The following is a 55,240-nucleotide window of genomic DNA, read 5'->3' on the forward strand; positions in this document are numbered from 1 at the left end:
CCAAGTGATCAGCGATGCGGGCAGCGAGCGTTACGATGCGATCCTACTCGATGTGGACAACGGGCCGACGTCGTTTGTGCAGGCGCAGAACTCCCGACTCTACGACCGCAGCGGTTTCGGTCTGATCCGTCGCGCGCTAAACGCCGACGGCTGTGTGACATTCTGGTCCGCCGCGCCGGAACCCGGCTTCGTTGGCCGGTTGCAGAGGGCAAGATTTTTGGTGAATTCCGTCCCGTGCAAAGCCCACGAGCGCGCGAAACGCCTGGAGCATGTCATCTACGTGGCGAAGCGGGACGAGCGTCCACCGGCGGCCAAACCCGTCGTCCACGTGCAGCCCTCGCGCTTCAAAAAGCCGCACCGAAAATAGCGCCGGGTGTAATTTATTCCTGGTGACGTCCGGGAAAGGTCAGCTCTGCGATGCCGCTCTTGTCGAGATCGCCGAGGCCGAGGGAAATCATCCGGTCGAATTGGGCCTTGGCCGCGGCAGCGAGGGGAAGCTGGAGACCTTGTTCGACGCCGAGCGCCAGGGCGATGCCGCTGTCTTTGGCGGCGTGCGCGGCTGAGAAGAAACAGGCGTGATCGCGGTTCACCATGTCCTCGCCATCAGTGGCGACGACGCGGGAGTTGGCTCCGGTTTGGGAGAAAATCTCCAGGAGCATCCGGGGATCAAGCCCAAGGGCGGCACCGAGTCCGAGCCCTTCGGCGAGCCCTGCGGTGTTGATGTTCATGACCATGTTGACGAGCGCCTTCACCTGACCCGCGCTGCCCGCCGGGCCGATGTAACGCAGGAGCTGGCCGCCGTCGCTGAGTTCGGCGAGGAGGGGTTGAAGCCGGTCGAAAGTGGTTTTTTCTCCGCCGCACATGAGGTAAAGCGTCCCGGCCCGAGCTTGGGGAATGCTGGAGGCCATGCAAGCTTCGAGGGACGCGGCACCGGCCAGAGCGACAGCAGATTCGACTTCAATATGGATCTGCGGGCTGACGGTGGCGCAGTTGACGAACGTCTTACCAGCCGCGTCGATGAGCAGACTGTCCCCGCTGGCGGCAAAGATCGCCCGCTGCGCTGCGTCATCGGTGACGACCGTAAAAATAACGTCCGCCGCCGCAGTGACATCGGCCAGCGCGCTGCAAACTTTTGCGCCCAACTCGTCAGCGACTCCCTGCGCCGAGGCTGCATGACGGTCGTAGATTGCCGTGACAGGGTAACCCTGTTCGTGGAGCCGCCGGACCATGTTCGCGCCCATCCGACCAACGCCGACAAACGCAATTCTGGGTTTCATAAAAGTCGCGGGCAGCGAAAGCGTTGCAGCTAGAAAAAAGTGGCGGAAGGGGTGGGATTTGAACCCACGATGCCTTTAACAGCATGCTCGATTTCGAGTCGAGTACATTCAACCAAGCTCTGCCACCCTTCCGTTATTGGCGGAATGTGCGTGTTTCGCCGGTGCTTTGCAAGCGAGAAAGCTTGTTATTCAGCCCTCGTGGATTTGTAATTTCCGCCATGTTCCCCCAAATCCCCCCGGATGTGGCTGCCGCAAAAAAGACCTTCCCCTGGTGCATCGCGCTGGGGCTTGTTCTGGGCTGGCCTGCTCTTCTGATTGCTGCCGACCCCACCCCCGAGGCGATGCCCTCCGCCACGGTTAGCAGTGCCACTGGAGCAGACAAACTGCCCGCATGGATTCCGATTTATCCCGGCTGGACACTTACCTCGGACGGTGGTTTCCATGTGAAATCGGGTGAAGACGCCACCGGTTCCATCGCCGGGACGACGAAGGATGCCGTCACGAAAGTGAGCGGTTATTACAAGGACACGCTGGAGAAAGCGGGGTTCAAATGCACGGAGACCAACACCCGCGTCGGAGCCGTCGAGATGAGTTCGGTCTCAGCCAAAAACGAAAGTCTCGGACAGGAAATCACCGTGAGCATTCAGAAAGATCAAGCCCGCCCCGATGCGCAGGTGACGCTGGTTTACCAAAGCAAAAAGCCCTGAACTGGACATTCGGAGTTGCATTCAACTGTCCCGCGTCCAGAAGCCAATGCGGCTCGCTGAAAACGATGAAATGGCCGCATTATTCAGTTCCGGCTTCAAAAGTTGCAAAAAAAGGGCATTTGCCCCCTAGCCAAACCACCGGAAGCGCAATACAGTTCAAACGTGCAAAGACCTAGAATGCAGGACATCGCCACCCAAGCAGGGGTGGGAAAAGCCACGGTTTCTCTCGCTTTAAGAGACGATCCCAGAATCCGCCCCGAGACGCGCCGCAAGATCAAGGAAGTGGCAGATCGCCTTGGCTACCGAAGCAATCCGACCGTCGCTAATCTCATGGCGCAGCTTCGGGCCAGCCGCGAACCCAAGTTCCAGGCGACTCTGGCTTTTCTCAACGCCTCGCCTCGCGACGCCGAACTCAAGTCCGAGTCCACTTTCCAAAACTGGCTGCGCGGTGCCAAGGAGCGCGCCCACGTTCTCGGCTATGAAATCGACTACTTCTGGCTACACGAGCCGGAAATTACCTCGGTCCGGCGTCTGAAAATCCTCCAGTCCCGCAACATTCGCGGAATGATCCTCGCCGCTCCTTTCGACGAATCCTCCATCAATCTCGACGATCACATTCTTTTTCCCGGCTTCGCCAGCGTCGCGCTCGGCCGCAAACTCGTCGAGCCCTCCCCTCACTACGCCTGCAACGACCAATACGACACCGCCATCACCGCCATGTCGCACATCTATAAGAAAGGCTACTCGCGTCCGGGCCTCGTTATTTCCGAGCAGTTGGATCGTGCTGTGGAATATCGTTTCTCCGCCGGCTACACCTCCGCGCAGAAAATTCCCGACGCGAAGACCGTTCTCCCCGTGCTCTATTTTGGCGACGAGGCCGCCTTCGGAAACTGGTTCCGCAAAACGCAGCCTGACTCGATTCTCACCGACAAAGTCATCCTGCGCGAATGGATCAAAAAACTTCCTGGCGGCGAAAAAGTCGGCTTCGTCCACATGGATTGGGACCCGACGCTCACCGACTGGGCGGGCACCAACCAGAACAACGACAAAGTCGGCGCTGCCGCGGTGGACATCCTCATCGGGCAAATCCATCGCAACGAATCCGGCCTGCCTCCGTTCCCACGGTCGATCATGATTGGCAGCACGTGGGTCGATGGAGACAGCCTCCCGCAGAAAAACGCCTAACTCCGCATCTTCCCAATCGAACACCGCGATCCGCTCTCAGAGTTGATTCGCGGTTTTCTTTTGCCCCGGCGCGGGTAATTTCCCGGCCATGGATCGCATCGTCGGGATCGAGATCGAATACGGCTGCCTCGCCACCGGCCCCCTCGCCGCCTCCTGGCCAGCGCGGGTGAGAAATTTCCTCTTCGCCGAACGCCAGCGCGGCCTCATTGACCAGCATTACCGCGATTACGAGGAGCCTCCCGGCAACGGCGGATTCCTCTTCAATGGCGGCCGCCTCTACCTCGACATGGGCCACCTCGAATACGCCACCGCCGAGTGCCTCGACCTCCATGATCTCGTCGCCCACGAGCTCGCCGGCGACCAGCTCATCCTCGAAGCCCTCCAATGCCTGAGTGAAATGGAACCCGACTCTGACGTTTCCTTCCTCAAAAACAACATCGACCACTTCACCGACGCCACCTTTGGCTGCCATGAAAACTACCTCATGCAGCGCGACGCCCTTTTACCGACGGTGCCCTCGGAGCCCTCCTCGCCTTCCTCGCCACCCGGCAAATCTTCACCGGCAGCGGACGCATCGGCAGCGCCGCCCCACAATTCTACACCGACCCCGAGGAGCCCCTCCTCACCCCGCAGTTCCAGATGAGCCAGCGCGCCGACCACATGGTCAACGACATCTACCAGTGGGTGCAATTTAACCGCTCCATCATCAACGCCCGCGACGAACCCCTCGCCGACCCGCGCCGCTACCGCCGCCTCCACCTCCTCATCGGCGACTCGAATATGAGCCCCTACGCCATCGCCCTCAAAGTCGGCACCACCGCCCTCATCCTCCGGCTCCTCGAAGAACAGGCCCTCCCCACCGACCTCGCCCTCCTCGACGCCGTCCATACCACCCGCACCCTCTCGCGCGACATCGGCGGCGCCTGGCTCGTCCGCTTGGAAAATGGGGAAACGATCAGCGCCATCGACCTGCAACTCGCCTTTCTCCGCGCCGCCCGCGACCGCTTTGCCCACGAAAACCCCGAGACCGACTGGGTCCTTGCCCAGTGGGAATACGTTCTCACCCATCTGCGCAGCGACCCCGAGAGCCTCCTCGGCGGCGTGGACTGGCTCACGAAACACTGGCTGCTCCAGCTCTTTGCCGACGCCGAACACCTCGCCTTCGACGATCCGTGGATGCTCAGCCAGGACCTCGAATACCACAACATCGACCCCGCGCGCGGCCTCTTCCACTCCATCGAGAGCGCCGGGGAGATCCGCCGCTTTAACGACTCCGCCCGCCGCGCCAACGCCCTCGGCGAGCCCCCGGCCAACACCCGCGCTGCGGGTCGTTCCACCGCCATGCACCGCATCCGGGAGCGCGGCCTTCCCTATTTTCTCAACTGGGACGCCGTCGCCCTCGACGAACACCGTACCCTGCTCCTGCCCGACCCATTCCGCCCTTACTCGACTGAAGCCGCCGCCTTCCTGCCCTAAAGAACGCCCTTTCGGCCTCCCAGGCATTTGCCCTCCAGAAGCGGTCCATGGAGCGCATCTGTCCTCAGATGCCACATGTGCCCGACTCCCCCCTTCCGGCCAGCGATACGCCTTCTGCCACTCCGCAGCCGACCCGGCTCCAGCCAACCGACCCGCCTCTCGTTCCCAAACTCCGTTTGGGAATGCTACTATCCCGTGAAACTCCCAATTCGCCTGCACGCGCACCAAGAACAGAGATGAAGGCCTGTTCGAGTGAATCTGTCTCAGTGTTTGACCGATAACTTTCGTCTATAATAGGTTAGGCATTCGGGTATTTTTCCATGAAGCGAACGATTTCATCCGCTGCCCACTCGGCATTCAAGATGCTTATGTTGTTTTTCTCCTTCTTGTTCGTTCTGATGTTCATTGTCTCGAGTATCGACTCAGGTCGAATTCGCTGGGACCGAGTTTTATTCCCAGGAGGAGTTCTGGCGCTTTTTCTTTGGTTTGCTATTTCACGCAAGACTATCCAGATGGATGACCATTTTTTGTATGCTTCTGTTTTTCGTCGCGTTGCTGTCATCCCACTTGAGCAGATTTCCTCCGTTCGCGAATCCATTGGCATGAGAGATCGATCTGTAACGATTCATTTTCACAACACCACACCTTTCGGTCGTTCTATTACCTTTTCTCCGACCTATAAGCTTACTGGGAAGCCACATCCGATCGTTACCGAGCTTTCGGCATATGCTCATGCACCAACCAACGCACCTTATGAGCATTGATATTGAAGAGAAACTTCTACGGATGGATAAGAAGCTTGAATCCAAGTGGCGATATATTTTCATACATGGCGTTCTGGTTTGTGGTCTGCCATTTTGGGGCATTGGGTTTGCAAATCGCTATTTCTTCCACCACGACCAGCATTTGATACGGAACTCAATAATAGGATTGCCTTTTGCCTTAGTGTTGAGCTTTGCCTATGGATATTATCAGTGGCTATTTCCTTTTTGGCGGACTGGCTGGCTTCATTGGGTTCTCAAGATCACGCACCCTGAAGCCAAGTAATAGGTTCCCTCGTTCCCAAACTTCTCTTTGGGAACGCCGTTATCCGGCGAATCTCCTGATTTGCCAGTGACGCGGGTATGGGAAGGAAACAGAATTTCCCAGCCAAGTGCGTTTCCAAACAGGAGTTTGGGAACGAGGGTGTGCGAAGGAGGCTGGTATTTGAAGGCAAGGTCACTTTTGCACCTCTACGAACCCAAGAAGGCATTTTTTCTTCGCGTCTTTCTGGCTTCTTGGTTTAACTTTTCTCCCCAATGCCTGCGGCCAAGTCTTCTTCTATTTATGCTGTCGTCGGGAGTGATGAGGCGAAGATCAAGCTGGCGGCTCGGGCGCTGGCGGAGAAGCTCTCGCCGCCGGATGCGGGGGAGTTTGGCCTGGAGATTGTGGATGGGTGTGTGGAGGGAGCGGAGGCGGCGCGCGCGAAGATACTGGAGGCGGTGCAGGCGCTGTTGACGCTGCCGTTTTTTGGCGGCGGGAAGCTGGTCTGGCTGAAGAATGCGACGTTTTTTGCGGATTCGGTGACGGGCCGGGCGGAGGCGGTGCTGGAGGCGGTGGAGTCGTTTTCGGAGTTGCTGAAGAAGGGCTTGCCGCCGGATGTGGTGCTCTTAATTAGTGCGCTGGACATCGACAAGCGGCGTTCGTTTTACAAGTCGCTCGGGAAGCTGGGTGAGGTGCAGGTGTTTGATAAGATTGAGACCGGACGTGGCAACTGGGAGGAGCAGGTGGAGGCGCTGGTGATGACGGAGGCGCGGCGGCTGGGGCTGCGGATGGAGCGGGATGCGCTGGAGTTGTTTGTGCAACTCGTGGGCGCGGACACGGGGCAGATGGGGAATGAGCTGGAGAAGCTGGATTTGTTTTTCGGGACTACGGAACCGAAGCTGGTGACGGCGGATTTGGTGCGAAGTCTAGTGGCGCGCACGAAGGAGGGGGTGGTCTTTGATTTGGGCAATGCCATTGCGCGGCGCGACTTGCGGAGTGCGCTGCGGCTGGTGGATCTGTTGTTGCGCCAGGGGGAGTCGGCGGTGGGGATCTTGCTGGTGGCGGTGATTCCAACGGTGCGGAATCTGTTGGTAGTGAAGGATCTGATGGTGCGGCACAAGTTGCGTCCACCGGAGCAGCCGTTCTTTTTTGGCAAGACGCTGGAGCGGTTGTCGGCGGAGGATACGCGTCATCTGCCGAGGAAGAAGGATGGGACGGTGAATGGGTATTCGCTGGGGATTGCGGCGCAGTCGGCGGGAAAATATTCGCTAGCGGAGTTGAAGTCGGCTCTGACGGCGTGTCTGGAGGCGAATCAGCTCTGTGTGACGACGCAACTGGATGCGTCGCTGGTATTGAGTCAGGTAATTGTGCGGGTTTGCGCGCCGGCGGCGGGGAAATAGAGGGATGAGGAGAACGGTGAAAATTTCTTCGGCATTTGCCCTTGCCAAGAGGGGTGGAACTTTGTCCCATAGCGCTCGCTTGTGACCGCTCCGAAATGGCTCTTATCTTTGATTTGTCTCCCGGCATTGGTTTGTCCAGTGCTGGCGCAGGTGGGTGAATTGACTCCCACGAAGTCGCCGGTGGAGATTTATTCCGATGGCGGCACTCGGTTTGAGGGCGGGATGGCGGTTGCCGAGGATAATGTGGTGATCTACTCGAATGGCGCACGGATGTATGGCGACTATGCCCAATACAATCCGGAAACGCATGACGTGCTCCTGAAGGGTCACGTGAAGATCTATCAGGGCAAGACGATCTTCGCGGGCGAAAGCGCGTTCTATAATCTGGACACCAAGTTTCTGCGCTCGTCGGATTTCCTAGGCGACTCGCTGCCGTATCATTTCCAGGGGGACAACCTGTATTCGATGGAGAACAGCGCGTATGCGGTGCGAAACGGCATCTTCTCGACGCACGACTCGTCGCAGCCAGACTATCACTTGCGCTCGCGCTTTGTCCGAATCTACCCGGACAACCGGATCATTTTCTCCAATGTGACGCTGTTCATCGGCCAGACGCCCATCTTCTGGTGGCCATATCTTTACCAGTCGCTCGACGAGGCCAATGCGTTTCTGGTGACGCCTGGTTACAGCGGAAAATGGGGCGCGTATCTGCTCGGCAGCGTGACTTTTCCCGTGACGGAACAAACCATTGGCCGCGTGCATCTGGATTATCGGAGCGAGCGCGGGCCGGCCTTTGGTCTCGATTTGGAATACAAAGGCGTGAAGCCCACGAACGGCGATCCGCAGAGTTACAGCAATATCCGCGGCTACATTCTGCAAGACTCGCAGACGGAGAAAAATGTGACCACGCTGGCGCGGCCCAATATCGATCCGACTCGTTATCGCTTAAGCTGGCAGGCGAAGCTTTATATGTCCGATGATTGGACGGCGACGGTCGATCTAAACAAATTGAGCGACAGCAAGTTTCTCGAGGACTTTTACCCGGCGGAAAACCGGCTCGATCCGCAGCCGGACACGGTCGCCGCGCTGACGAAGGCCTCGGAGCATTGGACTTTCACCGCACTGGCGCGGGCGCAGTGGAATGATTTCCAGCAAACCACCGAGCGTCTGCCCGAACTCGACCTCGATTTCGCTCGCAGCCGGCTCTTCGGATCCCCGATTTATTATGAGGGAGAGACCAGCGCGACGTTCCTGAACAAGGCGTTCCCGAAGGGCTCCGAGGCGACGGATGTGGATACGTTTCGGGCGGATACGTTTCATCAAATCAGCTATCCGAACACCTACTTCGGCTGGCTCTCAGTCGTGCCGCGTGCCGGATTTCGGGCGACTTACTATGACACCACGGGCACGACCACCCAGAGTCTGACGCCGTCGAGTCTGGACCGAATCGCGCAACTGCAAACGCTCGTCGCCAGCCAAAACACGCAGATCAACGACAACCGCGACCAGATCAACGCGCTCAATGCCCAGCTCGCCGTCGCTTCGCCGGGCGACGCGATCATCATCCAGCAGCAGATCAACCAACTGGAACTCGCCAACGCAAATTACCAGACATCGAACGTCAATCTGGCGAACAGCGTGACCGCTCTCCAGGGCGGCTCGACCATCGACGTTTACAACAAGACCGGCTCGCAACTGCGCACGGTCTTTAACTTCGGGGTCGAATCGTCCTTCAAGCTTTCCCGCACTTTCGACAACGTGGAGGCGCGCTGGGCCGGTCTCGATGGGCTCAAGCACATCATCCAGCCGTATTTGAATTTCTCCTACATCGCCGGTCCATCAGTGAGCCCCGACCGGATTTTGCCCATCGACGTTTACGTTCCGTCCACGCAACTCGCGCCGTTCGATTTCCCTCAAGCCACTGCCTTGGACTCCATCGACCAGGCCTCCGTGCTGCGGCTCGGCGTGCGCAATCGCTTGCTCACGAAACGCAACGACCAGAGCTTCACCTGGCTGGAACTCGACACGTTTTTCAACATCAATTACCAGAATCCCTACGACACCTCGGATTTCTCGAATCTCTTCAACCGCCTCCGCTTCAACCCTGTGCCATGGGCCGCGTTGTCCATCGACTCGCAACTCCCGGTCTTTGCGACTGGCTTCTCGGAAGTCAACACCGGCGTGACTTTTATGCCGACCTCCGACCTCACCCTCACGCTCGGCCATCGTTATTTGCAGAACAATCCGTTCTTCACCAACAGCAGCCTCGGCACCATCTCCGCCTACTACCAGATCGACCCCAACTGGGCGTTCAGTTTAAACGAGCAATACGAGTTTGAGGACGCCGTCCTTGAGAGCCAGCGCTACACGCTTTACCGCGACCTCACGAGCTGGATCGCCTCGCTCTCCGCCGTCATCCGCGACAATCGCGGCAAGGAAGACATCGGATTTTTCATCACATTCACCTTGAAGGATCTCCCTAACCTAAACTTGAACTTCAATGTCGATCCCGGCTCTACTGGCGGGCAGGACTAATCAACAACACACACATCATCAGCTAACTTAATATGGAACTTTGTATCATAGGCTCGGGTTACGTCGGACTAGTCTCCGGCGCATGTTTTGCAGAAATCGGCCATCACGTCGTCTGCGTCGATAACGACCAGAAAAAAGTCGATAAACTGCAAGCCGGCCTCATCCCCATCTACGAGCCCGGACTGGAAGACCTCGTCCATCGCAACGTCGCCTCGAAGCGCCTGCGTTTCACTAATTCCATCGAGGACGGCGTCGATCATTCCCAAGTCGTCTTCATCGCAGTGCCCACCCCGCCGCAGGTCGATGGCAGCGTCGATCTCACCTACATCGAACGCGTCGCCCGCGAGATCGCCGGCGTGCTTAAGCCCGGTCAATATCGCGTCGTCGTGGATAAATCCACTGTCCCCGTGAAGACCGGCGAGAAAGTAACCGAGACGATCAAACGCTATAACAAAGACGCCGAGTTCGATGTCGTTTCCAATCCCGAATTTCTCCGCGAAGGCTGCGCCGTGCCCGATCTCATGAACCCCGACCGCGTGGTCATCGGCAGTTCCAGCCAGAAGGCGACCGACCTTATGAAGCAGGTTTACGAGCCCTTCAAAGCGCCGATCCTCGTCACCGACATCAACAGCGCCGAGCTCATCAAGCACGCCGCCAACTCCTTCCTCTCCCTCAAAATCAGCTACATCAACGCCGTCGCCGCCATCTGCGAGGCCAGCGGCGCCGACGTGGAAATGGTCGCCGACGGCATCGGCATGGACAAACGCATCGGCCGCAACTTCCTCAACGCCGGCCTCGGTTACGGCGGCTCCTGCTTCCCGAAAGACGTCAAGGCGTTCATCGCCATTAGCAAGCAACTCGGCACGCCGTTCAAGCTGCTCGAGGAAGTCGAGCGCATCAACGCCTCCATGCTCGACCGGTTCCTCGACAAGATTCGCGCCAAACTCTGGGTCTTGAAGGACAAAAAAATCGCCGTCTGGGGCATGGCCTTCAAGCCCGACACCGATGACGTCCGCAACTCCGTCGCCATCGAACTCATCAACCGCCTCGTCGCCGAGGGCGCGCAGGTCAGTTGCTGCGATCCGAAAGGCGCTGAAAAAGCCGTCGAATGGGGCCTCGTCGATCCGGCGAAAGTCCGCGTCGTGGGCTCTCCGCTCGAAGCCGTCGAGGACGCCGAGGCGCTCATCCTCGCCACCGAGTGGCAGGAATTCCTCAACGTCGATTTTGAGGCGGTAAAAACCAAAATGCACACCGCCCTCATCTTCGACGGACGCAACCTCTACAAGCCCGAGACCATGAAAGAACTCGGCTTCGACTACATCAGCGTCGGCCGCTAGATTCGACTTCCATTCCACTGAAAAAGGCGCGGACCACCCTCCGCGCCTTTTTCGTGTCGCAGCCATTCGCCCGGAGATTCCGCCCATTCGCTTCCTCGATTCAGAAACTCCTCCCGACGCGACACTTTCTCATCATGGCCAGCCAGAAATCCGTCTCCAATTCCCTGAAACTCGCCTGAAATTTTCGCCCGCTCATCGCAACAGCCCAGAAACTCAGGCCGATTTCACAGAAACCCGCCACGAATTGTCACCTTTCGCCGTGCATTTCTCACCATTTCGAGACGAATTGCCAGAATCTCTGCTCATTTTTCGCCATTTCATCGCAAATTGCATCCCGTGCAACTCCGCTCAGGATTTCGGCTGAAGGCATTTCCTAAAGATCCTACCTTGTCACCAACCGCCGAAAGCAGGGAGCTGACCCTCGCCTCAAGTCAACACAGTCGCTCCACTACTAATCGTCATTTTGTCGTTAAAATATTTTTCTTCATATCTCTCTATAATTTTGTAACCTCAATTTCATGAAAACATTCACTATTGTAGCGTCGTTGTTGCTTTTTGCCCTTTGCGGTTCCGTTAAAAGCGAAGACATAGATAAGAGCGTAAAAACATTACCGCAATGGAAAGCCTTTGTTATAGAGAACGCAAAGCTAGAAGCTATTATTGCTAAAATCGGCAAGCCGGATCGAATTTCGGATATGGAACATACCAAATTGTATATGTGGGTTTCGAGAGTAGATAATGAAACGACGCAAGCGGCACCTCTTGGACTAATTGCGATGCCCTATAATGGGACCAATATAGTTGTTTCTATAATAAATCCTAATAGCAGTCAGCCTGAATTCTTTGAGTGGGGAGAGAAAATAATTACAGAAGCCGCCAGTAAATAAACGGAATATTTTATGCGTATCGCCACACAGGAAATTCACATTCCAGCCGAAGATTTTGGCATAAATCCGTTTTTAACTCAAGAGGGTATGCGAGACATGGTTGCAAGGGAGGAGGCAGCGCGTGACTTAGTCAAACATCCGAGGCAACTTTTGGCAGACATACATGCCGAATCACTGAATCCCAGAACAGATTTTGTTGCACGAACTCTAGCTCGAATGGCTTCAATGCAATTGCGGGTTCAGGAACAGATTGCCGAGCAAACAAAAGCAACAGAAAAACTCAATAAGACTCTACTTATTATAAGTTCCATAGCCCTGATTTTTGCCGCTCTATCTCTAGTTCTTTCAGGATTTTCGTTCTTTTACGACCATATGTCAGAATCACCTAAAGAGCGTAGCCAAATAAAGCAAAAATCATAACAAGCAGCACCACCAAACTCCACCAAAAAAAACGGGGCTGTCAACACTGCGGGTGATCATTTTTCACGGCTGGAAAAATATTATTTACCAGCGGGATTGAGCTTGCTACTTACCTCTCTCATCACTCCAACTCAATCCTATGCCCGACCAACCCACTGACCCTAACTCCGCTCCCGTTAATCCACCGTCGGGTTCCCCGAATCCAGAATCCGGTTCGCAGCATTCCACGCCGCAGGCCTTTCATCAGGCGCAGCTCGAGACGGTGAAGAATGCCGAGGGGCTCGCCCGCAGTGCCGCGAAGCCGGAACACCAGCCGAAGTTGATTGCGGAAGGGATGAGGGCTGCGACGCCTGCGGATTTATTGCTCGCCTGCAAGCAATGGCGACAGCTCAGCGGCGAGGCCGTCGATGCCACGGAGGAACGCATCGAGGCGACCGATCTGGGCGACGATGCGGAGACCAAACTCAAGCGCGAGGTGGAATATTACCGGGGCAAATGCCGGCTGGCCATTGTGCAAAATCCGGCCTGGAGCAAGTCGCAGAAAGACGCCCTCAAGGCGCGGTATTTCATCGGGGTCGATCTCTTCGGCAACGAGGGCAATGCGGGCCAAAGCGTGCAATTGATCCTCGATCACGCAGCGGCGGATGCGCTGCCGGGCGTAACAGCGGAAAGACTGGCGTCTTCGGCGCTGGTGTTGAAAGCATTTACCGAGAGCCCCGATCCGCAGAACGACGCTCAGACGAAGGCCACACGGAAGCGCAAGCTGCGCGAAGCCGCCTTTGCGGAAGTGATGCGTCTGCGCCAGGAGATTCAGCATTGTGCCGACACCGTTTATCCTTGGTGGGACGATCTCAACATCGCGTATCGCAAAGAGTTTCTCCTCCCCATCGGCCGGCCATTTACGGCTTGAGTCGGGCGAGGTGGTTCACGATAAGAGGGCGCGGAAAATTGACTCCGCGCCTTTTTCGTTTCTCACGACCTTCATGAACGCCCGCCAACTCGCCCACCGCTGTCTTTACGATTGGAATCAGCATGGCGCTGGCGGCAGCAGTTATGCCGAGGACATTTTCAATCGACTGCAACTCGAATGGGGTTTCTCCGGCTCCGAACGCGGGTTTGCGCGGGAGCTTTTCTACGGCGTGTTGCGCAACCTCAGCGCGCTGGATTTCGTTATCGACCAACTCACCAGCCGCCCGCCTGCGCTGGAGCCGCGGCTCGCGTTGCAGTTGGGTTTGTATCAGTTGCTCCTCCTGCGCACGGCGGCCCATGCTGCAGTGTCCGAAACCGTCGATCTGGTGTCACGTCCGCAGCGGGGCTTCGTCAACGGCGTGCTCCGGCGGGTCACACGCGAGTTGGATTCGATTGAAAAACAGCTCGCCGCGCAACCCGACGAGATCCGCCTGTCGCACCCGGATTTCCTCCTCGAAAAATGGGCCTGGCAATACGGTCAGGACGCCGCGCGACAGATCGCCGAATGGAATAACCAGCCCGCCGACGTGTATCTCCGGCGCAATACGTTGGTCCCGGAAGGTTCCCTGGAAGGCCTCGAGCCCACGGCGCATCCGCTGGTTTTCCGCTCCACCGGACCGCTGCAACTCACCGGCGGCGACTTTTACGTGCAGGATCCAAGCACGTTGGTCGCGCCCGAGCTGCTCGCTCCCCTGCCCCACGAACACATTCTCGATGCCTGTGCCGCGCCCGGCGGCAAGACCAGCTACCTCGCCGCGCTCATGGGCAACGCGGGCAAAATCACCGCCACCGATTCGGATGAAACTCGGCTCCAGCGCCTCGATTCCAATCTAACTCGACTCGGCGTGACCAACACCACAATCGAGACCCACGATTGGGAGACCGGCGGCGGCGAACCCGTACAACACGACGCCATTTTGGCCGATGTCCCCTGCTCGAACACCGGGGTGATGCGCCGCCGCATCGACGTGCGCTGGCGGCTGCGGCCCGAGGCTTTTTACGACGCATCGACCCGGCAGCTCGCGATTTTGGAAAATCTCCTGCCTCAGCTTCGCCCCGGCGGACGCCTCGTTTACAGCACGTGCAGCATCGACCGCAGTGAAAACGAGGAGGTGGTGGAAACGCTTTTGAAGCGTCATCCGCATCTGAGTCTGGCCAAAACCGAGCGCCGCCTGCCGCATCTCGATCAAACCGACGGCTGTTTCGCCGCCCTGCTCATCGCCGCATCGTGAAAGAACTTCCACCCTCCTATCAACCGCAGATGGACGGCCTGCGTGCGGTGGCGATTTTGCTGATTCTCGTCCATCACTTTCACGGTCCGCTGCATGAGTATTATGAGTTTGGCCCGCTCGGGGTGCGGTTTTTCTTTGTCCTGAGCGCGTTTCTGGTCACGCGTGGTTTTTTGAAGGCGCGCCGTCGTTGCGAGACGGGGAAATCGACGGCTACGGGCGAGTTTGTGGAATTTGAAAAGCGTCGGCTCATCCGCATCGTGCCGCCCTATTATCTCTTTCTCGCCATCGGCACAGCGCTCGCGATTGTCCCTGTGCGCGAGACCCTCGGCTGGACGCTGCCGTTGCTGACGAATTTCTACATGGCCCACATCGGGGATTTTCCGCCGGTCATTTCGCACTTCTGGTATATCGCGGTGCAGGAACAAATCTACCTCGTCTGGCCGTGGCTGATCTTGCTAATTCCTTTCACAAAACTCCGTCCCGTGTTCATCGGCCTGACCGTGCTCACCCTCGGCTTTCGGGCGAGTTGCATCGTCCTGGGAGCCTCCGATTACGTGCGCTGGTTCAATCCCGTGGGCAGTCTGGATAGTTTCGCCATCGGCGGATTTCTCGCCTGCCTCTCGCTGGAAAAACCGCGTCTGCTAGACCGGACTTCCACTCGACTCTGGACGGGTTTATTGGCTTTGGCGGCGATCTTGGGCGGACATTTCCTGCGTCTGCTCCCGCTGCAAAATCCCTGGAGCATCGGCTCCGAACTGCTCGAAGCCACCGGCATCGCCTGGGTGGTGGCGTGTTCCGTCGTCGGATTTCGCGGCTGGCCGGGGAAGCTGCTGGCATCGCCCGCACTGGTTTATCTCGGGAAAATTTCCTACGGCATCTACGTTTATCATGTGCTCGTTTCCGTGCTTTTCGACGCGTGGGCCTCCAGCCATCACGTCGTGCTCGGGTTGAATCTGCGTTTCGCGATTCTCACCGTGATCACCGTCGCAGCGGCGGCGCTCTCGTGGCATTTCTTTGAAACTCCCATCTTGAAGATTCGCAAGAAAACGACCGCGTAAGTTGCGGCGTCCACGTCGAAGGTTAAATTCACCGGCATGAGCACCACAGAAACCATCACGCTCGGCGCCGGTTGTTTCTGGTGCGTGGAAGCCGTTTTTCAGCAATTGCCCGGCGTGCTTTCGGTCACGTCCGGTTATATGGGCGGCAGCGTTCTGAGCCCGACTTACGAGCAAGTCTGCAACGGCAATACCGGCCACGCGGAGGTGACTCGCATCGTTTTCGACCCGGCTCAAATCACCCTGGAAACGATCCTCGGCACCTTCTGGCACGCGCACGATCCAACCACACTCAATCGCCAGGGCGGAGACGTGGGAACGCAATATCGCTCGGCCATTTACTTCGAGAACGCCGCGCAAAAAGAAGTCGCCGAGGCTTCCAAACGCGACGCGCAGGCGGAGTTTTCACGGCCGATTGTCACCGAAGTCACGCCTGCGGACACGTTTTATCCGGCGGAAAATTATCATCAGGATTACTATCGGCTGAACAAAAACCGGAATCCGTATTGCCAGATGGTGATCCGGCCCAAACTGGCCAAGCTCGGCCTCGCTCTCTAGCCCGGCGGACAGGCTCGGAAAACGGCAGACTTTTCCTTTGCCAGAATGTTGATCTAACTTATCATCATTCCCCTGAGCGGCTTGATGCGGCTTGGTCAATTTCCACTTCATGTCCGCGTCCACACGACTTTTGCCCGGCTTTCGGATCACGCTCACCGCGACGCTCCTGTATACCCTGGTGATCGTGCTCATCCCGCTGTCGGCGGCGTTTTTGAAGACTTTCACCATGACGTGGCCGGAGTTCTGGCGCGCGGTCTCGAGCCCGAGAGTGATGGCGTCTTATCGCGTGAGCTTCACCACCGCGATGGCCGCGACGCTGATCAATCTCGTCTTCGGCGGACTCATCGCGTGGGTTCTGGTGCGATATAAATTCCCCGGGAAACGCTTCATCGATGCCCTCATCGATCTGCCTTTTGCGCTGCCGACGGCGGTCGCGGGCATTGCGCTGACCACGATTTACGCGCCGAACGGCTGGATTGGAAAATATATCGAGCCTTGGAGCGATCAGGTGCAAAAACATTACGCCGACCTCAACCCGACTGGCGGCCTTGACCTTTATTTCGCCCAGAATGGACTCAAACTCGCCTTCACGCCGGCGGGCATCACCATCGCGCTGATCTTTATCGGACTCCCTTTTGTCATTCGGACCGTCCAGCCGATTCTTCAAGATCTCGATCCGGGTTTGGAACAAGCCGCCGCCACCCTCGGCGCGAATCGCTGGCAAACCACCGTCCGCGTGATTTTGCCGGAGCTTTGGCCCGCGCTGATCGCCGGCTCGGCCATGTCGTTTGCCCGCGCACTGGGCGAATACGGCTCCGTCGTTTTCATCTCGGGCAACATGCCGATGCGAACCGAAATCACCCCGTTGCTGATCGTCACCAAGCTCGAGCAATACGATTACAAAGGCGCGACGGCGCTGGCCGTCGTGATGCTCGTGATCTCATTTGTGATGCTGCTCTTGATCAATTTTCTGCAATCCCGCCTCAATCTCCGGGCGAAAATGACTGCCTAAATGTCCGCCATCGTTTCCTCTCATCATTCCAGCGCCGAGGTTCGGGCCTCCACAGGCGAATCGACCTGGGTCCGCTGGCTGCTGACTTCGATAGCACTCATCTTCATCGCCGTCGTCCTGGTTTTCCCGCTGGTCACCGTCTTCGTGGAGGCGTTTCGGAAAGGGATCGCCTTCTATTTCGAGGCGATCAAAGAACCCGATTCCATCGCGGCGATCCGGCTGACCCTGATCACCGTCGGCATCGCTGTGCCGCTCAATCTCCTTTTCGGCCTCGCCGCCTCGTGGTGCATCGCCAAGTTTGAGTTCCGTGGAAAATCGCTCCTCATTACGCTGATCGATTTGCCGTTTGCGGTTTCGCCCGTCATTTCCGGTTTGATTTACGTGCTCATTTTCGGTGCGCAAGGCTGGTACGGACATTATATCGATGCGGCGGACCCGATGTTTCCACACTTCCACGCCTGGCTGGTGGAGAAGGATTTCCGCATCATTTTCGCCGTGCCGGGGATTGTTCTGGCGACGATTTTTGTCACGTTCCCGTTCGTCGCGCGCGAGTTGATTCCCCTCATGGAAAGCCTCGGCAACGAGCAGGAGGAAGCCGCCATCACCTTGGGCGCCAGCGGTTTGCAGACGTTCTGGCGCGTCACCTTGCCTAACGTCAAATGGGGTCTGCTCTATGGCGTGATCCTTTGCAACGCCCGGGCGATGGGAGAATTTGGCGCAGTCTCAGTCGTCTCCGGCCACATTCGCGGGCTGACCAACACCATTCCGCTGCATGTGGAAATTCTCTATAACGACAACAATTCCGCCGCTGCTTTCGCCGTCGCTTCCGTGCTCGCTTTTCTGGCCGTGATCACGCTCGTGCTGAAACGTCTCGCCGAAAGCCACATCCACGAACCATGAGCATCGAAGTCACCAATCTGACCAAGCGTTTCGGCACGACCGCCGCCTTGGAAAACATCAATCTCTCCGTCGAACGCGGCGAGTTGATTGCCCTGCTCGGCCCCTCCGGCTCGGGAAAAACGACGCTTCTGCGCATTCTGGCCGGACTCGAAACGCACGATTCCGGCACGGTCTGGATCAATGGCGAGGACTCGACCCAAGTCCCGGTGCGCAAGCGCCAGACGGGATTTGTCTTCCAGCATTACGCGCTTTTCCGGCACATGAACGTGTTTGAAAACATCGCCTTTGGAATCAAAGTCCGCCCTTTTTGGAAGCGCCCCAAGTCGTCTGAAATCAAGGAAAAGGTCAACCGGCTCCTAGATCTCGTGCAGCTTTCTGGATTCGGAAAACGCCTCCCATCGCAGCTTTCGGGAGGTCAGCGGCAACGCGTCGCCCTCGCTCGTGCCCTCGCCATTGATCCCAAACTCCTCCTGCTCGACGAGCCGTTTGGCGCACTCGACGCGCGTGTTCGCAAAGATCTTCGCCGCTGGGTCCGCGAGTTGCACGACCAGCTTCACATCACGACCATTTTCGTGACGCACGACCAGGATGAGGCTCTCGAAATCGCCGACCGCGTGGTCGTCATGCGCAATGCCCAAATCGAGCAGATTGGAACTCCCCAGGATGTCTATGACCATCCGACGAGTCCGTTTGTGGCGCAGTTTTTGGGGACGGTTTCCGAGATGAATGTCGAGAACGGCACCGCTTACATTCGCCCGCATCACGTCGAACTCGCGATTCACTCCAACAGCGAGGCCCAAGTGGAAATGATCGTTCGCGAGATTCACGCCGCCGGTCCGATGGCGCGTATTGATTTGGAACGCGCCGACACCGGTGAAAAAATCGAGTCGGCTCTCACTCGTCAGGCGCTGAACGAATTGCAACTCGTCAGCGGCCAGCGCGTCTTCGCCAAGATTCGCGAAAGCAGCGTCTTTCCGAAATAACGAAAGACGCCGCAAAGCGGAGTTAGACTTCGTTCGCTTCGAGGAAACCCTCGAGCTGGCGGATGCGGGTCGGGTGCCGCATTTTGCGCAAGGCTTTTGCCTCGATCTGGCGAATGCGCTCCCGAGTGACCTTAAACTGGCGGCCCACTTCTTCGAGCGTGCGGCTGTAGCCATCGACGAGACCGAAACGCTGCTCCAACACCTGGCGTTCGCGCTCGGTCAGTGTGTCGAGGACGTCTTTAATTTTCTCCTTCAACAGGACGATGGCTGTCATGTCGCTCGGGTTTTCCGCGCTTTTGTCTTCGATGAAATCACCGAAACTGGTGTCGTCCCCGTCGCCGACGGGCGATTGCAAGGAGATCGGCTGCTGCGCCATTTTCAAGACGGCCCGAACACGTTCGACTGGCAGTTGAATCTCGTCGGCCACTTCCTCGGGGCTCGGCTCACGTCCGTAATCCTGCACGAGCTGCTTTTGCACGCGCATCAGCTTGTTGATCGTCTCGATCATGTGCACCGGAATGCGAATCGTCCGCGCCTGATCCGCAATCGAACGCGTAATCGCCTGGCGAATCCACCATGTGGCGTAAGTGGAAAATTTATAGCCGCGCCGATACTCAAATTTCTCCACCGCCTTCATCAGGCCCATGTTGCCCTCTTGAATGAGATCAAGAAACGAGAGCCCGCGATTCGTGTATTTCTTGGCGATGGAAATGACGAGGCGCAGGTTGGCCTCGACCATTTCGGTCTTCGCCTTGAGCGCCTTGCGGAGCCATTTTTTCAGCTCGTCGTATTCGGCGTCGAACTGCGCAGGCGTCTGCCACAAGCGGAGTTCCAATTCTTTCAGCTTGGATTTGTAATCCGTCTTTCCAGCGGCCACAGCCCCGTCTTCCTGCTTGGCAGCCTCGGCCATGAGATGATGCAACATGCGCGCGGTCTCGTCGGCCTGATGGACAAATTCCTCAGTGACTTTCTGCTTGAAGTAAAATTTCGGGTAGAGCTTTTGCAGCGACTCGTGGGCTTTTCCAAAGGCGGTTTTGTCCACTTTGCCTTCGACTGCTTTAACAGACCGGCCATGCTTGCGATACAGGCTGGCGACGTCGCTCGTGAGCGTCTCCACCTGATGAATCAACTTGGGCAGGAGCTTCATGTAGCGCTCCCGGCTTTCGATTTTTTTGTCGAGAATCACGCGGTCAAAGCGCTCGCGGCCTTCGAGCAATTTCTGGGCGAGATCGAGATGGGCCCGCGAGGTAAAACCGAAGCGGTTGATGTGCTTTTGGACCATCACCTCGGCGTCCTCGATGCGCTTGGAAATTTCCACTTCCTGCTCGCGGGTCAGCAACGGGACCTGGCCCATTTGCTTGAGATACATGCGGACTGGATCGTCCAGAATGTCGAGGCGGTTGTCGGCTTTTTCCTCCTCCTGATTGCTGTCGTCTTTGTCGTCTTTTTCGTCGTCGCTGTCCTTTTTGCCGTCCTTGTAACGATCCACTTCCGAGGCGTCGATCAGGTCGATTTCGAGCAAACGCAGCCGGGAAAGAATCACTTCCATCTCGTCTGGATCGGTCACGGCGTCGGGCAGGGATTCGTTGAGATCCTCGTAAGTGAGGTAGCCCTGCTCCTTGGCGAGTTTGATCAGCTCGCGGATTTTTTCGTGCGTCTCCGGGTTGTGCTCGACGAAAGGAGCGCGGGCGACTTCGACCGCTGGCTTGGCGGAAATGGGCTCTTTTTTGACGCTCGTTTTGGAAGGTTTTTCCGCTTTTGAAGTTTTGACCGACTTGGCTGATGCGTCTGCAACTGGAATGGCCTTTTTACCGGAAGATTTCTTCTTTTTCTTCGCGGCGGGAACTTTCTCTGAAGCCCTGGATTTCTTGGAAACGGCGGCGGGCTGGCTCTCCGCGCCAGTCAACTCAGACTCGAATGAAGCTGGCTGGGAAGCCTTTTTGGCCTTCGCCTTCGACTGGCTGGAAATATGCGGAACCAGCTCATCCAGAGGAGCTTGCTCGGGTGGAATATCCAGATCGCGGGATTTTTTCGACTGCTTTAAGAGACTTTTACCAGAACCTTTGGCTTTAACTTTGTCATGTTTGAAGGATGGACGGGTCTTGGGATTCGGCATAACCAGCTCTGGATGATTAACAAACTGCCCGCTCCATTTTTTAGAACGGATCCTCGGTCGAGATCGAGGGCTGCGGAACTTCCATGAGGACGGTTTTGAGGTCAAGGATTTCTTTCTGTTGTTTTTGCCACGGGGCGATGTCCTGACCGGCGGCGAGGGCAGTGATGAGCGATTGCTGGACGCGTTTGAGCTGGCGGCTGATCTGGGTCGCGCAGAAATCTTTCCAGAAACGGTGGGCGGATTCCTCGGCGTCGGCGAGACGTTCGTTGAGCAGGCCGACTGCGTAGGCTTCCTCGGACGAATCGAGCGAGGACAGGAAGGATGAAATGGAACTCGGCTTCTGCGCATCGACCGGCGAAAAGATGATTTTCTCGAAGAAATCCGCCCCGGCCTGGCCCTCGATAACTTTCAGCCACGGCTGTGAACGGATCGTTTCCCGCAGCGACAAACTGCGCAGCGCAAAGAGGCAGAGCATCCGCATGGCGTGCGTCGGCGGCTCGAATGGCAGCCCTTCGTCAGGCGAATTTTCATTCGAGTTAGAGGCGACTGGACGGTTGCGCGGGATGAGCTTTTCAAAGTCCTCCCGCAGAATCCCGATCCGCGACACCGTCTTGCTGATCGCGTCCTCGCGCACCACGGGGTCCTTCGCCAGCGCGATAAACTCCCCCATTTTCCGCGCAAACTGCTGGCGCGCCCGCACATCCGCATTCCCCGGCAACCGCGCGATCTGGAAATCGAAGAACCCCGGCGCGTTCTCGATGATCTCGCGAAACGCATCCGGTCCCTGCGTGCGTATCAGCGAGTCGGGGTCCTCCCCCGGCGGCATCGTCGCGACCCGCACGAGCAAACCCTGGTCGAGCAACGCCGCCAGCGAACGCTCCGCCGCTTTTTCACCCGCCGCATCCGCGTCGAAACACAGTACCACCCCCTCCACAAACCGCTTCAACATTCCGGCCTGACGCTCCGTAAACGCCGTCCCCTGCGGCGCGACCACGTTTCGCACCCCGGCCTCGAAGGCGCTGATCAAATCAATCTGCCCTTCGCAGACGATCGCCGTTTTCGCGTTGATCAGATCCCTCTTACTCGCATGGAGGCCAAAAAGGACGTTGCCCTTCGTAAAGAGCATCGTCTCCGGCGAGTTCACATATTTCGCAGTGTCCGAGGCATCGAGCACCCGACCCGAAAACGCGATCACCTCCCCGTAATCATTGCGAATCGGAAACATCAGCCGGTCGCGAAACCGGTCATAATACTCCTCGCTCTCCTCCCGCGTGCTCACCAGGCCGCTCTTCGCAATCTCATTCCGCGTAAACCCCCGCAACTCCGCGAAATGGCTCAACGCATCCCACGAATCCGGCGCGTAACCCAGCGTCCAATTCACCGCCACCTCGCCCGTCAGCCCCCTTCCCTTCAGATAATCCCGCGCCTTCGCCGCCGCCGGAGTCCTCATTAAATTTCGGTGAAACCAATCCGCCGCCTCCTTGTGCAACTCCAGCAACCGCTTCCTCAGCCGCAGCCGCGCATCGTCCTCCGCCGACATCTGCTCCTCCACAATCGCGATCCCCGCCCGGTCGGCCAGCCGTTTCACCGAACTGACGAAATCCAGATTCTCATACGCCATCACAAATCGGAACACGCTCCCGCCCGCCCCGCAGCCGAAGCAATGATACGATTGACGCGCCGGATTGATGTGGAAACTCGGCGTCTTTTCATTGTGAAACGGACACAGCGCCTTCCACACCGACCCCGCGCGCTTGACCGGGAAATACGACCCGATCACCTCCACAATGTCATTCGCGGCGGCCACCTGCTCGATCGTGTCTGGAGGAATCATACCCATCGGCGCCGAGTGTAGCCGATTGTCCCCCGATGCGAAACGGCTTTCCTAAACAACCCCGCGCCCGGCCTTGATCCGAGTTTCATATCCATGGCAGCAGCCCCTCCGAGAAGCGCGGGCGGCCCGCCGGCCCCATTCCAAGCCTCGCCGAATGGACGTTTCCTCTGGAAGCGCCACTCCTCCCTCTCGACCTCACAGTTCATTCCTGCGCACCTCTGCCCCGACCCTCCCGACCTCACAGTCGGGGCGATGCCGGTCCTTCGGACCTGATTCGACTGAAACTCGAATCTATAAATAGGCCGACCCTAACGGGTCTAGGGACACCAGCCTACCCCCCGGCGACGACTCGGATGAATTCGATCTCGTCGGCCTCGGCGATACGAATGGAACTCCACTCGTTTTTGAGCAGCGCGGTGTGGTTGTGCTCGATGATGAGGGGTTGATTTTCCAAACCCAAAACGCTGAGAAGCTGCGGGAGGGTGAGGTCGGGCGGGACGGTGCGGGCGATGCCGTTGACCGTGATCTCAATCATGGTGGAGGATGGCGGCGTCCCAGTCTTTCCAGACGGCTTCGTAGCCGCGCTCGCGCAGCACTCCGGCGATCTCGCTCGGGGTGCGTTCGTCGGCGATTTCAAACTGGCCCGTGGCCGACTCCGCGCCGCTCGTTTCGGCGACGGGACGACCGCGAACGGTAAGATGCAGCGATTCCTTCCCCTGCCCCGTGTAACCGCCCGGCTCGGTGTGGCTGCCAGCGCTCATCATGGTGATGCCGAGGGGAATCATGGCGTCGCGCAAGGCAGCGGGTTCGCGCGTGCTCAGGACGATGCCAATTTGCGGAAAGCAGAGGCGCAGGGCGCAAACGAGCTGGACGTATTCGCGGTCGGGCAGACTGTATTTCGGCGAAAATTCCCCCGCCGCCGGGCGCATGCGCGGCAGGGAGACGGTGAGCTGCGCCTTCCAGCATTTCCGCAGAAGATACTCGAGGTGACGCGCGAGTGCATTCGCCTCAAACTCCCATTCGTAGAGGCCGAACAACGCCCCGATGCCGATCCGGCGGAAGCCTGCGTCGTAGGCGCGCTCGGGGCAATCCAGCCTCCAGTCGAAGTTTTTCTTCGGTCCAGAGATGTGCAACTCGGCATACGTCTCGCGGTGATACGTTTCCTGGTAAACGACGAGTCCCTCGGCTCCGGCGGCGACGAGCGGGGCGTATTCGGCGGTTTTCATGGGGCCGACTTCCAGTGAAATGGACGGCATTTCCTCGCGCAGCCGGCGCACGCAACGCTCGAGGTAGCCATTGGAGACGAATTTCGGATGCTCCCCGGCGACGAGGAGGATATTGCGAAAACCTTCCGCCGCCAGATGCCGCGCCTCGGCGGCCATTTGCTCGACTTCGAGCGTGACGCGAACGATGGGGTTATCGCGGGAAAAGCCGCAATACGCGCAGGTGTTGATGCATTCGTTCGACAAATAGAGCGGGGCAAAGAGCCGCATCGCCTTGCCGAAATTGCGCGCGGTAATCGCGGAACTTTCCGCCGCCATCTCCTCCAGCTTCGAGTCGGATTTGGGTGAAATCAGACCCGCGAACCTCCGCAGCAACGGCGAGAGCGGAGTTTGAGTCTGATGGTAGGAATCGGAAAATGACACGGCGTCGGCCAACATGGACGACGCCTGCCCAAAAGACAACTTGAAGCCGGATGGAGGCCGGAATTAAGCCGCGACCGTTTCCGCCGTTTCGACTGGCTCCAAAACATCGCTGATGTGCTGCTCCAGACGTTCGACAATGGCGTCCCAGGAATTCAGCTTGGTGAGTTCCAGTCCGAGTTGAATCGCCTCCGTGTCGGGCGAGGAAACGGCGCGTTCGCAATAAGAGATAAACTCCTCGTGCGAGTGCGACACGGCGACCACGTCGGAGAATTGCAGGATCACGTCTTCGATCGCGGTCGAGACGATGGGTCGGCCCGTCGCCATGTATTCGAGGGCTTTCGTGGGATTGATAAATTCCGTCGCCTCGTTGATTGCAAACGGCATCAGGCAAACGTCAAACGCCTTCACGTAACTGGGCAGTTCCTCATATTGACGCCCGCCGACCCAGTGGAGATTTTCGCGCTGTGGAAACTGCGCCGGATCGACCTTGATCACAGGGCCAACCACCACGACCTGCCACTCGGGATGTGCGTCAGCCATTTTAGCTAGAAGGTCGTAATCCATCCGCTCATCGACGCAGCCAAAGAAACCTAGTACCGGTCCTTGCAAGTGAGCCAGGTCCGCAGGGATCGGAGTCTCCTCCAGACGCGCCTTGCCGAAGTGCGCGATCTCCACGCCGCAGCCATAGGAGTGGCAGTTTTCATTGTGCAAAACCTTGGCCTGATGAATCTTCGGCCCACCTGCAAAGACGACATCGGCGAGTTCCAGTAGAATGCGCTCGCGCCGTACTAACTCCGCTGGCGCTCCGCGAAATTGCGAGAGCTGATCCATGCAATCATAGACGTTGGCAATCTCATTCATCTGCCCCGCAAACGCGGTCACCGCCATGGGATCGTAGAACCATTGCACGGGTTCGAAAAAAGTTTCCCCCAGTGGACCGGCGAGCAAATCCTCAACGACTTTGCGCCGCTCGGCATCGACCCGCGCAGCGTCCTCGCGCCATGCTTCGGGAAAATGCGGGCGCACGACAGTGATGTTAGGAAACTTCTCCTGCTGCGCGATGGCGATCTCAGTCGTGTCGTTCAGATGTCCCAGATACCAGGGCTCCTCGACGAAGAGGATCGGATGATTTTTGGAGAGCCGGGAAAGAAATTGCTGCGGCCTCTGCCAGACCCAATCCCAGCGCAAATGCGAGTGAACTAGAATGGGATACTCGCGGTCGGCTTTCATCTGCCTTCTGTTTTTCGCGACGTCGTTTTCAGCCGCCATCACATGCAGGGATTGCGAAGATTTACCGTTGGTGGTGTGGTCGATGGTTCTCATATTTCCTATCACAACGCGCGGGACACCGCGAGTGTTGGTAAGTGTTCGCCCTGATGACATGATCCGCGCGAAAGCCAGCGCGAAATATGCTGCCGCTCCTAACTTCTAACATCGCGGGCATTTCTCGCGGAATAATGTCAATCCGACGAGTGGAGTTTCATCGTTATCTTAGGACATGCGCACCCGTTCCTATCTCCCGCGTCCGGAGTATCCCCGGCCAGATCGTCAGAGAAGTTTTGTTCACGGTGTGGATTGGTTGAACTTAAACGGCTCATGGGAGTTTCGCTTCGATGGAGATCGCCGGGGCGTCGAGGATGAATGGTTTCTAACCTCGGAGAAACCTTGGAACGACCAGATCGTAGTCCCGTTTTGCTGGGAGTCGCTCGCGGCCTGGGGCGAGGCGGATTCTGCGGGAAATGATCACTATTTTTCACCGCGGCCCTATCTGAATCCATTGGAAGTCACCATGAAAAATCACCGGGGCGCGGCTCGTTACGAAGTCGGCTGGTATCGCCGCCTGATCGTTGTTCCCGAGAACGAGCACTGGGCTGGCAAGCGCGCGATCCTGCACGTGGGTGCCGCTGATTTTCGCACGGACGCCTGGTGCAACGGTCACTGGCTCGGCTATTGGGAGGACGGCTATACGCCATTCGAGTTTGATCTCACCGACCATCTAACTCGCACTCCCGATGGAAAACTGGAGGCGTTGTTAGTACTCCGCGTCGAGGACCCAATGGACAATCGCGAGCAGCCTGTCGGCAAGCAATGGGGCTGGTATAGCTCTGCGAGCGGCATCTGGCAGACGGTTTTTGTGGAGCCGCGAGCGGCGTTGCACATCAAGCGTTTTGAGGTTTTTCCAGACATCGCTAACAAGCGCGCGGTACTGCGGATTTTCACAAACGGCCCAGGGGAATTACTCATCGATGTGACGACTCCAACCGGCGAAATATTATCGCAGAAGCAAACTGTATTAGAAATGTTTTCCGAGACTAAAATCGAACTCGCCCCCGTCATTCTCTGGGACACACACGCGCCAAATCTCTACCAGCTCAAGTTAACATTGGCCGGCGATTTGCCCGATGTGGTTTACGGTTATTTTGGGATGCGCAGTCTTGCCGCTGCTCCACCGTCGGGCACCGCGCCTGCCGCGCTCATCTTCAACGGCAAGCCGATCTACCTGCGCGGTGCGCTCTATCAAAGCTATCATTGCGACGGCGTTTACACGGCGGGCGACTTGCAGACTTTGCGCGACGACATCGCTCAGGCTCGGCGTTTCGGCTTCGATTTTCTGCGCGTGCATATCAAAATCGACGACCCGCTTTTGCTGCATGAGGCGGACATTTCCGGCATGTTGTTGATGACCGATTTTCCTAACTTCGGCGAGGGCGGCAACACGCCACTGGGCCGCCGCCGCTTCGAGAAAATGATGCGCGCCGCCATCTCGCGGGACATTAATCATCCCTCGATTATCGCGTGGTGTTTGTTTAACGAAACCTGGGGTTTCGGTGGCCAGTCGGAGTTTGTTAGTGCGATCAATCCCAGCCTTCCGCCGCTCTCGAAAGAAGTGCGCGAGCCCGGCACGAAAATGGTCAACACTGAGTCGTGGAAGTGGATCGACGAAATGTGGAAGATCGCCAAATCGCTCGATCCATCGCGCTTGATCGAGGACATGAGCGTGGTCGCCTGGGATCACTTGCAGAACTATGGCCACGGCGATACCGACATTAATTCCTGGCACTTTTACACCAACAACTATGAGTTTGCCCGCAAGCACATCGAGAATGTGGTTAAGGAAACTTACCAGGGCTCCGACTACAATTACGTGCCCGGTTTTCATCAGGGTTCGCAACCTCTGATTAACAGCGAATATGGCGGTGTCGGCGCGCTCGATGGCGACATCGATGTTAGCTGGAGCTTTAAGTTTCTAACCAATGAACTTCGGCGTCACCAGCCGCTTTCGGCTTACATTTTTACCGAGCTGCACGATGTCGAGTGGGAGCGCAATGGCTTCCTCAATTACGATCGTACTCCCAAGGCATTCGGTTACAATCCGACGCTCGTAAACCAGGGCGATGTGCTGCCGATCGACGCGCCGCCTGTCAGCCGTCACGCGGCGGGCAGCGAGGTGAATGTCGATGTCTATTCCTCTCATTTCTCACGAAAAGATTACGGTCCAGTGACATTGCATTGGAGGTTGAGCGGGATTGATAGCCTGGGCTGGGTCGAGGATGAATTGCTAACAGGCTCGACTTCCATTGCGTTCACGCCGCATCGCGTGGAGCTGGCGCACGTCGTCCCATTGCGGATGCCCGGGCGAACGATGTCCTGCACGCTTTGGGTCGCTGCCGTGACGGATCGCGGCGTGGTCGTGGCGCGCAATTACATCCAGTTCTATGTCGATGGACAGAGCCCGGCGCGCGATTTTTCCAATGGCAGATGCATCGTGCGGCTGAACCCCGAAGATTGGAGTGAGGCGAGCTGGTCCGGCGGACAATCCACGCGTGAGGAGGCCGCGAGGGACGGCCTTTGTTTCGGACGCGGACGCGGGTGGTTTGAATGGTCGATTCCGAAAGATGGATTTCCCCAGCAGCCGGGGAGCATCAATGTTCTTTGCGAAGCCTCGGCGCGACGCGAGGGCCAGTCCCAGACGGATGCATTTTCGACCCCGTCGTCGTTCCAGCTTCTGCTGAATGGACTGGCGATTCAGAAGCAGATTCTTCCGAACCATCCACACGACGCGCGTGGCGCACTGAGTTATCTGCGAGGCGGGCGCGGCGCGTATGGTTATCTCATCCATGCGCGCATCGAGGGCGACCTGCTTCAGCAAATCTGCCAGCACGAGGGCGATCACTGGCACCTGCGCTGCGTCATTCCCGAGGATGCGGAATATCCCGGCGGGCTGACGATTTACGCTGGGGATTGCGGCCGTTTCCCGATCATGCCGACTCTGGTGATCGAGTGAAAAACTACTAACTGTTAATTCGCCCCGCGCCGCTGCATGAAACTCGACGGCGACATGCCGTGAACACGCTTGAAGGCTCGGGAAAAGTGGAAGGGATCCATGCCTAGTTTTTCTGCGACTTCGCCGACGATGAAGCGTCCGCTGTCGAGCAATTCCGCGCCGTGGCTCATCTTTTTGCGCGAAAGATAGCGGTAGAGCGACTCGCTGCCGTAACGAGCAAAAAGCCGGCTTAGATACTCGGGCGCGACGTGACATTTTCCGGCGACTTGCTCGGCGGTTGAGAGTTCCTGAAAATGCTCGTCGAGATAGTTCCGACACTTCAGGAAAGTTTGATACGACTGGTAGTTTTCCTGTTTCGGCGCGACGACGTCTGCGATTTTCAGGATGAGGATTTCCAATTCCAACGCGGCGATGCGCGGGGAGAATTTCCGCGATTGCTGCCCGCTGGTAATGACGTGCTCGAACGCAGTCTGCACTTCGTCGATGTTAGAAACCTGCTTGCAAACTCCCGGAAGCAGGCTGGCGGATTTCAATAGTTTCAGGGCTTCGCCGCCCACGAAATCGACATAGTATTTCGAGAGTGTATTGTCTGGATCGGTCGTAATGAGATGCGGACAGCCCGGCCCATAGGCAAAAATCGTTCCGCGGCTGAGTTCGTGTGTGGCGTCAAGAATCTTCAAACGGCCTTTGCCGCCGGCAACGTATTCCACGCAGAGATACGGGAAATCCTGACGTTGCATCCGGTAGTCCGGGGCGCATTTTTCCCAACCGCCAGAAATGACTCCGAGGGCGTGTTTTGCATCGCCCTTGAGGTTCAGGTAAAAGCGGCGAGAGCCCTGGATTTCACTCGAGAGGAACGGCGCGGGCAGCGGTGGCTTCGCAGGCATGGCGGCATGATTCCAATGAAACTCGTCCAGGTCAAGAATCGTCATGCTTGGGATAAAAATATGCATTCCGCGAACGCGCCTGCGCTGTCAGAGTGCATCTCCCCAAATATGAATATAGAGAAATACACCATCGGCACCGGCGACCGTTTTGCCCATCAAGGTCGTGCCCAGCTTCATGCGGTGCAAAAAGCCTCCCAAGCGGGCATTTCGATCTTCCCAGTCTGGAACAAATCGAACCGCGAACACACCATCATTCACAGCGAGCCCGACGATTTGCGGGCTGAGGCGGATGCCGCCGTCGAGGCTCTGAGCTGGAGCGGTGCTTACTATGTGGACGCGGATCACATCGGCCTGAAAACGGTCGATCGTTTCATTAACGCGAGCAATTTCTACACGCTCGACGTGGCCGATTTCACCGGCAAGGCGGCGGATGCTGGAGCGCTCGATTCGTTTGTAACTCGCATGGAAAAATATCTCGGCTCGCTTTCCATTCCGGGGATCGCGACTCCGTTTGAGCTCACTCCTAACATCGTGCGAGCTGCGGCGGAAAAGTTCCTCCTGGCCATTCAGGAGGCGGGGAAAATTTATCGTTACGTCGTTGAGAAAAAAGGCGAAGGCAACTTCGTCACCGAAGTCTCCGTCGATGAGACCGATACCCCTCAAACTCCCGTGGAATTGTTTCTCATTCTAGCCATGATCGCCGGGGAGAAAATTCCCGCGCAAACCATCGCGCCGAAGTTCACCGGGCGCTTTAACAAGGGCGTTGATTACGTCGGAAACCTCGCGCAGTTTGAGAAGGAATTTGACGAGGATTTGAGTGTGATCGCGTTTGCCATCAGCGAGTTTGGCCTGCCGAAAACGCTCAAACTCAGCGTGCACTCCGGCAGCGATAAATTTTCCCTGTATCCGATCATCAATCGCCTCGTGAAAAAGCATGACTCCGGTCTGCACGTGAAAACCGCGGGCACGACCTGGCTCGAGGAAGTCATCGGACTCGCCGAAGCCGGCGGTATGGCCCTGGAGATCGCGAAGGATGTCTATGCCGGCGCTTATGCCCGTTTCGACGAACTCACCGGACCTTACGCCACGGTGATCGACATCGACAAAACCCGGCTGCCTGCACCTGAGGAAGTGAGCCAATGGGACTCCGAGAAATACGTCAACACGCTGCGCCACGTGCAGTCGAACTCCGACTACAACCAGCACTTCCGTCAGTTCATTCACGTGGGCTTCAAGATCGCGGCCGAGATGGGCGCGCGCTACACCGATGCGCTGAAGGCGAACGAGACGATCATCGCTAGAAACGTCACCGGCAACCTCTTCGACCGCCACATTCAACCCCTCTTTTCCTAACATGCAATACCGCAAACTCGGCAAGACCGGCCTCGACGTTTCCGTCCTCGCTTTCGGTGGCTCCTCTTTGGGTTCTGTCTTCAAGGAGATCGACGAATCCGAGGGCATTCGCACCGTCCACGTCGCCATCGACAATGGCATCAACCTCATCGACACCGCGCCATTTTACGGACTCACCAAGGCCGAGACGGTCCTCGGCAAGGCGCTCCGGGAGATTCCGCGGGAAAAATATCTGCTCGCCAGCAAGGTCGCCCGCTACGGCTACAAGCAGGCCGACTTTGATTTTTCTCCTGAGCGCGTGACCCGCAGCATTGATGAAAGTCTCGCCCGTCTCGGAGTGGATTATATCGATTTCATCCAGGTGCATGACATGGAATTTGGCGACATGGATTACATCGTGAATGAGACGATTCCCGCGCTGAAGAAGGTTCAGGAAACGGGCAAAGTCCGCTACGTCGGCATTTCCTCGCTGCCGCTCAAGTTACAGCGTTATGTGCTCGAACGCACCGAGGTCGATCAGATCCAGTCGTATTGCCACTACTGTCTGAATGACACGCAACTCGCCGATTTTCTGCCCTTTCTCGAGGAACGCGGCGTGGCTATTTTTAATTCCGCCCCGCTCGCCATGCGCCTGCTCAGCGACGAGGGCCCGCCCGACTGGCACCCGGCCCCGGCTGAGTTGCAGGCTCATGCCGCCGATGCGGCACTCTATTGCCGCGAACATGGCAGCAACATCGGCAAACTCGCGCTGCAATTTTCCGTGGCCAACCCGCGCATCCCGACCAACATCGTCGGCACCGCCAATCCGCAGCGCATCCTGCAAAACATCCGGGAAATCGAGGAGCCGCTCGACGAGGAATTGCTCGCAGGAGTTCTCGAAATATTGAAGCCCGTCCACAATTTGAGCTGGGTTTCCGGGCGTCCTGAGAATAACTAGGACATGCTCAAAACTGGCGTTCTCAATCCCCTCATCCTCTCGCTCCTTGCGCGGGTGCGTCACACCAACACGCTCGTCATCAGCGACCGCGGATTTCCTTTCTGGCCGCAGATTGAAACCGTGGACATCTCGTTGATCGACGGCGTGCCCACCGTTCTGCAAGTGCTGGAGGCGCTCCGGGGAAACTTCGTCGTCGGCAAAGCCTTCATGGCAGAGGAATTTCTCTCCAATAATAACGAGGCAACCCGCCTCGCTTACGAGCAGGCCCTCGGCGGAGCGCCACTCCACTTCGAGCCGCATGAGGGCGCCTTCAAACCCCGCGTGCCCAACGCCATCGGGCTCATCCGCACTGGCGACACCACCCAATACGGCAACATCATCCTCGTCTCCGCCTAACCATTACCCTTCACCACAAAAACACCCCATGAATAAAAAACTCCTCCCCATCCTCGGCGCTTTTTCCTGCCTCGCCACTCTGCAAGCCGATGAATCCATCTCGGGCGCGGCTGGCATGCAGGCCGTGGCCACGCCGCTCAGCAACAAAGCCGAACCCATGAAAATTGGCCAGTTTCAGCCAAATTGGGATTCACTCAAACAATATCAGGTGCCCGACTGGTATCGCGACGCGAAGTTCGGCATCTGGGCCCATTGGGGTCCGCAATGCGCCCCCGAGGATGGCGATTGGTATGCCCGCAGCATGTATATGCAGGGCAACCGCCAATACAAATCCCACCTCGCCAAATACGGCCATCCGTCCGTTTCTGGTTTCAAGGACATAATCCCGACCTGGAAGGCGGACAAATTCGACCCGGATGCGCTCATCTCGCTCTACAAGGACGCCGGGGCCAAATTCTTCGTCGCACTGGCAAATCACCACGACAATTTCGACAACTACGACAGCAAGTATCAGCCTTGGAATTCGGTCGCGCTCGGCCCCAAGAAGGACCTGATCGGTGCCTGGGCAAAAGCCGCCCGCGCTCACGGCCTGCCCTTCGGAGTCAGCGTCCATGCCGCGCACGCATGGAGCTGGTATGAGACCTCCCAGGGCTCCGACAAAACCGGCGACAAGGCGGGCGTTCCTTACGATGGCAAAATGACGAAAGCCGACGGCAAAGGCCTCTGGTGGCACGGCCTCGACCCACAGGATCTCTACGCGCAAAATCACGCCCCCGGAAAACTCGTCTGGGAGTGGGACGCGACGAAAGGCAGCAGCGTGCCCGACGCAGCGTATTGCGAGAAATTCTACAACCGCACCATGGACCTGGTGAACAAGTATAAACCCGACATCCTTTACTTCGATGATACCGTTCTGCCGCTCTATCCGATCAGCGATGTCGGACTGAAGATCGCAGCTCATTATTACAACAGCAACGCCCAGTGGCACGGCGGTAAAAACGAGGGCGTCCTCCTCGGCAAAGTCCTCAACGATGAGCAAAAGAAATGCATGGTCTGGGATGTCGAGCGCGGTGCCAGCCCGAAGATCGAGCCCTTTCCGTGGCAGTCGGAAACCTGCCTCGGCAACTGGCATTACGATCGCACCGTTTACGACCGGCACGGCTACAAAAGCGCGGGCACCGTCATTCGCACTCTCGCCGATGTCGTTAGCAAAAATGGCACCTTTCTCCTCAGCGTCCCCGTTCGCAGCGACGGCACGATCGATGAGCAGGAAGTGGAGATCGTCAAGCAAGTCGGCAAGTGGATGAAGGTCAACAGCGAGGCCATTTACTCCACCCGCCCCTGGAAAGTCTGCGGCGAAGGCCCTGCCATCGACAAACCCGCGGAGATCAAGGCCCAAGGCTTCAACGAGGGTAAAATCAAACTCGGGGCCGACGACATCCGCTTCACCACACGCGGCGGGGCGCTCTACGCCATCGTCCTCGGCATTCCCGACAAGGACATCACCTTCAAGTCCCTCGGCACCGCGGCCAAATTGCTCGATCAGCCCGTGGGTTCCATCTCACTCGTCGGCAGCACAGAAATGATCCATTGGAACCAAGCCGACGACGCCCTAACCATCACCAAACCGGCGCAATTCCCTTCCGAAAACGCCATTGTCTTCAAGATCACGCCCAAACTCCCATGAAAACGATCATGCTCGCCGAACCCGGCCAGCTCCAGTTCACCACCACCGACGCGCCAGCCGCCCCGCAGGCCGGTGAGGCGCTCGTCCGCGTCCATCGCATCGGCGTTTGCGGGACAGACATCCACGCGTTCGGCGGGAAGCAGCCGTTCTTCAGCTACCCGCGCATCCTGGGGCACGAGCTGGGAGTCGAAGTCGTCTCAGTCGGCGCAGGCGTGACCAACGTCGCACCCGGCGACCGCTGCTCCGTCGAGCCGTATATCAACTGCCAGAAATGCATCGCCTGCCGCCGGGGCAAACCGAATTGCTGCACCGACATCCGCGTCCTCGGCGTGCACACCGACGGCGGCATGCGCGAGCAATTCGTCCTGCCCGCGCGCAAGTTGCATCCGAGTTCCAGTCTAACCTTCGAGCAGCTTGCCCTCGTGGAAACGCTCGGCATCGGCGCCCACGCAGTCTGCCGCGCTGGAGTCGAAAGCGGTGAGTTTGTCCTCGTCATCGGGGCGGGTCCGATCGGACTCGCGGCCATGCAGTTTGCCGTCGAACGCAGTGCGCAGGTCATCGTCCTCGACATCAACGACGCCCGCATCGAGTTCTGCCAGAAACAACTCGGAGTCGCCCACGCCATCAATGGGCTCAAGGAAAACGTCCTCGAAGCCCTCCAGCGAATCACAAACAACGACCTCCCGACCGTCGTTTTCGACGCGACGGGCAATCCGAAGTCGATGATGAGTTCCTTTGAGTTTCCCGCGCATGGCGGACGCCTCGTTTTCATCGGGCTTTTCCAAGGCGACGTGACTTTCAACGACCCGAACTTCCACCGTCGGGAATTGACGCTGATGGGCAGCCGCAACGCGCAGCCGGAGGACTTTACGCGCATCATTCAACTCATGGAGGCGGGCCGCATCGACACGACTCCCTGGATTACCCACCGCGCCAGCTTCGACGAAGTGGTGGCCGAGTTCCCCGCCTGGACCAAGCCCGAGACCGGCGTGATCAAGGCGATGATCGAACTCTAAGTCGGCGGGGAGCCTGAGTTAAACCTAACTCGAACGCAAAAAAAGAGAGCTGACTTTCATCAGCTCTCTTTTTATTTGCAGATGCGACTTCCAGCTTAATGTCCGCTGCGGATGGGCGCGCCCACGACTCCATCAGAACCGCTGAGCTGGCTCCAGGACAGGGCGTAACCAGCGATCAAAACAAAGCAGGCGAGCGGCACGATGAAGCTCGTGGACATCCCGTGCACGTCGGCGATGTGGCCCATCAATTTCGGCATGATCGCGCCGCCCATGATCGCCATGACGATGAATGACGAGGCGCGCTTGGCGCGTCCGCCCAAGCCGTAAATGCCCAGCGAAAAGATCGTCGGGAACATGATCGACATGAAGAAATAAGTGAGGAACAGCGCCACAGCGGACGCCCAGCCGAGTTTGCAGAAAACCAGGAGACTGCACAGGCCAGCCAGCACGGCAAAGGTCGCGAGCACCTTGTGCGCGGGAAATTTCTTCAACAACATCGCGCCGATCACCCGGCCCGCGAGGAAGAACATGAAGCCGACCGACGCCAGCGTGGACGCCGCCTTGTCGGTGAGCCCGAGGAACCCGGTGGCTTTGTGAATCTCAAACCAGTTGCCGAGGAACCCCGACTTCCAGGCTTCCGGCGCGGCAGGAATCTGGGAGGTCATGTAGTTGATGAAATAGGCGAAAATGCCGCACTGCGCCGCCACGTAGAAGAATTGCGCGAGCGTCGCCCCGGAGAAATGCGGGTGCGTCCAGATGGAGTGATTCGAGATGCTCCCCTTCTTCGCGGTGAAGACCAGCGTGCCGATGACAGCAAAAAAGGCCGACGCATAGATCAGTGCCTGGTTCTCATTCATTCCGAGCTTCGCGCTCACCGACGGGATGGCGACGATGGCGGAAATAATCATTCCCACCGCCACCGAGAGCACCACGATATTCAGCCAGAGCAGACTGAAAGCCACGCCGCGATGCGCCACCGGCACGTCCCCTGCAGGCGTCGTGTCATCGAGATGGAACTCGTCCTCGGACTTCAGGTCGGGCAATTTGCTAAAGGCGAAGAGCACCGCCAGGAGCAGGACAAACGCCCCGATCGCCGCATACGGAATCCACAAAGTCGAGGCCCCGGTGCTGTTGCCCGCAGCGTCCTGACCATAGAAAAACTGCGCGCCAGCGATGGGGCCGAAGATCCAGCCGACGCCGTTGCAGGACTGGGCGAGATTGATGCGAGTGGCGGCAAATTGTTTCGGCCCGAGGACGGTGGTGTAGGGGTTGGCGACCGTTTCGAGGAAGGTGAGCCCCGAGGCGATCACGCAGACGCCGAGGAGAAATGCCGGGAAAGTGGCGATGTGCGTCGCCGGAATGAACCAGAAGCCGCCCACGGCGACCATCAGGAGACCGGCGATGATGCCGCCCTTGTAGCCGAGCTTGGTGGCGAGCCAGCCAGCGGGCATGGCCATGAGGAAGTAGCCGAGATAATGGGCAAACTGCACCCAGGCCGACTGGGCCAGATTCAGATGCAACTCCTTTTGGAAGTGCTTGTCCATCACGTCGATCATGCCGTTACAGAAACCCCAGAGGAGGAAAAGCGTGCTGACGAGGGCGAAGGTGAAGAAGACGTTTTTGCCGTCGGGCAGGGTAAAGAGGCCGGTTTTGGAAGAGTTGGAGTTCACTGGAGGGATTCTAATGGAGGGTTGTGGGGTAGCGGTTTTAGGGACGGGTAAGTGGAAGCACGAGAATGTCGTCCCAGCCCGGCACGGTCAAGCAAATGGCCAGGCAATTTGGGGGATTTTGGAGCGATTTCATCGAAGGAAACGACTCCAGCGGCGAGCGGCTGACCTCCATTGGCGAGCGAGCCGCTAACTCCTATCAAAGGTGTGTCTTTGTGGCGGCCAACATGTGGTCTGCGGTAAGGCGTTGGACTTATTTTTTGATTGTCCTTTTAGATGGGCTGGAGATGGTGGCAGTCACCTTATGAAAATTGACGCGCACCATCATTTTTGGAAATACGATCCGGTCGAATACGATTGGATCGATGACAAGATGCGCGCGATTCGGCGCGATTTTTTGCCGGAGGATTTGCGGTCGGAGATCGAAGCGGCGAGGCTCGATGGTGTGGTGTCGGTGCAGGCGCGGCAGGCGCTGGAGGAGACGAGCTGGTTGTTGAAAATGGCGCGCGCGAACGACTTCATCAGGGGCGTGGTGGGCTGGGTGCCATTGATATCGGACTCGGTCGCGGGCGAGCTGGAGCGATTCGCTGCGGAGCCGAAGTTCAAGGCGGTGCGCCATGTCCTGCAAGGCGAACCGGATGATAACTACATGCTGCGTGAGGATTTTAACCGGGGCATTCGCGCGCTGAAACCGCTCGGACTGGTTTACGACATCCTCGTTTTTGAGCGTCACCTGCCGCAGACGATCGAGTTGGTGGATCGCCACCCGGAGCAGGTTTTCGTGCTCGATCACATTGCGAAACCACGGATCGCGGATGGCGTCTTCGAGCCTTGGAATCGGAACATTCGCGAACTGGCGAAGCGCGAGAATGTTTTCTGCAAACTCTCCGGGATGGTGACGGAGGCGGCCTGGCCAGAGTGGACTGAAACTCAACTGCGGCCCTATGCCGAGACGGTGCTGGAGGCGTTTGGCGCGAGGCGCACGATGTTTGGCTCAGACTGGCCGGTCTGTCTGGTGGCCACGGGCTACGCGCAATGGATCTCGCAGGTGAGACGTTTCGCGAGTGAATGTTCCGCCGATGAGCAGGATTGGCTCTTGGGCAAAACCGCGACCCATGTCTATCATCTCGCGGACTAATTCATGACCACACTTCCCGATTTCACCCTTGGCGACCTGACCTTTCATTACGCGTCGAAAGACGGCGCGGTCGGGCTCGAAATCTATCCCACTGCGCTGAAAAATTCCCGTGTGCCGAAGCGCGGCGGCCTGGCCGGACTGCCCTACATCGACGCCATCCCGGACGCGGGAAATCCTCCGGCGTCGGTCATCGACGTCCTTTCGCAGGTGAAAATCGTGGGTGACTCGTATCCGGGCGCGTTTTCCCAAGGCCACACAATGCGCAATTCGCCATCGGTCGATGCGTTTCGCCTGGTCGGTCAACGCACTGAAAACGATGGAACTCGCACCAGCGTCATCACCACGCTGCAAAGCGCGCGCCAGCACCGGATGGAACATCGCCTCTCGTGGTTCGATGGCGATCTGGCAGTGGAAGTTTCCACGACATTTTTCAACGACTCCGACGCGCCCGTGAGTCTGGAAATGTTGAGCAGCTTCTGCCTCGGCGGGATCACGCCGTTCGACGAGGCCGATGGCTCGGGCCGGTTGCGGGTGCATCGTTTTCGCTCGGTATGGAGCGCGGAAGGACGGCTGGAAACGCGCAGTCTGGAGGAGCTGCATCTGGAGCGTTCCTGGAGCGGCGCGGGGATGTTTAGCGAGCGATTTGGGCAGATCGGCACGATGCCGGTGCGGAAATGGTTTCCCTTTGTGGCCATCGAGGACACCGCCGCCGGGGTCGTCTGGGGCGCGCAACTCGCCTGGGCGGGTTCGTGGCAAATGGAGGTCTTCCGCCAGCACGACAACGTCTCCATTTCCGGCGGACTGGCCGACCGCGAATTTGGGCATTGGCTGAAAACACTGGCTCCCGGTGAGTCGATTGCAACTCCGCCCGCGACGCTTTCCTGTGTGCAGGGAACGCTCGACGACCTCTGCGACCGCCTGACTGCTGTGCAAAATCGACCCGCTGATTCGCACCCGGCGGTGGAGGCCGACATGCCGATTGTTTTCAACGAATGGTGCACTACCTGGGGCGATCCGCAGCACGACAAAGTCGTCGCCATCGCGGACCGGTTGCAAGGATCGCAGGTGCGTTTCCTGGTGATCGACGCCGGCTGGTACAAAGACGAGAGCACCGACTGGAGCAGCGGTCACGGAGATTGGATTCCAAGTTCGAAGCTGTTTCCGAGTGGATTGGAAGTCACCGCGCAGGCGATCCGCGAGCGCGGACTGATTCCCGGGCTGTGGTTTGAAATGGAGACGGTCGGGTCGCAGTCCACCGCGTTTACAGCGTTGAGCGCGCACATGCTTCAGCGCGACGGCATTCCGGTGACGGTACGCGAGCGGCGTTTCTGGAATCTAAACGACCCGGTGGCGCTCGATTTTTTGACCGGACACGTCATCGATCTGCTGGAGCGCTGCGGCTTTGGCTACCTGAAAGTAGATTACAATGAGACGGCCGGTTTCGGTGCGGAAAACCCCGATTCGCTCGGCGAGGGGCTGCGCCAGCAGGTGTTGGGGAGTCATCGTTTCTTTGAAAAAATCCGCGAGCGGCTGCCGGAGTTGGTCATCGAAAACTGCGCCTCGGGCGGGCATCGCCTGGAGCCCTCGATGCTGGCTCGGACGGCGATGTCGTCCTTTTCCGACGCTCACGAGCTGGTCGAAATCCCGATCATTGCGGCGAATCTGCATTCGTTGATGCTCCCGCGCCAATCGCAGATCTGGGCGGTGCTCCATCGCTCCGACAGTCTGCAACGGCTGACTTACAGCCTTACCGCGACGTTCCTCGGGCGCATGTGTCTCTCGGGCGAAATTACCGAGCTGAGCGACGAGCAATATGCGCTCGTTCTCGAAGCCGAGCGACTCTACGGAGAGGCTGCGCCGACGATCAAACACGGCACGAGCCGGCGCTTTGGAAAGATCGGCGCGAGCGGGCGTTATCCCGAAGGCTGGCAGGCGGTGCGCCGGGTTTCGGCGGATGGCCGGCAGATTCTCGTCGTCGTCCACAGCTTCGCGCAGGCCCCGGGAACGATGGAAGTTCCCCTGCCCGCCGGAGATTGGAAAATCGCGGCCGCGTTTGGAGAAACCAGGGCGGAGTTAGGTAGTAATCAGCTGCGTTTGACGAACGCCGCCGACTTCAGCGGCAGCGTGATTTTGCTCAAACTCGCCTAGGCCGCGTCCGCGACGACGCCTGCCATCAAACGCAAGATCGCCTCCTGAGTGGCCTCGGTGCGGTGGAGTTCGCCCGCGATCACGCCCTCACGCATGACGATCACGCGGGTGGAAAGATTAATGACCTCGGGCAATTCGGAGGAAATCAGCATCACAGCCAGACCTTGCTGGGCGAGTTCGTCGATCAAGGCATGAATCGCGGCCTTGGCGCCGACATCGACGCCCCGCGTCGGTTCATCGACGATGAGAAGTTTGCCACCGCGGGCCAGCCATTTGGCGAGGACGATTTTTTGCTGGTTGCCTCCGCTGAGAGATTGGACGGGCGCGTCGAGTGAGGCGGCTTTGACTCGAAGCTGGTCGAAATATTGGGAGGCGATGACTTTTTCGCCTCGGCGGTCGAGGATGCCGACGTTCCGCAGCCGGTCGAGCAAGGCCATGCTGACGTTCGAGCGGCAGGACATGCCCAGCACGCAGCCCTGGCGTTTGCGATCCTCCGGGACGAGTCCGACTCCGGCCTTCATGGAAGTTTTTACGGAGCCGAGCGTGAGTGCTTTGCCGTTGATGGAAACCTCGCCTTTTGCCACAGGGTCGAGGCCAAAAATGGCCTTGGCGATTTCACTGCGACCCGCCCCAACGAGACCGGCAAACCCGACGATTTCCCCGGCACGGATCTCAAAAGAGATGTCGCGGAAGAGTCCAGGCGAGGTCAGATTTTTCACTTTCAGAACCGGCTCGCCGACTTTCGCGGTCATGTGGTTCGGGAAATATTCCTCCACGCTGCGCCCGATCATCATTTGGACCACGGCGTCGTGTGTCATTTCTTTCTGACTCAATGTGCCGACGTATTGGCCGTCGCGCAGGACGCTGATTTTGTCGCACAGCCGGAAAAGCTCGGGCATCCGGTGCGAGACGTAGATCATCGTGATGCCGCGCGTTTTCAGGTTCTCGATGAGTTGAAACAAATTCTGCGCGTCGGGTTCCGCCAGCGAACTGGTCGGCTCGTCGAAGATCAAGATTCGCGGATCGCTGCCGACGGCGGAGGCGATTTGCACGAGCTGTTCCTGAGCCGTGGAGAGGCCGCGCATCGGTTGCCAGACGTCGAGTTGCACTCCAATGCCGGCGAGAAGTTTTTCGGCTCGGCGCGCCATTTCCACACGGTCGAGCACGACGCCGAAGCGGCGCGGATAACGGCCCATGCAGAGATTTTCCGCGACGCTCAGATCGGGGCAAAAGGAGAGTTCCTGGTGCACCATCGCCACGCCCGCGCTCATGGCGTCGCCCGGCGAGCCGAAGCAATGGCACTGGCCGTCGATGAACATCTCGCCGCCATCCGGTTTGTGGATGCCGGCGAGCACTTTGCCGAGGGTCGATTTGCCCGCGCCATTCTCGCCCATCAGGCCGTGACACTCGCCACGCCCGATGTCGAGCGTGACATCTTTCAGGGCGGCGACACCGCCGAAAATCTTCGTGATGCCACGGAATTCGATGAACGCGTTTGCCATAAATCGAGGAGGCTATTTCTTAAGCCACTTCTCCCAATTCTTGCCGTACTCGTCCACGTTTTCCTTGGTCACTTTAGTGAGCGGATCAATGATGATCGGGGTGGCGGGCTCTTTTTTGTTCACGATTTTCTCGAGCAAAATCTCCACCGATTTATAGCCCCAGCCGTAGCAATCCTGGGCGTAGAGAACGTCCACGTGGCCGTCGCGCAGGTAGTTTAACTGCGCTGGAAGAGCATCGCAGCTGACGACTTTAATCGAGCCGGCAGGCCATTTTAGCGCGTCGGCGGTGAAGAGCGGCCAGCCGCCAATGAATGCCCAGCCTTGGATGTTAGGATTGGCGTTTTGGGCGTTTTGCACGGCTTCGGCGGATTTTTCAGGCGTCTCGGTATGAAAGAAAACGCCGGGCTCGTTGAGTTTCATGCCCGGGAACTTGGCGAGCGCTTCTTTCGCGCCGGCGACGCGGTTTTGCAGGTTGGGTGCGCTTTGGTTGCCGCCAAGAATGGCGACCGTGCCTTTTTCGCCCATCGACTTGGCGAGTTCGTTCATGATCGTGGCGCCGCAGGAAATATCCGCCGTGCCATAAAAGGCGAACCGTTTGCTGCTCGGGGCATCGGAGTCGAAGCACATAACGGGGATGCCTTTATCGACCGCTTTGTCGATGGAGGGAGAGATCGTGTTTGTCTCGGCGCAGGAAACCGCGATGCCGTCCACGCCGCGACGTGTCAACGCCTCAAGAGCCTCAGCCTGCTTGGTGGCGTCCTCGTCATTGGGCGTGCGAATTTCGATTTCGATGTTGGCGTTGTATTTGGCGCCGAATTCCTGAGCGGCGGCGATGGCTCCACTTTGAGCGGCCTGGAAGACGTCGTTGGTGAGGCTTTTGCCGAGGAAACCAATGACGATTTTACGTTTGCCGGAATCGCCGCCGGAGGTTTCGGCTTTCTTGGAGCAGCCGGTGATAACGATGGAAGTCGCCACGAGAGCGGCGAGCCATTTGAGGGTCTGAGGGGTTTTTTTCATGATGTGTGGGTTGGTTTGAGTTAGGAAATTAGACGCTACGGCGGCTGCGGAGATATGCACTGAGTCGATCCAGGGAGACGGCCACAATAATGGCGAGGCCGATGATGACGAGTCGATACTCCTGCTCCATGCGAAGAATGATGATGCCATTCTCGATCAGCGCGATGATTAATGTGCCGAGTAAGGCCCCAATGGCGGTGCCGCGGCCACCGATCAGGCTCGCTCCGCCGACGACAGCAGAAGCGATGACGGTCAACTCGTAACCCGTGCCGGTGCTGGTGGACGCGGTGCCGAAACGACCCAGCGAAACCATGCCCGCCAGACCTGCGGCGAGTCCAGCCAGAGTGTAAGTGCGCATCTTGATCCAGCCGACGCGGAGGCCGCTGAAACGGGCGGCTTCCTCATTTCCGCCGATGGCGTAGGTTTCGCGGCCTGCGACGAGCATTCTCAAATAAAACCAGCCGAAGATGACGCAGATGAGCATGATGATCAGCGGCATCGGTTGCAGGCCAAACATCTCGACGCGCATGAAGTCGGTCGTGAAAGCCGCAGGCAGGCGCTTGCCGGCGGCAGGCAACGTTTTCTGGGCCGGCAGGACATTGGCCAAGCCGCGAAAAATGCTCATTGTTCCCAAAGTCACAATGAACGGGTGCAGCGAAAGTCCGACGATGAGGCCACCATTGATCAGACCGCAGAGCAATCCGATGCCGAGTGGAACCAGAAACGCAATGGGCAGGACCTGCATGGCTGACGCGTCGGGTGGCAATGTTTGCAAAGCCGCCGCCCCGCCGAGCGCGGAGAGGGCCATCACCGCGCCGACTGAGATATCAATGCCACCCGTGATGATGACGATGGTAAGCCCGATGGCCATGATCGCGTAGTAGGACATCGGAGTCGCAATGCCATCGATCAAGTTGTCGAAATTGAGGAAGGTATTGGGCTTGCCCGCAGCCGCGTCGTGCCAGCCATAAACGGTGAGGATGGAGCCGAGCAGCAGGACGACAATGGCGAGGCCGATTTCCTGAGCCACAGTGCGGCGCGCGGGTTTGGGAGAGGCTGGAGAACTCATAAAAGTGGTGAAAGTCAGAGGATGGTAGCTACGCCGGTGACGATGTCCAGCGTCCAGTCGCGGGGTTCGGAAAGCCAAAGTTTCCCATCGCCGATTTCGAGTGGCATCCAAATGTATCGCCCATCCCAATGTTCCTCTGGACGCCAGCGGTCGCCGACGTAAATGACCGTTGTTTTCTCGGTTCCGGTGACTTTGACAAGGTTGGTGGATTGCGAGCCGTAAGTCAGCGTGTGCGGCGGCGCGAAGTCGGTAAATTCCGACCACGGACCTTCCAGACGCTCGGCGGTGGCATATTTGTTGGCGTTCGGCCACCAGCCGGTGAGCGCGGAGCCGATGGCGTAGTAAAGGCCCTCGTATTGCACGATCGCCCCACCTTCCAGCGGGCTTTGGATGAAGCAGACTTCCTTTTCCACAGACAGATAATCGTCGGACAAAGTCGCGATGTAGAAGCCTTTCGATGGGCGGCTTTCAAAAATCAGATACGGAGTTCCATCGTCATCGATGAATTGCCCGATGTCGCGGCTCTCCAGGCCGAGCGGGCGGAAATGTTTCACGTATTCGTAGTCGCCATCGACCGTGTCGCAGGTGGCCACGCCCAGACTGGCGACGCTGTAAATCGAGGGATTATCCGGCGTCAGCCGTCCGTCGATATGCATGTACATCACGAATTTTCCGCTCTTCGCATTGTGAAAAACTTTGGGCCGCTCCAGCACCCATTCGGGGCCAAAATTCGCCGGGTCAGACATTTTCATCACCTGATTGCGAAACTCCCAATGCAGCAGATCCTTCGACGCATAACAGGCGACATAGCGGAAATTCGGGTCGTTTTCCTTAGAGCGATCCTCGCCAAACCAGAACCAAGTGTCGCCCAGTCTAATGATGCCGCCGCCGTGCGCCTGGATGTGCTTTCCGCGATCATCGAGCCCCGGGAGCCCCGGCTGGAAAGTGTCGGCGTCGGGCTCAGGCGGGAGTTTCATTGGTAACTGTTTTAGCCAGCGACGTTTCCGGGAGGCAATGCGGAAATTCAAAACTTCCGTTGTTTGACAAAGATCGAAGTTATCCTAGCCTTTCACCCTCCTCGCCTGATTTTTTCCAAACTTTTCCAGCTTCCGGCCCGATCTTTTTCGACGGCGTACTTCTTTATGAACCTAGCAGATTTCTTTTTTCCAGTCCGTCGAGCGATTCTTCCCTGGATATTGCTCGGCAGTCTGGCCGCTTGTGGAAAAAAACCCGCGCCGCCTCACCCTTCGACGCCGGAGGTGACTGTTTACACCGTCCAGCCGGAAACGATCTCCGTGACCACGGAATTGCCAGGGCGGCTCGATCCGGTGCGCGTCTCGGAAGTGCGCGCGCGCGCCACGGGGATTTTGCTCAAACAGCTTTTCCGCGATGGCAGCGAGGTGAAGGAGGGCGAGGTGCTCTTTGAGATCGATCCGGCTCCGTTGCAGGCCGGCCTGTCGAGTGCGCAGGCTAATTTAAGCAAGGCTGAGGCGAATCAGAAACAAAGCGCGGCCAACTTCCAGCGCTATCAAAGTCTCATCAAAACCGGCGCGATCAGTCGGCAGGATTACGACCAAGCCGTGGCCACCTCAGCACAAGCCAACTCCGATGTGCAAAACGCCCGCGCTGCCGTCGAGACTGCCCAGCTCAATCTCGGCTACGCCAAAGTCACCGCGCCGATTTCCGGCCGCATCGGCAAGGCGAGTGTCACCGAAGGCGCGCTCGTCAGCTCCACCGAGGCTACGAAAATGGCAACGATCCAGCAACTCGATCCGATCTATTTCGATTTCACCCAATCCAGCACCGACGTGCTGCGTTTGCGCCGCGCGCTTGATTCCGGCACCCTGAAAAACGTCGAGCCCGGCGCGGCCCAGGTTACACTCTTACTGGAGGACGGCAGCACGTATGCGACGGGTGGAAAACTGCTCTTCTCCGATGTCGCGGTCGATCCGACTACGGGGATGATCACCCTGCGCGCGGAATTCCCCAACCCGGATCGGATTTTGCTCCCCGGCATGTTTGCCCGCGGACGTCTGGAGCAGGCGGTGAACAACGAGGCGCTGACCGTTCCGCAGCGCGCAGTCGCCCGTGGCCCAAATGGGACTTCCAGTGTGCTCATCGTCGGCGACGACAACAAAGTGCAGGCCCGCGTCGTGCAGGCCGGCAACGCCTGGAAGGACAAATGGATCATCGCCAGCGGACTGAAAGCCGGCGAGCGGATCGTCCTCGAAGGACTGCAAAAAGCGCCTCCCGGCTCCACGGTCAAACCGGTTCCAGCCAAGTAGAAACATCATGGCCAGATTCTTTATCGACCGCCCGATTTTTGCCTGGGTCGTCTCCATTTTGATCATGCTGCTCGGCGGGCTGTCGATCAAGACGCTGCCCGTCGCGCAATATCCAAGCATCGCGCCGCCCTCGATTGCAGTGACGGCCATTTACGCGGGAGCATCGGCAGAGACGTTGCAAAATTCCGTGACGTCCGTCATCGAGCAGCAGCTCAACGGCATCGACAATCTGCTCTACATGTCCTCGAGCAGCGACGCGACTGGGCGAGCGACGATCACGCTCTATTTCCTGCCGGGCACGAATGCCGACACCGCCCAGGTGCAGGTGCAGAATAAGGTGCAACTCGCCACGCCGTCGCTCCCGCAAACCGTGCAGCAGCAGGGCGTAACCGTGGCCAAGGCGACGCGGAATTTCATGATGTTTTTCACGCTGTCTTCTCCAAAGGGCAGCATGGATGCCATCGCGCTGGGCAACTACATTTCCGCCAGCGTGCTCGACCCGATCCGGCGAGTGTCCGGCGTCGGCGAGGCGAACATGTTTGGCACCGAATACGCCATGCGCATCTGGATGAACCCAGAGAAACTGAATAGTTTCAACCTCACTTCCAACGATGTCCGCAGCGCGCTCCAAGCTCAGAATATCCAGGTGCCGGTCGGCCAGATCGGATCGCTTCCGGCGGTTCCAGGCCAGCAACTGAACGTCATTCTTCAGGGCCGCTCGACCCTGACCTCGGTGAAGGAATTTGAAAACATCCTCCTCCGCGTCAATCCCGATGGAAGTCGCGTGCGCCTCGGCGATGTCGCCCGCATCGAACTCGGCGGAGCGGATTACAGCACCGCCGCCCGCGTCGATGGACGCCCTGCCGCCGCCGTCGCGATCAAGCTCTCGCCGACTGGCAACGCGCTCGACACGGCCGATGCGGTGCGCGCGCGCCTGAATGAACTCGCCGCGTTTTTTCCGCCTGACACGCGAATCGATTACCCGCTCGACACCTCGACTTTCGTTCGTATCTCCGTCGAGGAAGTCATCAAGACGCTCACCGAGGCCATCATTCTGGTCTTTCTCGTGATGTATCTTTTCCTGCAAAATATCCGCACGACGATCATCCCAACCGTCGTGGTTCCAGTCGCGTTGTTGGGCACTTTTGCCGCGCTTTCGGCCTTCGGATTTTCCATCAACGTCCTCACCATGTTCGGCATGGTTCTGGCCATCGGCATCCTAGTCGATGACGCCATCGTGGTCGTGGAAAACGTCGAGCGCATCATGAGTGAGGAAGGTCTGAGTCCGCTCGAAGCCACTCGCAAGGCGATGGGCCAGATCACCGGCGCGTTGATCGGCATCACCACCGTGCTCGTGGCCGTCTTCATTCCGATGGCGTTTTTCAGCGGCTCGGTCGGGGCGATTTACCGGCAGTTTTCGCTCTCCATCGTGTCGGCGATGTTGTTTTCCGTCTTCCTCGCCATGTCGCTCACACCTGCCTTGTGCGCGACGCTCCTCAAACCGGTCGAAAAAGGCCACAAGCACGAAAAGGGCGGCTTCTTCGGCTGGTTCAACCGCACATTTGCCAGCGCGACGAATCGCTATCAAGGCTCCGTCGCGAAGATCCTGAAACGCAACGGACGCGCCATGGCCGTCTATGCCGCGCTGGCGGCGGCGATGGTTTTCCTTTATTTGCGGATGCCATCGTCGTTCCTGCCGGAGGAGGATCAGGGTTACTTCATCACCAACATCCAGCTCCCGGTCGGTGCCACGAAAACGCGCGCCGACGAGGTCCTCAAGCAAGTCGAGGCTTACTACGGCAAGCAGCAGGAAATCGAGAGCTTCATCACCGTCGCCGGGTTCAGCTTCAGCGGACGCGGGCAAAATTCCGCGCTGGCTTTTGTTCGGCTCAAAGACTGGAAGGACGACGCCCGCGCTGGCACGGAGCACAAGGTTAAAGCCATCATCGTCCGCGCTTTCGGGGCCTTCAGTCGAATCAAAGACGCCATGGTTTTCCCGATCAATCCGCCGCCGATTCCCGAGTTGGGCACAGGCTCTGGATTCCTTTTTGAGTTGCAGGACAAGGCAGGGCTCGGTCACGACGCTCTCTTCAGCGCGCGCAACCAGCTCCTCGGCTTGGCCGCGAAAGATCCCCGTCTGGCCGGTGTGCGCCCGCAGGGTTTGGAAGACGCGGCCCAGCTTCGCATTCAGACCGATGAGGACAAGGCGAGCGCTCTCGGCGTTTCTTTGGCGGACATTAATTCGACTCTGGAAGCCGACTTCAGCTCCATCTACGTGAACAACTTCGTCAACGGCAACCGCGTCCAGCGCGTGATCATGCAGCTCGACGCGCCCTATCGCATGAGCCCCGACGACGTGGGGAAGGTCTTCGTGCGCAACGCCACCGGCACAATGGTTCCCCTCTCCGCCTTTGCCCGGCTCGAATGGACTTTCGGCTCGCCCGCCTTGCAGCGTTACAACGGCTTCCCCTCCATCGAAATCGTCGGCTCGTCGCCTCCCGGCAAAAGCACGGGCGAGGCCATGCAGGCAATGGAAGAGATCGCGGCCAAACTCCCACCCGGCATCGGTTACGAATGGAGCGGCATGTCCTACGAGGAACGCCTCTCCGGCGCACAGGCACCGCGGCTTTATGCCATTTCGCTGATCGCCGTTTTCCTATGTCTCGCCGCGCTTTATGAGAGCTGGTCCATCCCGTTTGCCGTCATTTTGGTTGTGCCGCTGGGCATCCTCGGGGCCTTGCTGTCCACGACTTTGCGCGATCTGCCAAACGACGTTTACTTCAAAGTCGGCCTGCTCACCACGGTCGGTTTATCCACTAAAAACGCCATCCTCATCATCGAGTTTGCCAAGGACCTCATGGCCGAGGGCAAGGGCCTTATCGAGGCCACGCTGGAGGCGGTTCACCTGCGACTCCGGCCCATCCTTATGACCTCCTTCGCCTTCATCCTCGGTGTGCTCCCGCTCGCTGTGGCGACTGGTGCGGGATCGGCGAGTCAGAACGCCATCGGCACCGGCGTCATCGGCGGCATGATCACGGGAACGTTTCTCGCCATCTTCTTCGTCCCCGTCTTCTTTGTGGTCGTGAGAGGTTTCTTCAAGGGGAAACCGGCGGCGCAGAAAGAAGTCTAACCCGACTCAGTCCTTGCCCTCGCTGTGGCTGGCGGTGAAGCCGACCAGACGCGAACGATCCGGGGCGGGATCGCGGCGGCCGCCGAAGAGATCCTCCAGCGAAAAGGGCATCGCCACGTGGTCGCGCCGCATGTTTCGGAGAGTCACTCCCACCACGTCGGCCAGCGTGTATTTATCCAGAATCGCCGAGATGGCATTGCGCACATCGAGCATCAGCATCCGCAGCCCGCAATGAATCTCGTCGGGACAGGTGCAACGCTCGTAGGCCGTCACACTCACACAACCGATCGGGGCCAGCGGACCGTCAATCAACCGCACCACATCGCCGAAACGAATCTGATCCATAGGCATCGCCAGATAGAATCCGCCATGCGCGCCCCGCTTCGTCGCGAGATAACCGGCGTTGCGGAGTTGCATCAATATCTGATCGAGAAACTTCACCGGGAGCCTCTCCTTTTCCACCAACTCACCGGCGCGCAGGAGCGGCTTGCCGAGTTCCTGAGCCATGCCAAAATCAATCAATGCCCGGAGGGCGTATTCGCCACGCTTGGAAAGTTTCAAAGTAGATAGACCTAATCAGGATTCCGGGAGAAATGCAAGTGGTGCGGGAGTAGTTCCAGCCTCGAAAATCCCGAAGCCCAACAAATTCACAGCAGGTGGCTTTTCGGAATCCCGAACGCTCCAGTCCGCTTGATCCCTGCTCCGTGCGTGGTGATCCCCACCTCTGAATTTTTTCGAGCTTCAAAGTCTAAATCGCTCGATCACTCCGGCCATGGAAAGTAGCTATTAAAAAAACCGCGATGAAAGCTGTGGCGAGAAGCTTCATGTTTTCGAATCAGCAACTACCTAGACTGGCGGTAGTTGGAAATGCCCCGAAACGACTCCAGGAACGGTGAGGTCTTCGTCGAGTTCTTCCCAGCGGAGGGCGTAGCCATTGAGTTCGATTTGGATGCGGGCCAGTTGCTCGTTGGTCGCTTGGGAGAGGATGCGGAAGCGGTCTGCGGGAAAGCCGAAGATGCGTCCGTCATGGAGTTCCAAATAGATCGTGCGATCGACGGTCCATGCGCGGAGGGCGACTGGCTCGGTGATCTGGATGGATTCAGCGAGTGTGGTAGGCATGGAAGGCTTCGGTTAGTGTTGTTCGGTTCTCGAAGACGAGCCGTTCGATCTCTCGAACGTCGTGCGGTTTCACTCCCCGATTATAAGCGAGGCCCACGTCGGGAGCGAGCCAGTATTTGCACTCACCGTCGGCGCTGCGGACGTGGATGTGCGCAGGCTCACTCCCTTCATCGGAGTAGAAATGAAATCGGAATGGGCCGATGCGCAGGACCGTCGGCATTGGAAACCTCCTCTACTGGCAACTTTCGCAGGTGCCGCCGGTGCGCATGGCTTCTAGACTGCAGGCTAGTTTTTCGGAGTCGGTGACTTCGGATTTGGCGGCTACTGCGGCGGTAGCGGGACGGCGGTCGCGGCTGGCGCTGTCGATGGTACTCTTGTTTAACGTGCGGAGGTAGTAGGTGGTTTTTAGGCCGCGTTCCCAGGCTTCGCGATACATGAAGCTGGCGGCGCGGGCGTCGGGTTCGGCGAGCCAGAGGTTGGTGCTCTGGGCTTGGTCGATCCATTTCTGGCGGACTGCGGCGGCTTGCAAAATCCACGTCGGGGCGATCTCGAAGCTGGTTTTGTAGAGTTCGCGGAGTTCGAGCGGGATGCGCTCGATGCCCTGGACACTGCCGTCGAAGTATTTCAGGTCGGCGAGCATTTCCTCGTCCCAGAGGCCGAGGGCTTGCAGGTCGCGCAAGAGGTGGTCGTTGGTGCGAATGAATTCGCCGCTCAGGTTCGACTTGGTGTGGATGTGTTTGTAGGTGGGCTCGATGCACGGGGTGCAGCCGAGGATGTTCGAGATGGTGGCGGTGGGCGCGATGGCGAGGCAGTTGGAATTTCTCATGCCCTGGGTGCTGATTTTTTCCCGAAGCGAGTTCCAATCGAGTCTGCTTTTGCGGTCGACGAGGATGGGGGTGCCGCGCTCGCTTTCGAGGAGATTGAGCGTGTCGAGGGGCATCATGCCGCGGCTCCACTTGGAACCGGCGTAGCTGGGGTATTGTCCGCGTTCGGCGGCGATGTCGCTGGAGCCTTCGTAGGCGTAGTAGGCGAGCGCTTCGAGGGCTTCGTCGTTGAAATCGACGGCGGCAGGGCTGTCGAAGGCGATGCGTTTCTCGTAGAGGGCGTCCTGCATTCCCATGATGCCGAGGCCGACGGGACGGTGCCGGGTGTTCGAATTCTCCGCGGCTTCGACGGGGTAGAAGTTGATGTCGATGACGTTGTCGAGCATGCGCATGAGGGTGCGCACAGTGCCGCGAAGTTTATCGTGGTCGAGCGAGCCATCCTCGCGGAGGTGACCGGCGATGTTGACGCTGGCGAGGTTGCAAACAGCGACTTCGTCGGAGGAGGTGTTGAGCTCGATCTCGGTGCAGAGGTTGGAGTTGTGGATGACTCCGGCGTGGTCCTGCGGGTTGCGGACGTTGGCGGGGTCTTTCCAGGTCATCCAGGGGTGGCCGGTCTCGAAGAGCATTTCCAACATGCGTTTCCAGAGCTGGAGGACGCGGACTTTGCGGCCCCAGAGTTTACCTTCTTCGACGAGTTTTTCGTAATGTTCGTAGCGTTCCTCGAAGGCGCGTCCGTAGATTTCCGGGAGGTCGGAGACTTCGTTGGTGCGGAAGAGGGTCCAAGTGGCGTCGCGCGGAAGCTGGCCGTCGGAGATGGCTTTGAGGCGTTTCATGAACACGTCTGGAATCCAGTGCGCGGTGTTCATGTTGTGGGTGCGGCGGCGGTCGTCGCCGGTTTCCTTGCGCAGATCGAGGAAGTCCTCGATGTCGGCATGCCAGAGTTCGAGATACGAGCAGAGAGCGCCGGGACGTTTGCCGCCCTGGTTGACGGCGATGGCGATGTCGTTGGAGACTTTTAGGAATGGAATGACGCCGGAGCTTTCGCCGTTGGTGCCGTGAATGTGCGCGCCGCTGCCACGAATGGCGGTCCAGGAGCAGCCGAGTCCCCCAGCCCACTTCGAAAGATGGGAGAAGCGGCGCCACGTTTCCGTGATGTCCTCGATGCAATCGCCGCAATAAAGGAGGTAGCAACTGGAGAGCTGCGGATGGACGGTACCGGCGTTGAAGAGGGTGGGCGTGGAGCTGCAAGCGCGGCGGGTTTTATAGATTCCGTAGAACTCGACGGCGCGGGCTTCGCGGTCGGATTCCTTGATGGAGAGGCCCATGGCAACTCGGAGCCAGAAAATTTGCGGGGCTTCGAGGCGGCGTTTTTTATTGGAAACGCTGTCGTGAGTGTGGATGAGGTAGCGGTCGTAAAGGGTCTGGATGCCGATGAAGTCGAACTGCAAATCGGCGAACGGATCGAGCGAGCCTGCGAGTTTTTTCAGGTCAAACTCGGCGAGGCGTGGATCAAGGCGGCGGAGTTCGATGCCGAGCGGAATGTAGGCGAGGAAGGCTTTGCGATGGGCGTCTTTCAACGCCTGCAAACCGTCGGCGACATGCCACGGCAACGTTTCCTCGTAGATGTAGGCGAGCAGGATGCGGGCGGCGAAGAAACGCGCGTCGGCGTCGAGGTCAAGGAGCGATTTGGCGTTGAGAACGATGGTGTCGCGGCGTTCCTCGGCGGAGAGATTAATCGAGGTGCTGCGGAGAAGGCGCACGACGAGGTCGTCGTCGCTCAAGGCGAGTTTGAGTCCAATCTTGGCGAAGGAAATGCGGCTGCGGATGTCGGCAAGTTGCTCGCGGGTGGCGAGTTCCATCTGGCCGTCCTCATCGTTTTCCGAGAGCGGCTGGATGCGTTGGGCCGCACGAGTGGCGCGATATTTTCCATAAGCGACAGCGACGCGGGCCTCGCCAATTTCGATCAAAGTCGTCTCAACGAGGTCCTGGAGTTCCTCGATGTGGAGGAAAAGCGGCCGCTCTTTTCTCATGCGATACTCGATTTCCGCACGCACCTGGCGGCCCATTTCCTCGGCTCCGATGGCGAGGCAGGCGGCGTTGACGGCGCGTTCGATTTTGTGGCCGAGCCAGGAAACGACCCGGGGCTTGCCCGAGGTGTCGCCCGGTAAATCGCGGCGGATGACTTGCGGATAATCGGTCGAAAGGGCGTTTTCGGCGATGTCGTTGCTGAGGCTGAAGGATGCGGTGGATGTGCTCATGAGGCGGTCTGATTTCGAGTTAGGTAACAATGGGGACGGAACAAAATTTACATGCGTGGCGTGGTGATCCCGCGCTGGGCCTGGTATTTGCCAGAGCGGTCGGCGTAGCTAGTTTCGCACGGCTCGTTGGCGGCGAGAAAGAGAACCTGGGCGAGGCCTTCGCCGGAGTAGATCTTGGCGGGCAACGGCGTGGTGTTGGAGATTTCCAGGGTGACGTGGCCCTCCCATTCGGGTTCAAACGGGGTCACGTTGACGATGATGCCGCAGCGCGCGTAGGTGCTTTTGCCGACGCAAAGCGTGAGAACGTCGCGAGGAATTCGGAAATATTCGACGCTACGGGCGAGTGCGAAGCTGTTCGGCGGAACGAGGCAGTACTCGCCCTGGATATCCACGAACGAACGCGGATCAAAGACTTTCGGATCGACGACGGCGTTGTAAACATTCGTGAAAACCTTGAACTCATCCGCCACGCGCAGGTCGTAGCCGTAGCTCGAAAGTCCGTAGCTGATGACCTGCCGGTCGCCGCTTTTGCGGACGAGTTTTTCCTCAAACGGCTCAATCATGCCGTGCTCTTTCGCCATGCGACGAATCCAATGGTCTGCGTGAACGCCCATAATAAGAAACCTAAAAGTGGAACCTGAGTAAGACCTAAATGAGGTCGTCTTCGTTGCTGTTCTGGACGCTGCCGCCGGTCTGATATTCGGTGACGCGAGTCTCGAAGAAGTTCTTTTCCTTGCGCAGGAAAATGACTTCGTCGAGCCAGACAAATGGGTTCATTCGCACGTCGGAAAGGATCTGCAAGCCGAGGCTGGCGAGACGGCGGTCGGCGTTGTAATCGACATAGGTGAGGAAGTCGGCCTGCGTCATGCCGACGCCGTCTTCCGGCAGGCAGTCGCGGACGAATTCCTTCTCGAGTTCCACGCCTTCCTTCATGAATGCGACCAGTTCCGCGCGAAATTCCTCGGTCCAGAGATCGGGATTCTCGGCTATCAACTGCGACAAAATATAACGTCCGAGTTCAATATGATTCGACTCGTCGCGCAGGGTGTATTGGAACATTTGGCCGATGCCGGTCATTTTATTCTGCCGATGGAGCGACAAAATCATGGCGAACAACGCGTAAAACTGCGTACCTTCCATGACTTGCGTGATGCCGAAAAGTGCCTTGGCGAATTTCTGCTTGTTGACCGTCTCGGTGAGGTCGATGCCCATTTTCAACTCCGGCATCTGGCGTTGAATGAAGGCGTTTTTTTTCTGCACGCTCGGGATGTCGCTGAATTTCGCGGTGACTTCGTCGAGGTCGATGTTAAGCGAGCCAATGATGTGAAGGAGCGAATCCATGTGGATGGATTCTTCGGCGATCTGGCGGAGCGAGGCGTGTTTCAGCTCGGCGGCAGTGAGGTTGTCCTCGATTACGTGCAGCACGGAATCGCCCACGATGCCCTCGGCGGCTGAGAAATATCCGACTCCCATCTCGATGATCCAGCGCTCTTTCTGCGAAAGCGTGTTGCCATTCCATTGGGCGCAATCCTTGGTCATGTCGATGACGTCCGGCTCCCAGTGGTTGGCCTTCATCTGTTTATAGATGCGGTACGCCTCGTGGTATTTGAGCGGCAGGATGTTTAATTCCGCGCTGCGCAAGCCGTTGATCACGCGTTTGCCCGCCAGACGCGCGCGCGCCTTCGTTTTATCGAGGCGGAAGGTTTTCTTCCCAAATTGGTACACGACAAAGTCGCCTTCCTCGCGCACGGCGAGTTCGGGCGTGGTGAAATTGAGCGCGTCGGTGGAAGACGCGGGCGGTTCGTCGAGGGCAGTGCTCATCGGATTTGGAATGGAATTTTGGAAAAGCGCTTGAGCCATCACGCGCGGTGTATTTGAAAGGCGCCGGGACACAAAAAGGCCTTCCGAATTCACCTCTCGTACGATGAGGAAAACCGAAGGCTTCGCAAGCGCACCGCTGACCGCAGCGG

At 58.2% G+C, this 55,240-nt stretch carries 47 protein-coding genes and 1 tRNA gene (1 of these 48 cut by a window edge); 29 read left to right on the top strand and 19 right to left on the bottom strand.

From position 1 onward, the window contains the following. Positions 1-367 carry the end of a spermine synthase gene (locus tag ABIT76_15590; GenBank protein MEO7934572.1) on the top strand. It extends 377 nt beyond the left edge of the window, so the window shows 367 of its 744 coding nt (coding positions 378-744); its start codon lies beyond the left edge, outside the window; the stop codon is at positions 365-367. 13 nt (positions 368-380) lie between these two features. On the opposite strand, the gene ABIT76_15595 is transcribed toward ABIT76_15590, so the two are convergent. Further along, positions 381-1,277 carry an NAD(P)-dependent oxidoreductase gene (locus tag ABIT76_15595; GenBank protein ID MEO7934573.1) on the bottom strand — a complete coding sequence of 299 codons (897 nt, stop codon included), beginning with the start codon at positions 1,275-1,277 and terminating at the stop codon, positions 381-383. 40 nt (positions 1,278-1,317) lie between these two features. Continuing rightward, positions 1,318-1,409, bottom strand: a tRNA-Ser gene (locus tag ABIT76_15600). An 86-nt stretch (positions 1,410-1,495) separates the two neighbouring features. On the opposite strand from ABIT76_15600, the gene ABIT76_15605 reads away from it, so the two are divergent. The 18 genes from ABIT76_15605 to ABIT76_15690 all read left to right on the top strand — a co-directional run bounded on the left by ABIT76_15605 (position 1,496) and on the right by ABIT76_15690 (position 18,956). Next, the gene (locus ABIT76_15605) at positions 1,496-1,984 is read left to right on the top strand and encodes a hypothetical protein (GenBank protein ID MEO7934574.1); all 489 of its coding nucleotides are present in this window, start codon (positions 1,496-1,498) and stop codon (positions 1,982-1,984) included. 177 nt (positions 1,985-2,161) lie between these two features. After that, complete coding sequence (locus tag ABIT76_15610; protein MEO7934575.1) at positions 2,162-3,169, top strand: LacI family DNA-binding transcriptional regulator; 1,008 nt, start codon at positions 2,162-2,164, stop codon at positions 3,167-3,169. 88 nt (positions 3,170-3,257) lie between these two features. Further along, positions 3,258-3,812, top strand: a complete 555-nt coding sequence (locus ABIT76_15615; protein MEO7934576.1) for a proteasome accessory factor PafA2 family protein — start codon at positions 3,258-3,260, stop codon at positions 3,810-3,812. Next, the gene (locus tag ABIT76_15620; protein MEO7934577.1) at positions 3,722-4,645 is read left to right on the top strand and encodes a proteasome accessory factor PafA2 family protein; all 924 of its coding nucleotides are present in this window, start codon (positions 3,722-3,724) and stop codon (positions 4,643-4,645) included. Before ABIT76_15615 ends, ABIT76_15620 begins: the two co-directional genes overlap by 91 nt. Positions 4,646-4,965: 320 nt before the next feature. Then, positions 4,966-5,409 (top strand): hypothetical protein, encoded by a 444-nt coding sequence (locus ABIT76_15625; GenBank protein MEO7934578.1) that lies wholly within the window; start codon positions 4,966-4,968, stop codon positions 5,407-5,409. Continuing rightward, on the top strand, positions 5,399-5,692 hold the full coding sequence (locus ABIT76_15630) for a hypothetical protein (GenBank protein MEO7934579.1): 294 nt from the start codon (positions 5,399-5,401) through the stop codon (positions 5,690-5,692). Before ABIT76_15625 ends, ABIT76_15630 begins: the two co-directional genes overlap by 11 nt. Positions 5,693-5,943: 251 nt before the next feature. Continuing rightward, positions 5,944-7,068, top strand: coding sequence for a DNA polymerase III subunit delta (gene holA, locus ABIT76_15635; GenBank protein MEO7934580.1), 1,125 nt, complete (start codon positions 5,944-5,946; stop codon positions 7,066-7,068). Between the two features lie 108 nt (positions 7,069-7,176). Next, a complete protein-coding gene (lptD, locus tag ABIT76_15640) occupies positions 7,177-9,603 on the top strand; it encodes an LPS assembly protein LptD (protein MEO7934581.1) in 2,427 nt (808 codons plus the stop codon). Positions 9,604-9,635: 32 nt separating this feature from the next. Beyond that, positions 9,636-10,940, top strand: a complete 1,305-nt coding sequence (locus ABIT76_15645) for a UDP-glucose/GDP-mannose dehydrogenase family protein (GenBank protein ID MEO7934582.1) — start codon at positions 9,636-9,638, stop codon at positions 10,938-10,940. A gap of 518 nt (positions 10,941-11,458) precedes the next feature. After that, positions 11,459-11,827: a hypothetical protein gene (locus ABIT76_15650; GenBank protein ID MEO7934583.1), complete on the top strand. Its 369-nt coding sequence runs from the start codon at positions 11,459-11,461 to the stop codon at positions 11,825-11,827. Positions 11,828-11,839: 12 nt separating this feature from the next. Continuing rightward, complete coding sequence (locus ABIT76_15655; GenBank protein ID MEO7934584.1) at positions 11,840-12,247, top strand: hypothetical protein; 408 nt, start codon at positions 11,840-11,842, stop codon at positions 12,245-12,247. Between the two features lie 139 nt (positions 12,248-12,386). After that, positions 12,387-13,157: a hypothetical protein gene (locus ABIT76_15660; protein ID MEO7934585.1), complete on the top strand. Its 771-nt coding sequence runs from the start codon at positions 12,387-12,389 to the stop codon at positions 13,155-13,157. 73 nt (positions 13,158-13,230) lie between these two features. Next, on the top strand, positions 13,231-14,448 hold the full coding sequence (locus tag ABIT76_15665; protein MEO7934586.1) for a transcription antitermination factor NusB: 1,218 nt from the start codon (positions 13,231-13,233) through the stop codon (positions 14,446-14,448). Further along, the gene (locus ABIT76_15670) at positions 14,445-15,506 is read left to right on the top strand and encodes an acyltransferase (GenBank protein ID MEO7934587.1); all 1,062 of its coding nucleotides are present in this window, start codon (positions 14,445-14,447) and stop codon (positions 15,504-15,506) included. Before ABIT76_15665 ends, ABIT76_15670 begins: the two co-directional genes overlap by 4 nt. Before the next feature lie 36 nt (positions 15,507-15,542). Beyond that, on the top strand, positions 15,543-16,061 hold the full coding sequence (msrA, locus tag ABIT76_15675; GenBank protein ID MEO7934588.1) for a peptide-methionine (S)-S-oxide reductase MsrA: 519 nt from the start codon (positions 15,543-15,545) through the stop codon (positions 16,059-16,061). 109 nt (positions 16,062-16,170) lie between these two features. Continuing rightward, a complete protein-coding gene (locus tag ABIT76_15680) occupies positions 16,171-17,073 on the top strand; it encodes a sulfate ABC transporter permease subunit CysT (protein ID MEO7934589.1) in 903 nt (300 codons plus the stop codon). After that, entirely contained in the window at positions 17,074-17,973 is a 900-nt protein-coding gene (cysW, locus tag ABIT76_15685; GenBank protein MEO7934590.1) for a sulfate ABC transporter permease subunit CysW, read from the top strand. Further along, a complete protein-coding gene (locus ABIT76_15690) occupies positions 17,970-18,956 on the top strand; it encodes a sulfate ABC transporter ATP-binding protein (protein ID MEO7934591.1) in 987 nt (328 codons plus the stop codon). The genes cysW and ABIT76_15690 overlap by 4 nt, the downstream gene beginning before the upstream one ends. Before the next feature lie 22 nt (positions 18,957-18,978). Here the strand turns inward: ABIT76_15690 and rpoD are convergent, their stop codons facing one another. The 5 genes from rpoD to ABIT76_15715 form a co-directional block, all read right to left on the bottom strand. Beyond that, positions 18,979-21,072, bottom strand: coding sequence for an RNA polymerase sigma factor RpoD (rpoD, locus tag ABIT76_15695; protein MEO7934592.1), 2,094 nt, complete (start codon positions 21,070-21,072; stop codon positions 18,979-18,981). A 40-nt stretch (positions 21,073-21,112) separates the two neighbouring features. Continuing rightward, positions 21,113-22,906 carry a DNA primase gene (dnaG, locus tag ABIT76_15700; GenBank protein MEO7934593.1) on the bottom strand — a complete coding sequence of 598 codons (1,794 nt, stop codon included), beginning with the start codon at positions 22,904-22,906 and terminating at the stop codon, positions 21,113-21,115. 331 nt (positions 22,907-23,237) lie between these two features. Continuing rightward, positions 23,238-23,441 carry a sulfur carrier protein ThiS gene (thiS, locus tag ABIT76_15705; GenBank protein MEO7934594.1) on the bottom strand — a complete coding sequence of 68 codons (204 nt, stop codon included), beginning with the start codon at positions 23,439-23,441 and terminating at the stop codon, positions 23,238-23,240. Then, positions 23,434-24,567, bottom strand: coding sequence for a 2-iminoacetate synthase ThiH (gene thiH, locus ABIT76_15710; protein MEO7934595.1), 1,134 nt, complete (start codon positions 24,565-24,567; stop codon positions 23,434-23,436). Before thiH ends, thiS begins: the two co-directional genes overlap by 8 nt. A 48-nt stretch (positions 24,568-24,615) precedes the next feature. Then, positions 24,616-25,875, bottom strand: coding sequence for a glycosyltransferase (locus ABIT76_15715; protein MEO7934596.1), 1,260 nt, complete (start codon positions 25,873-25,875; stop codon positions 24,616-24,618). A gap of 175 nt (positions 25,876-26,050) precedes the next feature. On the opposite strand from ABIT76_15715, the gene ABIT76_15720 reads away from it, so the two are divergent. Then, positions 26,051-28,837, top strand: a complete 2,787-nt coding sequence (locus ABIT76_15720) for a sugar-binding domain-containing protein (protein ID MEO7934597.1) — start codon at positions 26,051-26,053, stop codon at positions 28,835-28,837. 14 nt (positions 28,838-28,851) lie between these two features. Here ABIT76_15720 and ABIT76_15725 read toward each other — a convergent pair whose 3' ends face one another. Then, positions 28,852-29,769 (bottom strand): AraC family transcriptional regulator, encoded by a 918-nt coding sequence (locus ABIT76_15725; protein ID MEO7934598.1) that lies wholly within the window; start codon positions 29,767-29,769, stop codon positions 28,852-28,854. Between the two features lie 15 nt (positions 29,770-29,784). Here ABIT76_15725 and ABIT76_15730 point away from each other — a divergent pair, with 15 nt between their 5' ends. From ABIT76_15730 to ABIT76_15750, 5 genes are read left to right on the top strand one after another with little or no spacing between them, the layout of a single operon-like run. Continuing rightward, positions 29,785-31,077, top strand: a complete 1,293-nt coding sequence (locus ABIT76_15730; protein ID MEO7934599.1) for a tagaturonate epimerase family protein — start codon at positions 29,785-29,787, stop codon at positions 31,075-31,077. A gap of 1 nt (position 31,078) precedes the next feature. Further along, positions 31,079-32,014 (top strand): aldo/keto reductase, encoded by a 936-nt coding sequence (locus ABIT76_15735; GenBank protein ID MEO7934600.1) that lies wholly within the window; start codon positions 31,079-31,081, stop codon positions 32,012-32,014. 3 nt (positions 32,015-32,017) lie between these two features. Further along, positions 32,018-32,410 (top strand): RbsD/FucU family protein, encoded by a 393-nt coding sequence (locus tag ABIT76_15740; GenBank protein ID MEO7934601.1) that lies wholly within the window; start codon positions 32,018-32,020, stop codon positions 32,408-32,410. 28 nt (positions 32,411-32,438) lie between these two features. Further along, positions 32,439-34,097: an alpha-L-fucosidase gene (locus tag ABIT76_15745; protein ID MEO7934602.1), complete on the top strand. Its 1,659-nt coding sequence runs from the start codon at positions 32,439-32,441 to the stop codon at positions 34,095-34,097. Further along, positions 34,094-35,113 (top strand): zinc-binding alcohol dehydrogenase family protein, encoded by a 1,020-nt coding sequence (locus ABIT76_15750; GenBank protein ID MEO7934603.1) that lies wholly within the window; start codon positions 34,094-34,096, stop codon positions 35,111-35,113. Before ABIT76_15745 ends, ABIT76_15750 begins: the two co-directional genes overlap by 4 nt. A 95-nt stretch (positions 35,114-35,208) precedes the next feature. Here ABIT76_15750 and ABIT76_15755 read toward each other — a convergent pair whose 3' ends face one another. Further along, positions 35,209-36,783 carry an MFS transporter gene (locus ABIT76_15755; GenBank protein ID MEO7934604.1) on the bottom strand — a complete coding sequence of 525 codons (1,575 nt, stop codon included), beginning with the start codon at positions 36,781-36,783 and terminating at the stop codon, positions 35,209-35,211. Between the two features lie 301 nt (positions 36,784-37,084). Between ABIT76_15755 and ABIT76_15760 the strand changes: the two genes are divergently transcribed. Together ABIT76_15760 and ABIT76_15765 are read left to right on the top strand one after the other, a co-directional pair. After that, positions 37,085-37,918 (top strand): amidohydrolase family protein, encoded by an 834-nt coding sequence (locus ABIT76_15760; GenBank protein MEO7934605.1) that lies wholly within the window; start codon positions 37,085-37,087, stop codon positions 37,916-37,918. A gap of 3 nt (positions 37,919-37,921) precedes the next feature. Further along, positions 37,922-40,066, top strand: a complete 2,145-nt coding sequence (locus tag ABIT76_15765) for an alpha-galactosidase (GenBank protein ID MEO7934606.1) — start codon at positions 37,922-37,924, stop codon at positions 40,064-40,066. Here the strand turns inward: ABIT76_15765 and ABIT76_15770 are convergent. The 4 genes from ABIT76_15770 to ABIT76_15785 are packed head-to-tail and all read right to left on the bottom strand — an operon-like array spanning position 40,063 to position 44,631. After that, a complete protein-coding gene (locus ABIT76_15770; GenBank protein MEO7934607.1) occupies positions 40,063-41,568 on the bottom strand; it encodes a sugar ABC transporter ATP-binding protein in 1,506 nt (501 codons plus the stop codon). The genes ABIT76_15765 and ABIT76_15770 overlap by 4 nt on opposite strands. Positions 41,569-41,580: 12 nt before the next feature. Continuing rightward, complete coding sequence (locus tag ABIT76_15775; GenBank protein ID MEO7934608.1) at positions 41,581-42,585, bottom strand: substrate-binding domain-containing protein; 1,005 nt, start codon at positions 42,583-42,585, stop codon at positions 41,581-41,583. Between the two features lie 28 nt (positions 42,586-42,613). Next, positions 42,614-43,654 (bottom strand): ABC transporter permease, encoded by a 1,041-nt coding sequence (locus ABIT76_15780; GenBank protein MEO7934609.1) that lies wholly within the window; start codon positions 43,652-43,654, stop codon positions 42,614-42,616. A 14-nt stretch (positions 43,655-43,668) separates the two neighbouring features. Further along, on the bottom strand, positions 43,669-44,631 hold the full coding sequence (locus ABIT76_15785) for a family 43 glycosylhydrolase (GenBank protein ID MEO7934610.1): 963 nt from the start codon (positions 44,629-44,631) through the stop codon (positions 43,669-43,671). Between the two features lie 165 nt (positions 44,632-44,796). Between ABIT76_15785 and ABIT76_15790 the strand changes: the two genes are divergently transcribed. Further along, positions 44,797-45,939 (top strand): efflux RND transporter periplasmic adaptor subunit, encoded by a 1,143-nt coding sequence (locus ABIT76_15790; GenBank protein MEO7934611.1) that lies wholly within the window; start codon positions 44,797-44,799, stop codon positions 45,937-45,939. Positions 45,940-45,946: 7 nt separating this feature from the next. After that, positions 45,947-49,069: an efflux RND transporter permease subunit gene (locus ABIT76_15795; GenBank protein ID MEO7934612.1), complete on the top strand. Its 3,123-nt coding sequence runs from the start codon at positions 45,947-45,949 to the stop codon at positions 49,067-49,069. 6 nt (positions 49,070-49,075) lie between these two features. On the opposite strand, the gene ABIT76_15800 is transcribed toward ABIT76_15795, so the two are convergent. The 6 genes from ABIT76_15800 to ABIT76_15825 form a co-directional block, all read right to left on the bottom strand. Then, a complete protein-coding gene (locus ABIT76_15800) occupies positions 49,076-49,630 on the bottom strand; it encodes an Rrf2 family transcriptional regulator (GenBank protein MEO7934613.1) in 555 nt (184 codons plus the stop codon). A gap of 285 nt (positions 49,631-49,915) precedes the next feature. Continuing rightward, positions 49,916-50,188, bottom strand: a complete 273-nt coding sequence (locus ABIT76_15805) for a DUF2442 domain-containing protein (GenBank protein MEO7934614.1) — start codon at positions 50,186-50,188, stop codon at positions 49,916-49,918. Further along, complete coding sequence (locus ABIT76_15810) at positions 50,169-50,408, bottom strand: DUF4160 domain-containing protein (GenBank protein ID MEO7934615.1); 240 nt, start codon at positions 50,406-50,408, stop codon at positions 50,169-50,171. The genes ABIT76_15805 and ABIT76_15810 overlap by 20 nt, the downstream gene beginning before the upstream one ends. A 12-nt stretch (positions 50,409-50,420) precedes the next feature. Further along, positions 50,421-53,270 carry a ribonucleoside-diphosphate reductase subunit alpha gene (locus ABIT76_15815; GenBank protein ID MEO7934616.1) on the bottom strand — a complete coding sequence of 950 codons (2,850 nt, stop codon included), beginning with the start codon at positions 53,268-53,270 and terminating at the stop codon, positions 50,421-50,423. 47 nt (positions 53,271-53,317) lie between these two features. Then, complete coding sequence (dcd, locus tag ABIT76_15820; GenBank protein MEO7934617.1) at positions 53,318-53,884, bottom strand: dCTP deaminase; 567 nt, start codon at positions 53,882-53,884, stop codon at positions 53,318-53,320. A 34-nt stretch (positions 53,885-53,918) separates the two neighbouring features. Further along, positions 53,919-55,091 carry a ribonucleotide-diphosphate reductase subunit beta gene (locus ABIT76_15825; GenBank protein MEO7934618.1) on the bottom strand — a complete coding sequence of 391 codons (1,173 nt, stop codon included), beginning with the start codon at positions 55,089-55,091 and terminating at the stop codon, positions 53,919-53,921. Between the last annotated feature and the right edge of the window lie 149 nt (positions 55,092-55,240).

It is taken from the genome of Chthoniobacterales bacterium (assembly GCA_039930045.1).
Taxonomy (GTDB): domain Bacteria; phylum Verrucomicrobiota; class Verrucomicrobiia; order Chthoniobacterales; family DASVRZ01; genus DASVRZ01.

Excerpts from the sequence above, each read along its gene's own strand:
- ABIT76_15615 (MEO7934576.1), top strand. The coding sequence starts at position 3,258 with ATGGATCGCATCGTCGGGATCGAGATCGAATACGGCTGCCTCGCCACC.
- rpoD (MEO7934592.1), bottom strand. The coding sequence starts at position 21,072 with ATGCCGAATCCCAAGACCCGTCCATCCTTCAAACATGACAAAGTTAAA.
- ABIT76_15665 (MEO7934586.1), top strand. The coding sequence starts at position 13,231 with ATGAACGCCCGCCAACTCGCCCACCGCTGTCTTTACGATTGGAATCAG.
- ABIT76_15645 (MEO7934582.1), top strand. The coding sequence starts at position 9,636 with ATGGAACTTTGTATCATAGGCTCGGGTTACGTCGGACTAGTCTCCGGC.
- thiH (MEO7934595.1), bottom strand. The coding sequence starts at position 24,567 with ATGTTGGCCGACGCCGTGTCATTTTCCGATTCCTACCATCAGACTCAA.
- ABIT76_15745 (MEO7934602.1), top strand. The coding sequence starts at position 32,439 with ATGAATAAAAAACTCCTCCCCATCCTCGGCGCTTTTTCCTGCCTCGCC.
- ABIT76_15770 (MEO7934607.1), bottom strand. The coding sequence starts at position 41,568 with ATGGCAAACGCGTTCATCGAATTCCGTGGCATCACGAAGATTTTCGGC.
- ABIT76_15740 (MEO7934601.1), top strand. The coding sequence starts at position 32,018 with ATGCTCAAAACTGGCGTTCTCAATCCCCTCATCCTCTCGCTCCTTGCG.
- ABIT76_15765 (MEO7934606.1), top strand. The coding sequence starts at position 37,922 with ATGACCACACTTCCCGATTTCACCCTTGGCGACCTGACCTTTCATTAC.
- ABIT76_15605 (MEO7934574.1), top strand. The coding sequence starts at position 1,496 with ATGTTCCCCCAAATCCCCCCGGATGTGGCTGCCGCAAAAAAGACCTTC.
- ABIT76_15720 (MEO7934597.1), top strand. The coding sequence starts at position 26,051 with ATGCGCACCCGTTCCTATCTCCCGCGTCCGGAGTATCCCCGGCCAGAT.
- ABIT76_15795 (MEO7934612.1), top strand. The coding sequence starts at position 45,947 with ATGGCCAGATTCTTTATCGACCGCCCGATTTTTGCCTGGGTCGTCTCC.
- msrA (MEO7934588.1), top strand. The coding sequence starts at position 15,543 with ATGAGCACCACAGAAACCATCACGCTCGGCGCCGGTTGTTTCTGGTGC.
- ABIT76_15680 (MEO7934589.1), top strand. The coding sequence starts at position 16,171 with ATGTCCGCGTCCACACGACTTTTGCCCGGCTTTCGGATCACGCTCACC.
- ABIT76_15730 (MEO7934599.1), top strand. The coding sequence starts at position 29,785 with ATGCATTCCGCGAACGCGCCTGCGCTGTCAGAGTGCATCTCCCCAAAT.
- ABIT76_15660 (MEO7934585.1), top strand. The coding sequence starts at position 12,387 with ATGCCCGACCAACCCACTGACCCTAACTCCGCTCCCGTTAATCCACCG.
- ABIT76_15725 (MEO7934598.1), bottom strand. The coding sequence starts at position 29,769 with ATGACGATTCTTGACCTGGACGAGTTTCATTGGAATCATGCCGCCATG.
- ABIT76_15815 (MEO7934616.1), bottom strand. The coding sequence starts at position 53,270 with ATGAGCACATCCACCGCATCCTTCAGCCTCAGCAACGACATCGCCGAA.
- ABIT76_15790 (MEO7934611.1), top strand. The coding sequence starts at position 44,797 with ATGAACCTAGCAGATTTCTTTTTTCCAGTCCGTCGAGCGATTCTTCCC.
- ABIT76_15735 (MEO7934600.1), top strand. The coding sequence starts at position 31,079 with ATGCAATACCGCAAACTCGGCAAGACCGGCCTCGACGTTTCCGTCCTC.
- dcd (MEO7934617.1), bottom strand. The coding sequence starts at position 53,884 with ATGGGCGTTCACGCAGACCATTGGATTCGTCGCATGGCGAAAGAGCAC.
- ABIT76_15630 (MEO7934579.1), top strand. The coding sequence starts at position 5,399 with ATGAGCATTGATATTGAAGAGAAACTTCTACGGATGGATAAGAAGCTT.
- ABIT76_15650 (MEO7934583.1), top strand. The coding sequence starts at position 11,459 with ATGAAAACATTCACTATTGTAGCGTCGTTGTTGCTTTTTGCCCTTTGC.
- ABIT76_15595 (MEO7934573.1), bottom strand. The coding sequence starts at position 1,277 with ATGAAACCCAGAATTGCGTTTGTCGGCGTTGGTCGGATGGGCGCGAAC.
- ABIT76_15690 (MEO7934591.1), top strand. The coding sequence starts at position 17,970 with ATGAGCATCGAAGTCACCAATCTGACCAAGCGTTTCGGCACGACCGCC.
- ABIT76_15805 (MEO7934614.1), bottom strand. The coding sequence starts at position 50,188 with ATGCCTACCACACTCGCTGAATCCATCCAGATCACCGAGCCAGTCGCC.
- ABIT76_15785 (MEO7934610.1), bottom strand. The coding sequence starts at position 44,631 with ATGAAACTCCCGCCTGAGCCCGACGCCGACACTTTCCAGCCGGGGCTC.
- ABIT76_15715 (MEO7934596.1), bottom strand. The coding sequence starts at position 25,875 with ATGAGAACCATCGACCACACCACCAACGGTAAATCTTCGCAATCCCTG.
- cysW (MEO7934590.1), top strand. The coding sequence starts at position 17,074 with ATGTCCGCCATCGTTTCCTCTCATCATTCCAGCGCCGAGGTTCGGGCC.
- ABIT76_15625 (MEO7934578.1), top strand. The coding sequence starts at position 4,966 with ATGAAGCGAACGATTTCATCCGCTGCCCACTCGGCATTCAAGATGCTT.
- ABIT76_15775 (MEO7934608.1), bottom strand. The coding sequence starts at position 42,585 with ATGAAAAAAACCCCTCAGACCCTCAAATGGCTCGCCGCTCTCGTGGCG.
- ABIT76_15780 (MEO7934609.1), bottom strand. The coding sequence starts at position 43,654 with ATGAGTTCTCCAGCCTCTCCCAAACCCGCGCGCCGCACTGTGGCTCAG.
- dnaG (MEO7934593.1), bottom strand. The coding sequence starts at position 22,906 with ATGATTCCTCCAGACACGATCGAGCAGGTGGCCGCCGCGAATGACATT.
- ABIT76_15655 (MEO7934584.1), top strand. The coding sequence starts at position 11,840 with ATGCGTATCGCCACACAGGAAATTCACATTCCAGCCGAAGATTTTGGC.
- ABIT76_15610 (MEO7934575.1), top strand. The coding sequence starts at position 2,162 with ATGCAGGACATCGCCACCCAAGCAGGGGTGGGAAAAGCCACGGTTTCT.
- ABIT76_15760 (MEO7934605.1), top strand. The coding sequence starts at position 37,085 with ATGAAAATTGACGCGCACCATCATTTTTGGAAATACGATCCGGTCGAA.
- ABIT76_15750 (MEO7934603.1), top strand. The coding sequence starts at position 34,094 with ATGAAAACGATCATGCTCGCCGAACCCGGCCAGCTCCAGTTCACCACC.
- ABIT76_15825 (MEO7934618.1), bottom strand. The coding sequence starts at position 55,091 with ATGAGCACTGCCCTCGACGAACCGCCCGCGTCTTCCACCGACGCGCTC.
- thiS (MEO7934594.1), bottom strand. The coding sequence starts at position 23,441 with ATGATTGAGATCACGGTCAACGGCATCGCCCGCACCGTCCCGCCCGAC.
- ABIT76_15810 (MEO7934615.1), bottom strand. The coding sequence starts at position 50,408 with ATGCCGACGGTCCTGCGCATCGGCCCATTCCGATTTCATTTCTACTCC.
- holA (MEO7934580.1), top strand. The coding sequence starts at position 5,944 with ATGCCTGCGGCCAAGTCTTCTTCTATTTATGCTGTCGTCGGGAGTGAT.